Source organism: Kineococcus aridisoli (assembly GCF_050871885.1).
Taxonomy (GTDB): domain Bacteria; phylum Actinomycetota; class Actinomycetes; order Actinomycetales; family Kineococcaceae; genus Kineococcus.
Genome location: NZ_JBJLSF010000034.1, coordinates 1 through 44,406 on the forward strand (window position 1 = coordinate 1; position 44,406 = coordinate 44,406).

Sequence of the window (44,406 nt, forward strand, 5' to 3'; positions counted from 1 at the left end):
GGCGGTGCGCACCGCCGGCGGCCCGGGAGCGGGGCTCACTCGCCCGGTGCCGCGCCGGCCGCGTCCGCGGGGGCGCCGAGGGCGGCGCCCGAACCCTGCGGGGCCTCCACCGCGGACCCCGCCGCGGCACCGGGCGCGGACCCCGCCGCGGCTCCCGTCGAGGCGCCGGCGGAGGCGCCGGCCGAGGCGTCCGGGGACTCGTCCCGGGTGGCCTGGTTCGGCTGCGCGGTGCGCGTGGCGGTGGAGCTCGTGGAGCTGGAGGAGCTCGTGGAGCTGGAGGAGCGCGCCGAGGCGGTCGGCGACGACTCCCCACCGGTGCCGTCGGTGGCGCTCGACGTCGCCGTGGCGGTGTCCGTGGCCGTCGCGTCGGAGGAGGCGCTCTCCTCGCCGGTGCTCGTGGCGCTGCCCGTGGCCGTGGGGGTGTCCGTCGGGGTGGCCGACTCGGTCGGCGTCGAGGGCGCCCTGGTGATCTCCCCGCCGAGGATGCCCCGGGAGACCGGCGTGCTCCTGTCCTGGCGCTGGGCCGCGACGCTCTCGCCGTTCACCTGCTCGTAGACGAAGATGCCGCCGACGGAGACGAGGAAGGCGACGACCCCCAGCAGCACGGCGTGGCGGCCGCGGAAGCGCTTGCGCGGCAGCGGGTCCGGCACCGGCACCGGCGGCAGGCCGGTGGTGTCGTCCGCCGCCCCGTCGCCGGGTGCGGGCACCGGCGGGTCGGTGCGCTCGGGGTGCTCGTCCTGCGCGGGCGGCACCGGGGAGGGCCCTGCGCCGTGGCGCTCGCGCGCGCGCCGGGCGGCCTCGGCGAGGCGCTCGCGGCTGACGTTGAGGTAGTGGTTGTAGATCGCCGCTGCCGTGGAGGCGATGACGCTGCCGGCCGCCGCACCGACCAGGGTGCCGTAGGAGCCGAGGCTCTTCAGCCCGGCCAGCAGGAAGGCGGAGGTCACCGCCGCGAGGGCGCCACCGGCGATCTGCAGCCAGTTGATGGTCAGGGTCTTGCGTTCTTCGGTCTGCTCGCTCATGCCGCCGCCCATCGTCCCACCCGCGGCGGCCACGACGGCACCGGCGCAGGGGTGCGTCCTGTGAAGACCCCGCGCACGGCCCGGTGGCCGAGCCGGGAGGGGTCGGCCAGAGTGTCGCCATGACGATCCTCGTGCAGGACCTCAACCAGTGGAAGGGCGCCGCCGTCGTCGACCCGGCCGACGACAGGATCGGGACGCTCGCGTCCGTCTACGTCGACTCGGCGACCGACGAGTGGCTGTTCGCCGCCGTCGAGACGGGCCTGGTGGGGTTCAAGAAGACGGTGCTGGTGCCGCTGGACCAGGCCGCCGTCGGCCGGCACGACATCCGCGTCGCCCACCCCAAGGACCTCGTCAAGGCCGCTCCGGCGTTCGCCACCGACGAGGAGCTCGGCCCGGACGACGAGCCGCGCATCTACGCCCACTACGCGATGGAGTACGTCCCCGCCCAGACCCCCAGCGGCCGGCGCCTGGCCCGCCGCTGACCCCGTCCCCCACCCTCCCGAGCGGTGATCTTCCATGGTGCACCGTGGAAGATCACCGCTCGGGGTGGTGCTCAGGTGCGGGCGCGCTGCATGGCGTCGCTGACCTCGCCGACGAGCTCCTCGATGACGTCCTCGAGGAAGACCACCCCCGTCACCCGGCCGCGGTCGTCGACCACGCGGGCCAGGTGCGCCCCGGTGCGGCGCATCGCGGCGAGCGCGTCCTCGACCTCCTCGGCCTCGCCGAGGGTGCCCAGCTGGCGGATCCGCTTGTCCGGCACCGGTTCGTGGTAGCGGTCGTCGTCGGCGTAGAGGATGTCCTTCAGGTGCAGGTAGCCCTCCAGCTCGCCGGCCGCGTCCAGGACGGGGAAGCGGCTGTAGCCGGTGCGGGCCACCAGCGCCTCGACGTCGGCGGGGGTGGCGCCCACGGGCAGGGTGCGCAGGTCCTCCAGCGCGACGGCGATGTCCCCGACGCTGCGGTCGGAGAACTCCAGCGCACCGGTGACCAGGCCGCCGGTGTCGTCGAGGGTGCCCTCGCGCTGGCTCTCGGCGACGATCGACTGCACCTCCTCGACGGTGAACGCGCTGGAGACCTCGTCCTTGGGCTCGACCCCCAGGGCGCGCAGCGCGGCGTTCGTCAGGCCGTTGAGGGCCCGGATGAGCGGGCCGATGACCCGCCCGACGGCCACCAGCGGCGGCGCCAGCACCAGCACGGCGCGGTCGGGGCCGGCGATGCTGAGGTTCTTGGGGATCATCTCGCCGACCACGACGTGCAGGTAGGTCACCGCGGCCAGCGCGATGACGAGCGCGACGGGGTGGATGAGCACCTCGGGCAGGTGCACGGCGTGGAACAGCGGCTCGAGCAGGTGCGCCAGCGCCGGTTCGGCCACCGCGCCCAGCCCCAGCGAGCACAGCGTCACGCCGAGCTGGCAGGTGGCCAGCATGAGCGAGACGTGCTCCATGGCCGTCAGCGCCGAGCGGGCGCGGGCGCTGGTCTCGGCCAGCGGCTCGATCTGGCTGCGCCGCGCCGAGAGCACGGCGAACTCGGCGCCGACGAAGAAGCCGTTGCCCAGCAGCAGCAGGACGGCGGCGAGCAGGGACAGCTGGGGGCTCACCGGCCACCTCCGGAGGTGTGCTGGGCGCGGGCGGAGCGGGCGCCGTGCGGCTGCGGGGCGTCCGCCTCGCGCGCACCCGGTGCGGAGGCGGCGGGCACCTGGGCACCCGCGGCACCCGTCGTGCCCGTCGTGCCGGTCGTCGTGCCGGGCGGGTCGGCCGGCACCGGGCGCGGGCGCAGCCGCAGCCGCTCGACGCGACGGCCCTCCATGCGCACCACGCGCAGGACGGCGCCGTCGACGGCGACCTCGTCGCCGACGGCGGGGATGCGCCGCAGGCGGGCCATGACGAAGCCGGCGACCGTCTCGTAGGCGTGGTCGTCGGGCACGTCGATGCCGGTGGCGTCGCGGACCTCGTCCGGGCGGGCCAGCCCCGGCACCGTCCAGGAGCCGTCGCGGTGCTGGCGCAGCCCGCCGCGGTCGCGGTCGTGCTCGTCGGAGACGTCGCCGACGAGCTCCTCGACGAGGTCCTCCAGCGTGACGACACCGGCGGTCCCGCCGTACTCGTCGACGACGACGGCCAGCTGCAGGCCCTTCTGGCGCAGCTGCAGCAGCAGCGGCTCCAGGCGCAGCGAGTCCGGCACCCGGCGCACGTCGGCCATGAGGGCCGCGGCCGGCACGTCGGCGCGCCGCTCCTGGGGGACGGCGACGGCGGCCTTGACGTGGACGACGCCGCGCACGTCGTCGTCGTCGTCCCCGGTGACGGGGAAGCGGGAGTGCCCGGTGCTGCGGGCGCGGGCGACGACGTCGGCGGCGGTCTCGTCCAGGCGGATGGCCTGCATCCGCACCCGCGGGGTCATGACGTCGGCGGCGGTCTGGTCGCCGAAGAGCAGGGTGCGGCTGAGCAGGTTGGCGGTGCCCTCGTCCAGGGTGCCCAGGTCGGCGGAGCGGCGGACCAGCGCGGCCAGCTCGCGCGCCGAGCGCGCCCCGGACAGCTCCTCCTGTGGCTCGACGCCGATGGCGCGCAGGAACTTGTTGGCGCTGCCGTTGAGCACGACGATGAGCGGGCCGATGGCCCACGTGAACCCGCGCTGCAGCGGTGCGACGACGCCCGCGGTGGGCAGCGGCAGGCTCAGCGCGAGGTTCTTGGGGATGAGCTCGCCGACGACCATCGAGAAGGCGGCCGCGATGGCGACGCTGGCGACGACGCCCACGGTGTCGGCGGTGGGGTCGCTGAGCCCGGCGGCGCGCAGCGGGCCGTCCAGCAGGGTGGCCAGCGAGGGTTCGACGAGGTAGCCGACGAGCAGCGTGGTGAGGGTGATGCCCACCTGCGCGCCGGACAGCTGGGTGGACAGGGTGCGCAGCGCGGGCAGGACCCCGGCCGCGCGGCGGTCACCGCCCTCGACGGCCTTCTCGACGAGGGAGCGGTCGAGGGTGACGAGGGCGAACTCGGCGGCGACGAAGACCGCGGTCCCCAGGGTGAGGAGGATCCCGAGGAGCAGGAGCAGCCACTCGATCAGCACGCCGGCTCCTCGGGCGGCGCCGGGCGTCCGGAGCGGCGGGGACTGGGGGGGTCGGGGTCGACCCGGGCAGGTGAGCTCATGACCCGAACGATTCTAGGGACAGCCGCCGATCCCGCGCCCCGACGGCGACGCCGCCGGAGGATCCGCCGAGGACGCCGTCCGGGGCGGCCTCAGAACAGCGTGTCCCCCGCCAGGAACGCCTCCAGCGGCTGCACGCACCGCCGCGCCGCCCGCAGCAGCGAGTCGTGGCCGCACCCGCCGGCCACGAGCGCGGTGGCGGAGGGCACGCACGCCGCCATCTCCCGGGCGGCGGCGCCGAAGTGCTCGGGGCTGCGCTCGCCGGTCAGCAGCAGCGCGCGGGCGGGCAGGCCCGCGTAGACGTCGGCCGGGGAGTCCAGCTGCAGCCCGGCACGGGTCTCGGCGAGCACCTGCGGCAGCCGGGCGGTGGTCGAGCGCCCCCACTCGGTGCGGGCCAGCACCCCGCCGACCAGGCGCTGCACGCGCTGGGAGCGGCCGGCGGCGGTGCGCCCCAGGGAGCTGGTGCGCAGGTGGCGGTCCAGGTGGGCCAGCGCCAGGTCCGGGGCCCCGGTCGCCAGCGCCCGCGCGGCCTGCTCGAGCGCCTCCTCCGGGATCGAGCCGTCGATCGGCAGCACGGCGTCGTAGACCGCGACCCGGTCGATGCAGCGCTCCAGCAGCGCCCCGGTGGCCAGCAGCGCGACGAGGCCCCCCAGGCCGTGGCCCAGCACCAGGCGGGCGCAGGTGTGCGCCAGGACCGCGCCCAGCAGCGCGACGTCGTCGGCGACGGCGTAGCGGGCGCCGCCGCCGCCGACCTCCTCGCGGTCGTAGCGGTGCACGGTGAAGCGCTGCCCGAGCCGGTCGGCGAGCCTGGCGAGGTCGGCGGCGGGGCGCGCGCCGTGCACGAGGACCAGCCCCGGGCCGGACCCGCTCGTGACGACGTCGACGGGCGAGCCGTCCGCGCGACGCAGCCCTTCGACGATCACCCCCGGACCACCGCGCTCACCAGCCGGCCGGCAGCGGCCGCCCCTCCTCGTAGCCCGCCGGCGACTGCAGCCCCACGAGCGCGCGCTCGGCGAACTCCGCCACCGTGCGGGCGCCGACGTAGGTGAAGGAGGAGCGCACGCCGGAGGTGATCTGGTCCAGCAGGTCCTCCACGCCGGGACGAGCGGGGTCCAGGTGCATGCGCGAGGAGGAGATGCCCTCCTCGAACAGGCCCTTGCGGGCCCGCTGGAAGGGGGTGTCGGCCTTGGTGCGGGCGGCCACCGCGCGCGCGGAGGCCATGCCGAAGCTCTCCTTGTAGGGGCGGCCGTCGGCGTCCACGGCCAGGTCCCCCGGGCTCTCGTGGGTGCCGGCGAACCAGGAGCCGACCATGACCTGGCTGGCGCCCGCGGCCAGGGCGAGGGCGACGTCGCGCGGGTGGCGGACCCCGCCGTCGGCCCAGACGTGGGCGCCGAGCTCGCGGGCGGCGGCCGCGCACTCCAGCACGGCGGAGAACTGCGGGCGCCCGACGCCGGTCATCATCCGCGTCGTGCACATCGCCCCCGGGCCGACGCCCACCTTGACGATGTCGGCGCCGGCCTCGACGAGGTCGCGCACGCCCGCGGCGGTGACGACGTTGCCGGCGACGACGGGCACCTGCGGGTCCACGCCGCGCACGGCGCGCAGCGCCTCGAGCATCTTCTCCTGGTGCCCGTGCGCGGTGTCCACGACGAGGGTGTCGACCCCGGTGTCCAGCAGCGCCTTCGCGGTCGCGGCCACGTCGCCGTTGATGCCGACGGCGGCGGCCACCCGCAGGCGCCCGGCGGCGTCGAGGGCGGGCCGGTAGACCGTGGAGCGCAGCGCGCCGGTGCGGGTGAGCGCTCCCACCAGCACCGGGCCGCCGGCGCCGGCGCGCACGACGGGCGCGAAGCGGCGGCGGGCCTCGTGCAGGACGCCGAAGGCGGCCTCCAGGTCGGCCTCGGCCACGGCGGCGTCGATGGTCACCGGCGACGGGCTCATCACGGCGCCGACCTGGGTGAAGCGGTCGACGTCGGCGCAGTCGGCGGCCGTGACCACGCCCAGGACGCGCCGGTCGTCGTCGAGCACGACGGCCGCGCCGTGCGCGCGCTTGGGCAGCAGGTTCAGGGCGGCGGCGACGGTGTCGTGCTCGTGCAGGACCACGGGCGTCTCGAAGACGGGGTGGCGCTCCTTGACCCAGGCGACGACCTCGGCGACCACGTCGACGGGGATGTCCTGCGGCAGCACCGCCATCCCGCCGCGGCGGGCGATCGTCTCGGCCATCCGGCGGCCGGAGACGGCCGTCATGTTCGCCACGACCACCGGCACCGTCGTCCCGGTCCCGTCGGTGGTCGACAGGTCCACGTCGAGGCGGGAGACGACCCCCGAGCGCGCGGGGGCGAGGAAGACGTCGCTGTAGGTCAGGTCGTGCTGCGGCCGCTGGCCGTCGAGGAAGCGCACCCCTCCAGGATAGGTCGCCCTCCCCGCCGTGGTGGGGGGGGGGTGGCCGGGGGGGGGGGGGGGGGGGGGGGGCGGGGGCGGGCCGCCGAGCGCCGACCGCCCCCCCCCCGCCGCCCCCCCCCCCCCCCCCCCCCCCCCCCCCCCCCCCCCCCCCCCCCCCCCCCCCCCCCCCCCCCCCCCCCCCCCCCGGGGAGGTGGTGTGCAGAGGCCGTGCACGCCCCGCAGCCGTCCGGCCCGCGCACGGGTCCGGAGGGCGCGGACCGGCCTACGCTGGCGCCCATGAGCACCGGAACGACCTCCTCGCCCGGTCCCGCGGCCGGCGCCGGCGGGGCCCCCACCTCCCCGCGCACGGCCGTCGTCGTCGAGGACGAGCCGACCATCGCCGACGCGGTCGCGCGCCGGCTGCGCGCGGAGGGCTACACCGTGGAGACCGCGGGCGACGGGCCCAGCGGGGTGGAGCTGTGCGAGCGCACGCGCCCGGACGTCGTCGTCCTGGACGTCATGCTGCCCGGCTTCGACGGCCTGGAGGTGTGCCGGCGCGTGCAGGCCGCCCGCCCGGTGCCCGTCCTCATGCTCACCGCGCGCGACGACGAGACCGACAAGCTCGTCGGCCTCGGCGTGGGCGCCGACGACTACATGACCAAGCCGTTCTCGATGCGCGAGCTGGTGGCCCGGGTCAACGGCCTGGTGCGCCGGGTGGAGCGGGCCCGCGCCCTCGTGGGCGCCCCCGTCGAGGCGGCGCCGGCCATGCGCTTCAGCGTCTCCGACGGCGAGCTGGAGATCGACCGGGCCCAGCGGCGGGTGCGCCGCGCGGGCACCGAGGTGCACCTGACGCCCACGGAGTTCGACCTGCTGGTCTGCCTGGCCGGCTCCCCGCGCACCGTGCTGACCCGCGAGAAGCTGCTGGAGGAGGTCTGGGACTGGGCCGACGCCTCCGGCACCCGGACCGTGGACAGCCACGTGAAGGCCCTGCGGCGCAAGCTGGGCGCCGACCTGGTGCGCACGGTGCACGGCGTCGGCTACGCCTTCGAGCCCACCGGCACCCAGGAGGCGCCGTGACGGCGCCCCCGCCCGAGCAGCAGGGCACCGGGCTGACGGGGCCGATCCCGATCACCGGCGCCGCGCACGACGCGCGCGCCGGCGCCTCCCGGGCGGCCACCCGCCGGCCGTGGCCGGACGTGCGGCCGCTGGACCCGGTGCACTCGCTGAAGACGAAGCTGGCGCTGCTCGTGGCGGCCTCGGTGACCGTGGCCGCGCTGCTGGTCTGGCAGGGGCTCTACCACCACATCGGCCCGCGCTACACGCTGCCGATCGCCATCGTCATCACCCTCGTCTTCACCCAGGCGCTGGCGCGCGGGATGACCTCCCCGCTGCGCGACATGACGGCCGCGGCGCGCGCGATGGCCACGGGCGACTACTCGCGGCGGGTGCGCTCGACCAGCAGCGACGAGGTGGGCGAGCTCGCGGACGCCTTCAACCGCATGGCCGAGGACCTCGAGGCCGTCGACCGCGAGCGCCGCGAGCTGGTCGCCAACGTCAGCCACGAGCTGCGCACCCCGGTCTCGGCGCTGCACGCGGTCATGGAGAACCTCGTGGACGGCGTCACCGAGGCCGACCACGAGACGCTGAGCACGGCGCTGGCGCAGACGGAGCGGCTGGGCCGGCTCGTGGAGCAGCTGCTGGACCTCTCGCGCCTGGACGCCGGGGCGGTCTCGCTGGACCGCGAGGACGTCGCGCTGGAGCCGTTCCTGGGGCAGGCGACGCGGGCGATGTCGATGACGGGCCGCGACGTGCAGTACGTCGTGGACGTCGACCCGCCGGGGCTGAGCGTGGCGGTGGACTCCGCACGGCTGCACCAGGTGGTGGCCAACCTGCTCGACAACGCCTCGCGGCACTCCCCGCCGGGCGGGCGGGTCGTCGTCTCCGCGCACGCGCTCGGCGAGGTCGTCCGCATCAGCGTGCAGGACCAGGGCCCGGGCATCGCCGACGCCGACCGCGAGCGCGTCTTCGAGCGCTTCCAGCGCGGCAGCGCGCGCACCGACGGCGGCACCGGGCTGGGCCTGGCCATCGCGCGGTGGGCGGTGCAGCTGCACGGCGGGACGATCCGGGTGGCCGCGACACCGCCCGGCGGCGGCTGCCGCATCGACGTGCACCTGCCCAGGGTGACCCCCGATGCACCGGCTGTGACGAACGTCGCACGCGAGGGCACCGGCGCGCGCACCGCCCCGCGCTGAGCGCGGCCCGCGGCGCATACCACACGGGGATAGGGTGGACCTGCGCCCGCGTTGACCGACATCGAGGAAGAAGGCGACACCGCCGTGCCTCCACAGCCCTCGCACCACGAGGACAAGATCGCAGCAGCATTCGGCCCCAACGAGTGGCTCGTCGACGAGCTGTTCGAGCAGTACAAGGCCGACAAGAACTCCGTCGACGAGGCGTGGTGGGACTTCTTCGCGGACTACGCGCCCGCGGACAACCCCGGCGGCACGACGCAGGCGACCCCGCCCGCCGAGCGGGCCGAGGACGCCCCCGCCGCCGGGTCCCCCAGCGCCGGGTCCCCGGCGCACCAGGCGAACGGCTCGTCGGGCGGCGCACCCCGGGGCTCGGCCAACGGCGCACCCCGGGGCTCGGCCAACGGCTCGGCCACCGCCGCGGCGCAGCCCGCGCCCGCCGCCGCGAAGCCCGCCGCGAAGCCCGCCGCGGCGCCCGCTCCGAAGGCGGCTCCCCCGCGCGGCGACGTGACCGACGCCGCCACCGGCACGCGCTCGGTGGCGCCGCCGGCGAAGGCCCCCGACGCCACCCCGGCCACCGACGTGGTCTCGCCGCTGCGCGGGCCCGCCGCCCGCGTGGTGGTGAACATGGAGGAGTCCCTCGAGGTCCCCACCGCGACGAGCGTGCGCGCCGTCCCGGCGAAGCTGCTGGTGGACAACCGCATCGTCATCAACAACCACCTCAAGCGGGCGCGCGGGGGCAAGGTCTCCTTCACGCACCTCATCGGCTACGCCGTCGTCGAGGCGCTGGGGCAGATGCCGTCGATGAACGCCGCCTACACCACCGACGCCAAGGGCAAGCCCGCCGTCCTGCAGCCCGCGCACGTCAACCTGGGCATCGCCATCGACCTGCCCAAGCCCGACGGCTCGCGCCAGCTCATGGTGCCCGCGGTCAAGGAGTGCGAGACCAAGGACTTCGCGGAGTTCTGGAGCGCCTACGAGGACGTCGTGCGCCGCGCGCGCGGCGGCAAGCTCACCGCCGACGACTTCGCCGGCACCACGATCAGCCTGACCAACCCCGGCACGATCGGCACCGTCCACTCGGTGCCGCGGCTGGTCAAGGGCCAGGGCGCCATCATCGGCGTCGGCGCCATGGAGTACCCGGCCGAGTACCAGGGCGCCAGCGAGGACACGCTGACCCGGCTGGCCGTGAGCAAGGTCATCACGCTCACCTCGACCTACGACCACCGCATCATCCAGGGCGCCGGCTCCGGCGAGTTCCTGCGCATCGTGCACAGCAAGCTGCTGGGCGAGGACGGCTTCTACGACCGCGTCTTCCGGGCGCTGCACATCCCGTACCAGCCGATCCGCTGGACGGCGGACATCTCGGTCTCGCACGACGACCAGATCAACAAGACCGCCCGCGTCGTCGAGCTCATCCACGCCTACCGGGTGCGCGGCCACCTCATGGCCGACACCGACCCGCTGGAGTACCGCCAGCGCGTGCACCCCGACCTCGAGGTCGAGTCGCACGGGCTGACGCTGTGGGACCTCGACCGCGAGTTCCCCACCGGCGGCTTCGGCGGCAAGGCGCACATGAAGCTGCGCGACGTCCTCGGCGTGCTGCGCGACTCCTACTGCCGCACCGTCGGCATCGAGTACATGCACATCCAGGACCCGGAGCAGCGCCGCTGGATCCAGGACCGGGTGGAGCGCCCCTACGCCAAGCCCAGCGCGGCCGAGCAGCTGCGCGTCCTGCGCCGGCTCAACGCCGCCGAGGCGTTCGAGACGTTCCTGCAGACCAAGTACGTCGGGCAGAAGCGCTTCTCGCTGGAGGGCGGGGAGTCCGTCATCCCGCTGCTGGACGCCCTGCTCTCGCGCGCGGCGACCACCGGCCTCGACGAGGTCTGCCTGGGCATGGCGCACCGCGGCCGCCTCAACGTCCTCACCAACATCGCCGGCAAGAGCTACTCGCAGGTCTTCCGCGAGTTCGAGGGCGTGCAGGACCCGCGCACCGTCCAGGGCTCCGGGGACGTGAAGTACCACCTGGGCACCGAGGGCACCTTCACCGGCGAGGACGGCGAGCAGACGAAGGTCTACGTCGCCGCGAACCCCTCGCACCTGGAGGCCGTGGACCCCGTCCTGGAGGGTGTCGCGCGCGCCAAGCAGGACCGGATCAACATGGCGGGCAAGTCCTTCCCCGTCCTGCCGGTGCTGCTGCACGGCGACGCGGCGTTCGCCGGCCAGGGCGTGGTCGCCGAGACGCTGAACCTGTCGCAGCTGCGCGGCTACCGCACCGGCGGCACGATCCACGTGGTCATCAACAACCAGGTCGGGTTCACCACCGCCCCCGCCTCGGCGCGCTCGTCGGTGTACGCCACCGACGTCGGCCGCATGATCCAGGCGCCGATCTTCCACGTGAACGGCGACGACCCCGAGGCGTGCGTCCGCGTCGCGCAGCTGGCGTTCGAGTTCCGCCAGGCGTTCGACAAGGACGTCATCATCGACATGGTCTGCTACCGCCGCCGCGGCCACAACGAGGGCGACGACCCGTCGATGACGCAGCCGCTGATGTACAACCTCATCGAGAAGAAGCGCAGCGTCCGCAAGAGCTACACCGAGCAGCTCATCGGCCGCGGCGACATCTCGGTCGAGGACGCCGAGGAGGCGCTGCGCGACTACTCCGCCCAGCTGGAGCGCGCCTTCGCCGAGACCAAGGAGTCCGGCAAGCACACCGGTTCCGGCGACGGCGACAGCCGCGGCGGCCTGGAGCGCCCCTCCGCCCAGGAGGCCGACGACCAGGCGCCGCAGGGCGAGCGGCCCACGGCCGTGGACGCCGCCGTGCTCGAGCACATCGGCCGGGTGCAGGCGAACCCGCCGGAGGGCTTCACGGTCCACCCCAAGCTGCGGCAGCTGCTCGACAAGCGCGCGCAGATGTCGACCGAGGGCGGCATCGACTGGGGCTGGGGCGAGCTGCTGGCCTTCGGCTCGCTGCTCATGGAGGGCACCCCGATCCGCCTGGCTGGCCAGGACTCGCGCCGCGGCACGTTCGTCTCCCGCCACGCCGTGCTCACCGACCGCATCACCGGTGAGGAGTGGACCCCGCTGCTGCACCTGGGCCGCGAGGGCGCCGAGCAGGCGAAGTTCTGGATCTACGACTCGCTGCTCAGCGAGTACGCGGCCATGGGCTTCGAGTACGGCTACTCGGTGGAGCGCCCGGACGCCCTGGTGCTGTGGGAGGCGCAGTTCGGCGACTTCTTCAACGGCGCGCAGACGGTCATCGACGAGTTCATCGCCGCCGGCCAGCAGAAGTGGGGCCAGCGCTCGTCGGTGGTCCTGCTGCTGCCGCACGGCTACGAGGGCCAGGGCCCGGACCACTCCTCCGGGCGCATCGAGCGGTTCCTGCAGCTGTGCGCCGAGGACAACATGACGGTCGCGGTGCCCACGACGCCGGCGAGCTACTTCCACCTGCTGCGCCGGCAGGCCCACGCCCGCCCGCGCAAGCCGCTCATCGTCTTCACCCCCAAGTCGATGCTGCGCCTGAAGGCGGCCCAGTCCGACGTCGCGGACTTCACCAGCGGGACCTTCGAGGAGGTCATCGCCGACACCGCCGGCCTGGACGCCTCCGCGGTCACCCGGGTCCTGCTGTGCTCCGGCAAGGTCTACTGGGACCTCGTCGCCGAGCGCACCGCGCGCGGGGACACCACGACGGCGATCGTCCGCGTGGAGCAGCTGGCCCCGCTGCCGCTGGAGCGGATCCTGGAGGTCGTCGGCGCCCACCCCGACGCCGAGCTGGTGTGGGTGCAGGAGGAGCCGGCCAACCAGGGCGGCTGGACCCACGTGGCGATGGGGATGTCCTCCGCCTCGCCGCGCCGGCTGCGCCGGGTCTCCCGCCCGGCCTCGGCCTCGCCGGCCGCCGGGTCGGCCAAGCGGCACCAGGCCGAGCAGCGCGCGCTCGTCGAGGAGGCCTTCGCCCGCTGACGCACCGCGCCCCCGGCGCCCCCGCCACCGCTCCGGTGGCGGGGGCGCCGTCGTACGCTGTGCCCGACGAGCAGGAGGCGGGACCTGAGGGCACTATCCTCGCTCGGGCACTCCCCCACCGATGACAGGAGCACCACGCCCGTGCGCGAGGACCAGCAGTGAACGGCCGCTACGACGTGCGGGTGTGCCTGGTCGGCGACGAGTTCGTCACCGGCGTCGGCGACCCGCGGGCGCTGGGCTGGGTGGGCCGCGTCTCGGCGCGCACCCCCCGCGAGGACCGCGACATCACCCTCTTCCCCCTCGGCGTGCCCGGCGAGACGACCACGGACCTCAACGCCCGCTGGCGCGAGGAGACCACCCGCCGCTTCGGCGGCGGCGACGAGCACCGCCTCGTCGTGGGCCTCGGCCACGCCGACCTCGACGCGGGCACCACCCTGGCCCGCAGCCGCCTCAACCTCGCCAACGTGCTCGACGAGTGCGAGGCGCGCGGCCTGCCCACGCTCGTGGTGGGCCCGACGCCGGTGTCCGACGCCGAGCGCAACGAGCGCATCGGCGACCTCGCCGACGCCTTCGCCGACGTCTGCGCCCGCCGCCGCATCGCCTACGTGGACACCTTCTCCCCGCTGGCCGAGCACGAGGACTGGTACGCCGACCTCGCGGCCTCCGACGGCGTGCACCCCGGCCAGGCCGGCTACGGGTTGCTGGCCTGGCTGGTGCTGCACAGCGGCTGGTACGACTGGCTGGGCGTGCCGCAGCCCTGAGCGCACCTCACAGCACCCGGCGCCAGAAGCGCTCGGGGGCGTCGAGGAAGAAGCGCCACTCCCGCACGACCCCCAGGTCCTCCCAGTCCACCGGGCTCATGCCGCGCTCGTCCAGCTGCAGCACGTGCGCTCCGGGCAGCGCCGTCAGCAGCGGCGAGTGCGTCGCGCACAGCACCTGCCGGCCCTCGGCGGCCGCGGCGGCCAGGGCGGCGCCCAGCAGCAGCTGGTTGCCGAACGACAGCGCCGACTCCGGCTCGTCGAGCAGCAGCACCGTGGCCTCGCGCACCCACGGGCTGTTCAGCAGCACCTCGGTGAACCCCTCGCCGTGGCTGAGGCGGTGCAGCGGGTGCGGCGGCGGCGGCCCCTCGCCCCGCTGCCCCGCCTCCTCCAGGTAGGTGTAGAAGCGGTGGGCGGTCTCGGCGCGCAGGAAGAACGCGGAGCGGCGCCGCCCCGCGGAGCGCACCACCCGCAGCCGCTGCGCCAGCCCCGAGCGGTCGGCGCCGCGACCGCGGTCGGCCCCGGCCAGGTGCGCGCTCGAGCCGCCCTCGGGGTGCACGCCCAGCACCTCGGCGGCCGCCTCGACGATCGTGGACTTGCCGGTGCCGTTCTCCCCGACGAGGAAGGTCACCCCGGCCGGCAGGTCCAGGCCGTCGGTGAGCAGCTGGGCCACCGCGGGGATCGAGTCCGGCCACGCCGCGGGGTCGAGCGCGGCGTCCGGGTGGCGTTCCAGGCGGCGAACGGGTCGGTCCACGCCTCCGATGCTCCCGCGCCGGCCGCGGTGGTCCACCATGACCCAGTGCCCGCCCTGCTGCTCGGACCGCTGCTGCGCTTCGTCGACGCCACCCGCGCCACCGTCTGGGTCGAGCTCGACGGCCCGGGCGAGGTGCACGTCGACGTCCGGCTGCCCTCGGGCGAGGTCGTCAGCGGCAGCTCCCGCACCCTGGGCCTGCACGGGCACCACTACGCCCTCGTCGTCGTCGAGGGCCTGCCGAGCGGCCGGCGGCTGCCGTACACCGTCCGCGCCGGCAGCGGTGCGGGCGGCAGCGGCGCGGAGCGGGTGCTGTGGCCGCCGGCGGGCTCGCGCTGGCCGGCCAGCGAGATCCGCACCCCCGCCGACGGGGAGCCGCTGCGGCTGGCCTTCGGCTCCTGCCGGCGCGCCGGCGACGACGGGCCGGAGTCCACCGCGCTCGTCGGCGTCGACGCGCTGAGCGCGCTGGCGCACCGGATGGTCGAGGGCGACCCCGAGCAGGCCTGGCCCGACCTCATGCTCTTCGTGGGCGACCAGGTCTACGCCGACGACCCCAACCCCGGCATCGTCGAGCGGCTGCGCGCGCGCAACGACGGCCGGGCCGAGGGCGCCCCCGAGGTGCGCGACGAGATCGGCGACTTCGAGGAGTACACCTGGCTCTACCACGAGACGTGGGGCCACGAGGCGGTGCGCTGGCTGCTGTCCACGGTGCCCACCTGCATGCTGCTCGACGACCACGACCTGCGCGACGACTGGAACACCTCGCAGGCCTGGCGCGAGCAGGTCAGCGCCCGGCCGTGGTGGCGCGACCGCGTCGCCGGCGCCTTCGCCAGCTACTGGGTCTACCAGCACCTGGGCAACCTGCCCCCCGACGAGCTCGCCACCGACCCGCTGCTGGAGCGGCTGCGCGCGACCGAGGACGACGCCGAGCGCGACGCCGTCCTCGACGCCTTCGCCTCCCGCGCCGACGAGGACGCCACCAGCGCCCGCTGGAGCTTCTCGCGCGACCTCGGGAGCGTCCGGCTGGTGGCCGTGGACTCGCGCTGCGCGCGCCGCCTGGAGCCGGGCGCGCGGCGCATCACCGACGAGCGGGAGTGGGCCTGGGTGCGGGCGCAGGCCCTCGGCGACGGGCGCGCCGAGGGCGCGCGGCACCTGCTGCTGGCCACCACGCTGCCCGCCTTCCTGCTGCACGGCATCCACCACGCAGAGACCTTCGACGAGGCGGTGGCCGACGGCCGCTGGGGGCCGCTGGCGGCCCGGCTGGCGGAGCGGCTGCGCCAGGCCGCCGACCTGGAGCACTGGGCGGCCTTCCACCGCTCCTTCCGCGACCTCGTCGGCCTGCTCGGCGAGGTCGGGCGCTCCCCCGGGGCACCGGCGAGCGTGCTGCTGCTCTCCGGCGACGTGCACTGCAGCTACACCGCGCGGGTGCGCCTGCCGGGGGTCGACCCGGCGCGCACCGCCGTGCACCAGCTCGTCATGTCGCCGTTCCGCAACCCGCTGCAGCGGGTGGTCAAGACCGCCAACCGGGTGCTGGACAGCCGGCCGGTGCGGGCGCTGACGCGCACCCTGGCGCTGGCCGCCGGGGTGCGCGAGCCGGCCGTGGCGTGGGCGGTGGAGCACGGGCCGTGGTTCGACAACGGGGTCATGACGGTCGTGCTGCAGCCCGACGGCACCGCGCGGCTGGAGGTCGACCACGCCACCACTCGCCGGGGCGCGCCCGCCCTGCGGCGCACGCTGGCCTCCTCGCTCACCGCGGCGCCGGTGCGCGACCGCACGGGTGCCGCGGTGGTGTGACGACTGCGTTACGAACGGACCCGCGACCGGGCACGGTGCACAGCCCGGCCGCCGCGTGGTCCACACTGTGCACGCTCGACACCCGCCGACGGAGGTTCCCCGTGCTCGCTCGTCCCACCCGCCGCGCGTCCCGCCGCTCGTTCCTGAGCGCGGCCGGCGCCCTCGCCGCCACCGGTCTGGCCCTGGCCGGCTGCGGTTCCGACTCCCTGTCCGGTGGCGCCTCCTCGACGACGTCGTCGGCGAGCGGGTCCGCGGCGCCCACCGCCGCCACGAGCGCGGACCCGGCGCTGACGGCGATGCTGCCGCAGTCGGTGCGCGACTCCGGCGTGCTGCGCGTGGGCACCAACGCCGAGTACGCGCCCAACGAGTTCCTCGAGGGCGACACCGTCAAGGGCATGGACATCGACGTGATGGACGCCGTCGCCGCCAAGCTGGGGGTGCGGGCGGAGTACTCCAACGCCGGCTTCGACACGCTGCTGACCGGTGTGACGGGCAACCGCTACGACGTCGCGATCTCCTCGTTCACGATCAACGCCGACCGCCTGGCCCAGGTGAACATGGTCCAGTACTTCAACGCCGGCACCCAGTGGGTCGTGGCGAAGGGCAACCCCGAGGGCGTCGACCCGGAGAACGCCTGCGGCAAGACCGTCGCCGTGCAGTCGGCCACCACCCAGAGCGACGACGACCTGCCCGCGCGCACCAAGGCCTGCACCGACGCGGGGCAGCCCGCCATCGAGGTGCTCGCCTTCGACAGCCAGGAGGACGCCACCACGGCCGTCGTGCAGGGCCGTGCGGTGGCCATGCTCGCCGACTCCCCCATCGCCGCCTACGCGGTGAAGCAGACCGGTGACGCGCTGGAGCTGGCCGGGGAGATCTACGACGCCGCCCCGTACGGCATCGTCGTGCCCAAGGAGCAGGTGCAGGGGGCCGAGGCGATCTCGCAGGCCCTGCAGCAGCTCGCCGACGAGGGCGCCTACACCGCGGCCCTGGCCACCTGGGGCGCCGAGGACGGTGCGGTCACGGAGTTCCCGGTCAACCCGGCGCTCTCGTGAGCGGCCCGCAGCCCCCGCGGGAGGCGGCCGGGGACGCCGGGGAGCGTCCCGGCCGGATCGACGCCGTCGAGGTGCGCCACCCGTGGCGCTGGGTGGCGGTGGCCGTCATCGCGGTGCTCGTGCTCATGCTCGCGCACCTGCTGGTCACCAACGACAACTTCGACTGGGGCTTCACCCTGGAGGTGATGAACCAGAACATCGTCCTGCGCGGCCTGCTCGTGGGGACGCTGTTCACGACGGTGTGCGCGATGGTCATCGGCATCGTCGGCGGGGTGCTGCTGGCCGTGCTGCGGCTGTCGGACAACCCCGTCCTGGCCGGGGTGTCCTGGACGTTCACGTGGTTCTTCCGCGCCGTCCCGCGCTACGTGCTGCTGTCGCTGACCGGTGGCCTCGGGGCGCTGTTCGCGACGGGGCTCTCGATCGGGGTGCCGTTCGACTTCCTGCTCACCCAGTGGTTCGGCACGCCGCAGCTGCGGCTGCTGACCATCGACCAGCAGGCGCTGTACGCGCTGTTCGGCGGCGTGTTCGGCGGCATCGTCGGCCTGGGGCTGTCCGAGGCCGCCTACATGGCCGAGATCGCCCGCGCCGGGCTGCTGAGCGTGGACCGGGGCCAGCACGAGGCCGCCGAGGCGCTGGGGATGACCAAGCGGCTGGCGATGCGCCGGGTGGTCCTGCCGCAGGCGATGCGCGTCATCGTGCCGCCGACCGGCAACGAGGTGATCGCGATGCTCAAGGACACCTCGCTGCTCGTGGCGATCCCGGTGACGACCGAGCTGTTCTACCGGGTGTCGCAGATCAAGAACCAGACCTACGAGGTGATGGCCTCCAACATGGCGGCGGTCCTGTACTACCTGCTGGCCACCTCGCTGCTCATGGTCGGGCAGCACTTCCTGGAGCGCCGCTTCGGCCGCGGCCACGGCGCCTCGCCGCGGCGTCCCGCGGCGGCGGGCGTCTCCCTCGGCCCGGGGGGCGCGAAGTGAGCACGCCCGCGGGTGCACCCGCGCACGCGCCGGCGACCCCGGTGGTGCGGGCCCGCAACGTCACCAAGGCCTTCGGGCACGTCGAGGTGCTCAAGGGCATCGACCTCGACGTGGCCGCCGGCGAGGTCGTCTGCCTGCTCGGGCCCTCCGGTTCGGGCAAGACGACGTTCCTGCGCTGCATCAACTCCCTGGAGCGCATCGACGGCGGCCGCATCTGGGTCGACGGCGAGCTGGTGGGCCTGGCCGAGCGCGGGGGCCGGCTGCACCGGCTGACCGACAAGCAGATCGCCGCCCAGCGCCGCGACATCGGCATGGTCTTCCAGCGCTTCAACCTCTTCCCGCACATGACCGCGCTGGAGAACGTCGTCGAGGCGCCGATCCGGGTCCGCGGGCTGCCCCGGGCGCAGGCCCACGAGCGCGCCCGCGCGCTGCTGGAGCGCGTCGGGCTGGCCGACCGCGCGGGCAACTACCCCGCGCAGCTGTCCGGCGGCCAGCAGCAGCGGGTGGCGATCGCGCGAGCGCTGGCGATGCAGCCCAAGCTCATGCTCTTCGACGAGCCGACGAGCGCGCTGGATCCGGAGCTGGTCGGCGAGGTGCTGTCGGTGATGCGCGAGCTCGCCGACGACGGCACGACGATGGTCGTCGTCACCCACGAGGTGGGCTTCGCCCGCGAGGTCGCCGACCAGGTCGTCTTCATGGACGGCGGCGTCGTCGTCGAGCGCGGCACCCCGGCGGAGGTCATCGCGAACCCCCGCGAGGAGCGCACCCGCACGTTCCTGGCCCGCGTGCGCGCGGGCGAGGCGGGCTGAGCGCACCCGCCGGGCCGGGTGCGGGACGGCCCCGCCGGATCAGCCCGGCGGGGCCACCACCAGCTCCTGCGACACCGCGCGCGAGACGCAGGCCATGACCTGCGTGCGCCGCTGCTCGTCGGTGAGGACCAGGTCGCGGTGGTCGGCGTCCCCGGCGAGCAGCCGCAGCCGGCAGGTGCCGCAGGTCCCCGACTCGCAGGAGGCCTCGACCTCGACCCCCGCCCGGCGCAGCGCCGACAGCAGCGAGGAGTCGGCGCCGACCTCCACGCGCGCCCCCGTCGGCTCCCACACGGCGGTGAACGGGGTGCGCCGCCCGCCCAGCGGGTCGACACCGGCGAAGTCCTCGACGTGGACGCGGCTGGGCCGCCAGTGCGCGGTGAGCGCCAGCACCTCCTCCACCAGGGCCGTCGGCCCGCAGCAGTAGACGCGGGCGTCGTCGTCGGGTTCGGCCAGCCACGGCCACAGGTCCAGCCGGCCCGAGAGCGCCGAGTGGTGCACGAGGCTGCCGTCGGCGCCGGAGAACTCGTCGAGGAAGACGGTCTCCTCCGGGGTGCGGGTCAGGTAGAGCAGCTCCACGCGCGGGCCCGCGCCGGCGGCGGCCCGCTGGCGCAGCTCGGCCACCATCGCCCGCACCGGCGTGATGCCGATGCCGCCGGCGATGAACAGGTAGCGCCCGGCCCGCCGCAGCGCGAAGCCGTTGGCCGGGGCGCCCACCGCCAGCACGTCGCCGACCGCGACCTCGTCGTGCAGGCTCACCGAGCCGCCGCGGCCCCCGGCGTCGCGGCGCACGCAGATCGCGTAGTGCTCCGGCCGCCGCGAGCCGGGCTCGACGAGGCTGTAGCTGCGGCGCTGCCCCGAGGGGGTGGTGAGGCTGACGTGCGCGCCCGCGCGGTAGCCGGGCAGCGGCGCACCGGCCGGGTCGCGCAGCACGAGGCGGACGACGTCGGCGGTGAGCTCCTCGCGCTGGGCGACCAGCAGGTGCAGGTCCCCGGACGCCTCAGCGGGCACCGGCCACCGCCCGCGGCAGGCCCAGCGGGGCGCCGTCGGCCAGCAGCCCGCCCTCGACGACCTCGGCGTAGAAGCCCATGACCTCGTGGCCGTAGGTGCGCGCCAGCAGCTGCGGCACCGGCAGGTCGCGCCGGCCGGTGCCCGGCTGCACCTCGGTGGCCGCGCAGCGCACCGTCGGGCTCGTCCCCCGCAACCGCACCCCGCCCAGGGTGAACTCGCGCCCCACCAGCTCGGTCTCGGCGAAGGGCTCCAGGCCCTCCAGGTGCACGTTGGCGCGGAAGCGCAGCGGGTCGACCGGCGCGCCGACCCGCCCGGCGAAGTCGCGCACCGAGGCCAGGTTCAGCAGGGAGACGAACTCCATGGCGCGGTCGGAGGCGTGCGCGGTGTCGGTGAAGCGGCGGCCCGGGTCGCGGGCGAGGACCGGCTCCACCCCCGGCGGCAGGTCCAGGACGCGGGCGTAGAAGGCCAGCAGGTCGGCGCGGCCGGCCGGTGTCGACAGGTCGGCGCTGAGCACCTCGTGCCCGCGCACCCGCACCGTCAGGACGTCGGTGGCGACGTCGTGGGAGGTCTCCAGGGCCGCCAGGCGGGCCTCGGCCACGAGGACGAAGAACTCCTGCTTGGAGATGCCGTGCGCCAGGCCGGGTGCGTAGCGCCCGCCGGGGCGGGCCAGCGCGATCGTCCGGTCGTGCGGGAAGGCGCGCCCCGCGCTCAGCGCCACCTCGGCCAGCGGCTGCGGGGTCAGCCCCTTGACCGGGTACAGGAACAGGCCCGCCACCCGCGGGGTCGAGCTGGTCACCCGCCGGAGGCTACCCGGGGCTCACCAGCCGGGCAGGTACAGGCAGAAGACGTGCCCGTCGGGGTCGGTCAGCACCCGCACGCCCTCCTGCGGCTGGAAGGCGGCCACGCTCGCCCCGCCGGCGACGGCGTGCGCGACGGCGGCCTCCAGGTCGTCGACGCGGACGTCGAGGTGGGTCTGCATGCGCTGCTCGCCGGCGCGCCCGGGCCAGACCGGCCGCACGTGCTCCTCCTCGCGCTGGAAGGACAGCCCGGCACCACCGCCCGGGTCGCGCAGCTCCACCCAGTCCGGGCCCTCCTCCTCGGTCTCGAAGCCGAGCAGGTGGCGGTAGAAGGCGGCGAGGGCGATCGGGTCGGGGGTGTCGAGCACCGTCGCCGACAGCCGCGCCGCGGGGCGGGGGGCGTCCACGGCACCAGCGTGCCGCGCGGACGGCCGGCGCGCAGCCCCCCGGACTGGCCGTGCACGCTCGGTGATCGTAGATTTCCGGCCATGACGGTCGTCCCGCCCACCGCCGGTGAGAAGCCCAGCCTCGTGGCGAGCCTGCAGCGCCACCGCGAGGCGGTGCTGTGGAAGCTCCGGGACCTCGACGACGAGCAGCTGCGCCGCCACCTCGTCGGTTCGGGCACGACCCTGCTGGGCACCGTCAAGCAGCTGGCCTCCGCGGAGTACACCTGGTTCTGCGCCACCTTCGGCCGGCCCAGCGAGCACATCCCGGCCGCGGCGTTCGAGGAGGACCCCCGGGCCGACCGGCGCGTGCACCCCTGGGAGACCGCCGACGGCGTCCTGGCCTACTACGCGGGGGCCCGCGCCGCCGCCGACGAGGCGATCCGGGAGCTGAAGATCACCGAGCGCGGCACCACCCCCGACGGCACGGTCGTCACCCTGCGCTGGGCGCTGCTGCACGCGATCGAGGAGACCGCCCGCCACGCCGGCCGCCTGGACGTGCTGCGCGAGCTCGTCGACGGCCGCACCGGCGACCACCCGCCGGCCGGCTGAGGGCGCCGCCGCGCCCGCCGCGGCCCTGCGGCACCGCGTGCGGGAAGTGCGGACCCGGGACTGAAGTCCCGCCCCCGGACGGCCGATGGAGCACCGTGGCCATCTCCCTGCGTCCCCGCACGCTCCGCTCGCAGCTGCTGCTGCCCGGTGTCGGCGCCGTCGTCGTCACGGCGGGCCTGCTCAGCGCGCTGAGCGCCTGGCAGGTGGAGGAGCTCACGCAGGACACCGCCGCGAACGTGCGCACCATGTCCGAGCGGACCCTCGCCGACACCGGCGCCCAGGTCCAGACGACCGTGACGACCCAGGCCGCCGCCGTGCAGGCCATGCTCGACGCGAACCTGCGGGTGACCACCGACCGGCTCTCGCAGCTGGGGGCGCCCGGCCTGGACGCCGGTCAGCAGGTGACCTGGAGCGCCACCAACCAGGTGACCAAGGACAAGAGCACCCTCACGCTGCCCAGCCTGCGCTTCGGCGGCACCTGGCTGGGCCAGCAGGGCGACCCCGCGGCCGTCGTGCCCGGCCTGGACGAGGCGGCGGCGCTGACCGGCGCGGCCACCACCGTCTTCCAGAGGATGCCCGACGGCAGCATGCTGCGCGTCGCCACCACCGTCGTCGGCGCCAGCGGCTCGCGCGCCATCGGCACCTTCATCCCCGCCACCGGCGCCGACGGCACCCCCAACGCCGTCGTGAAGACCCTGCTGGCCGGGCAGACCTACCACGGCACCGCGACCGTGGTCGACAAGCCGTACGCCACCGTCTACGCCCCGCTGAAGGCCGGGGAGGAGGTCGTCGGCGCCGTCTTCGTCGGGCTGCCGCAGGCGGAGGTGACCGCGCCGCTGCGCGCGGCGCTGGCCGGGTCCACCGTCGGCGAGCACGGGTACCTGGCCGTCTTCTCCAGCGGTGCCGGCACCGAGGGCACCGCCGTCGTCGCCCCCGACGGCGGCACCGACGGCGAGGCCATGGCCGAGGCGCAGGACGCGCACGGCCGGGCGTACGTCCCGGCGCTGCTGGAGGCCGCGGCCGGCCTGGAGCCCGACGGGTTCACCACCCGCACCGTGGAGCTGGACTCCGGGCGCTACACCGTCGGCATCACGCGCTACCCCGCCTACAACTGGGTCGTCACCAGCTGGCTGCCGCAGGCCGAGACCGCCGCCGTCTCCGACCACGTCGCCGAGGCCGGCGCGGACCTGGTGCGCAACACCGTCGTGCTGGGCGCCGGCGTCGCCCTCGCCATGGCCGGTGTCATCGCCTTCCTGGCCCGCTCCCTCGTGCGCCGCATCGGCCGGCTCACCGGGGTGCTGCGCCGCGTCGCCGCCCGCGACCTGTCCGCCACCGTCCTGGCTCCCGGCGAGCAGCACGGCGAGGACGAGCTGGGCGCCATGGGCCGTGCGCTCGACGAGGCCACCGCGGCCGTGCGCGAGGCCGTGACCGCGATGAGCAGCGGCGCCGCCCGGGTCACCGGTGCCGCCGGCGCCCTCGCCAGCGCCAGCGACCGCCTCTCCGGCGCCGCGGACAGCACCGCCGCCGAGATCGGCCAGATCACCGGTGACGCCACCTCGGTCTCCGAGGGGGTCCACGAGGTCTCCGACGCCGTCGAGCAGCTGCGCGTGGCCGCCGACGAGGTCTCCGCGACGACCAGCAGCGTCACCCTCGTCGCCGCGGAGGCCGTGCAGCTGGCCCAGACCGCCAGCGGCACCGTCGAGCGCCTCGGCGACAGCTCCCAGCAGATCGCCGACGTGCTGCGCACGATCACCGCGATCGCCGCCCAGACCAACCTGCTGGCGCTCAACGCCACCATCGAAGCCGCCCGCGCCGGGGAGGCCGGTGCCGGGTTCGCGGTCGTCGCCGAGGAGGTCAAGGAGCTCGCGCGCCAGACGGCGCAGGCCACCGAGGAGATCGCCCCGACGCTGACGGCCGTGCAGTCCGAGGCGGCCGCCGTGCGCTCCGACATCGCCCGCATCTCCGAGACGATCGCCTCCATCGACGAGCTGCAGGCCACCATCGCCGCCGCCGTGGCCGAGCAGCTGGCCACCACGACCTCGGTCAGCGGCACGCTGCACACCGCCGCCGGCCGCTCCTCCGGCATCGCCACCGCCCTGGCCGGCACGGCCGGCGCCGTGGAGGGCACGACGGCGGAGGTCGGCGCGGTGCGCAGCTCCGTCGGCGAGCTCGCCCAGGTCGCCGGCGCGCTGGACGCCGAGGTCCGCCAGTTCACCCTGCGCTGAGCGGGGCGCGCCCCGGCACTGACGGGGGTCAGGGGCTGACGCGCTGGTGGCGGGAGGGGACGAACCGGCGCTGCAGCTCCAGGGTGACGGCGTAGCCGTAGACCGTCAGCGCGGTGAACACCCACAGCCACAGGCACACGGCGACGGCACCGCCGACCTGGGTGAAGCCGCCGAAGGGCGCGCCGAGGTCGACGGGGATCGCCAGGAAGAGCACGAAGCCCTGCAGGAAGCCGGAGACGAAGGCGCCGGTGGCGTAGCCGCCCCACAGCGCCGCCTTCCAGCCCGGGCGCACCGGTCCCAGCAGCCGGTAGACGTAGACGAGCACCGGGCTCACGACGAGCCAGTCGACGTTGAGCGCGACGTAGACGGCCAGCGCCGACTCGGTCACCTCACCGCTGCCGAAGGCGCGGGCCAGGTAGGGCGCGACCTCCAGCACCGCCAGGAAGCCCACCGGCGCCAGCAGCAGCAGCGGCAGGGCGCGCAGGCGCACCTTCCACGCCCCGGTGCGCCCGCGCACGGCCGGCGGCGGCGACGCCGGGGCGCGCACGCTGACGCGGGCGAACCCGCGCCGCAGCCCCTCCCCGTAGACGGTGGCGGGCACCAGCGCGACGAGGACGGCCGGCCAGCTGACCTCGGTGGCGGCGGCGACGAGGTCGTGCACGACGGTCCCCGCGCCCTGCGCCGAGGGCAGGGCGCTGCCGACGGCCTCGCCGAGGGCGACGACCCGCTCGCGCCCCACGAGCAGCGCCAGCAGGCGCACGGCCACCACGAGCGAGGGCACGAGCGCGACGGCGGCGTAGAAGGTCACCCCCGCGGAGACGAGGAAGAGGTCGTGGCCGGCCAGCCGGGTGCGCACGTCGCCGAAGAGGGAGCGCAGCCAGCGCACGCGGGGGCTGTCGCGGAGGGCGCGTCGCAGGTCGGAGGAGCTCACGCGCCGGCCGGCACCAGCCGCACCGCTCGCGGTGCCCGGGCGCCCCGGTACGCGCGGCGGTAGCTCGTCGGCGTGGTGCCCACCAGGCGCAGGAAGTGCTGGCGCAGCGTCGCCGCCGAGCCGAAGCCGCAGCGGCGGGCCACCTCGTCGACGCTCTCGTCGCCCTCCTCCAGCAGCAGCCGGGCGGCGGCGACGCGCTGCTCCAGCAGCCACCGGTGCGGGGTCACGCCCGTCTCGGCGCGGAAGCGGCGCGCGAAGGTGCGCGGCGACATGGCGGCAGCGCGTGCCCAGCCGGCGATGTCGACGTCCTCGTCGAGGTGCGCCGCGGCCCAGGTCAGGGCGCGCTGCAGGGACTCGTCGGCGCACGGGCGCACCGGCGCCTCCACGTACTGCGCCTGCCCGCCGTCGCGGTGCGGGGGCACCACCATGCGGCGGGCGACGGCGGTGGCGACGGCGGTGCCGTGCACCTGGCGCACCAGGTGCAGGCACAGGTCGATGCCCGCGGCGGTGCCGGCGCTGGTGGCGATGGGCCCGTCCTGCACGTAGAGCACGTCGGGCACGACCTGGACCGCGGGGAACTCGCGGGCCAGCTGGGCGGCGTACCGGTGGTGCGTGGTGGCGCGCCGACCGTCGAGGTAGCCGCCGCGGGCCAGGGTGAAGGCGCCGCTGCACAGGCTCGCGACGGTGGCGCCGCGGGCCAGCGCGGCGTCCAGGTGCGGCACCAGGACGTCCGCGCCGGGACCACGCAGGCCCTGCGAGGGCCCCACGACGACGAGGTCGGCCTCGTCGACGCGCTCCAGCCCGTGCTCGGGCGTCAGGACGAAGCCCTGCGCCGAGCGCACCGGCAGGCCGCCGGGCGCGCAGACCGCGAAGTCGAAGGCGGGCACGCCGTCCTCGGTGCGGTCGATGCCGAAGACCTCGCAGGGGATGGCGAACTCGAAGGCGGAGAAGGCCTCCCCGACGACCACGGCGACCGAGCGCAGGGTGTGCACGCGAGCAGTCTGCCAGCGCCCGGTGGGGTTGGCAGGATGTCGATGGACATCGGCAGGACTGCCACTCGGCGGCCGGCCTCGCGGTGGGCACGCTGGAGGCGTGGAACTCACCGACTGGTTCTGGCTCATCGTCCTCGTCGTGCCGCCGCTGCTGGGCCCGCTGACCTGGTTCTTCGGCGCCGACACCCGCGCCTCGGGCGGCTGGAGCAGGGAGGCCTTCATCGACTTCCCCCGCCCCGACGGTCGCCCCGACGTGCCCGCGGACGGGCACGCGCAGCTGCGGCGCTGAGCGGGTCGCGCCCGAGCCCGGTCCCCGCGCCCGCCGGGCGCCGGCGGCCCGGCGCCGGGCGGGGCTCAGGCCACCAGGCCGAGCCGCCGCAGCTCCACGGCCAGGTCGTGCGGGCTGGAGGCCGCCTGCTGGGCGTCCTCCAGCGTCACGACCCCGTCGCGCACCAGCGCCACGAGGTGCTGGTCGAAGGTCTGCATCTGGTAGTAGCCGCCCTCGCGGATGAGGTCGGTGATGTGGTTGGTCTTGTCCGGGTCGGCGATGGCGTCGGCGACCCGGCCGGTGTTGACGCAGACCTCCATGACCACGCACCGGCCCTGGCCGTCGGCGCGGGGCACCAGGCGCTGGCAGACGATGCCGCGCAGCGAGCCGGCCAGCGCGAGCCGGACCTGCTTCTGCTCGTGCGGGGGGAAGAAGTCGATGATGCGCGAGATCGTCTCCGCGGCGTCGATGGTGTGCAGCGTCGACATCACGAAGTGGCCCGTCTCGGCCGCCGACAGCGCCGCCTTCACCGTCTCCTGGTCGCGCATCTCGCCGACGAGGATGACGTCGGGGTCCTGGCGCATCGCCGCGCGCAGGGCGGTCGTGAAGTCGGCGGTGTCCAGCCGCACCTCGCGCTGGCTGATCATCGAGCGGTTGTCGGTGTGCAGGACCTCGATGGGGTCCTCGATCGTCACGATGTGGGACTCGCGCACCGTGTTGATGTGGTCGATCATCCCGGCCAGCGTGGTCGTCTTGCCCGAGCCGGTGGGACCGGTGACCAGCAGCAGGCCGCGGTGCTCCAGCGCCAGCGCCTCGATGACCGGCGGCACGCCGAGGCCGGCCAGCGGCACCGCCTGCGCGGCGACGCGGCGCAGGACCATGCCCACCGAACCGCGCTGGCGGAAGGCGTTGACGCGGAAGCGCCCGGCGCCCCCGGGCAGGCTGTAGGCGAAGTCGGCCTCGTGGGTGCGGGCGAACTCCTCGACGAGGTCGGGGCGCACGATCTCCGCGAGCATGCGCTCGGTGTCCTCCGCGGTCAGCGCCGGCGCCTGCAGCGAGCGCAGCCGCCCGTCGATGCGGATGCGCGGCGGCGAGCCCGCCTTGCAGTGCAGGTCGGAGCCGCGCAGGTCGACGAGCGCGCGCAGGTACGGGGTGATGAGCGGCTCGGCGGGGGCCGCGCGGCGCCCCCCGGCCACCGGGCCGGGCCCCTGCGCCGGCTCGTGTCCCCGCAGCTGGCCACCGTCGGTGATCGTCACCCCTGCGGCATCGGGGTGCGTCCCCTCGACCTTGAGCACCCCTCACCCCGTGGGAGCATGGACGGCGAGCACGGCCCGGAGCGCGAGCGCCGAGGGCACCGCACGAGCAGACAGGAGCAGCCATGAGCAAGCGAGGCCGCAAGCGCCGTTCGCGCAAGGGCAACGCCGCCAACCACGGCAAGCGCCCCAACGCCTGAGCGCGCACCAGGAGCGCACGACGACGAAGGCCCCGGACCAGGCTGGTCCGGGGCCTTCGTCGTCGCGGCCGCCAGGGGGCGCGCTCAGCGGTGCGCGGGTCAGCTCGTGCTGACGCTGACCTCGGTGATCTGCACGAGGATGCGCGCGCGCAGCTGCTCGGGCGCCGACTCGCAGGGGCAGCCCTCGCGGATGGCCCGCTTGAGCTTCTCGTCCTCGGCCAGCTGCGCCAGGCAGCTGACGCACTCCTCCAGGTGCGCCTGCAGCTTGGCGCAGTCCAGCTCCGCCATCTCGCCGTCCAGGTACTCGAACGCGCGCTCGAGCACCTCGCGGCACTGCTCGTCGGACCCGCTCACGACGCCCCCTCCGTCTCGCGCACGGCACCGGACACGCCGCGGTCGACGGCGTAGTCGCGCAGGAGCTCGCGCAGCTGCCGGCGCCCCCGGTGCAGGCGGGACATGACCGTCCCGATGGGGGTGCCCATGATCTCGGCGATCTCCTTGTAGGCGAAGCCCTCGACGTCCGCGAGGTACACCGCCATCCGGAAGTCCTCCGGCACCTGCTGCAGCGCCCGCTTGACGTCGGAGTCCGGCAGGTGGTCCAGCGCCTCGGTCTCGGCCGAGCGCAGCCCCTGCGAGGAGTGCGACTCGGCTCGCGCCAGCTGCCAGTCCTCGATCTCGTCCGAGTGCGACTGCTGGGGTTCGCGCTGCTTCTTGCGGTACGTGTTGATGTACGTGTTCGTCAGGATCCGGTACAGCCACGCCTTGAGGTTCGTCCCCGGGGCGTACTGGTGGAACGCGGCGTAGGCCTTGGCGAAGGCGTCCTGGACGAGGTCCTCCGCGTCGGAGGGGTTGCGCGTCATGCGCAGGGCCGCCGAGTAGAGCTGGTCGAGGAACGGCAGGGCGTCGCGCTCGAAGCGCGCTGCGCGTTCGTCGGCGCTCTCCTCGGAGGGGGCCCGCTGCGTCTGTTCGGTCATCGGGATCGAGCCTAGGCCCTGCGCGGGGTCGGCGCTCGCAGCGCGTCCGCGCGGGGTCCTGCGGTCGTCGCGGCGACCGGGCGGTCCGACGGAGCGGCGGGCGGCCGCCGCGCGTCGCGACTCGGTGCCCGCACCGGGTGCGTGAGCCAGGAGCATGACCACCAGAACGCCACCGCGGCGGTCGCCATTCCGCCGCGCGCCGTCGTCCCGCCCCGTCCCGCCCCGTCCCGCCGGGCGGGCCTCAGGCCCCCAGCAGCTCCCCGGTGCGCAGGTCCACCACGCCCTCCAGCTCCGACGGCGGCACCGGCTCCAGCAGGTCGGGGCGGTGGTTGCGCACGTCGCCGACCTCGCGCGAGACGGGGTGGGCCTCCAGCGCGCCGCCGAGGAAGAGGTCGCGCGGGACGGCGCCGATGAGCGCCCGCACGTCCTCGGCCTCGTCCAGGGACGGGTCCAGCCACGCGTCGCGCAGCTCCCGGGGCACGACCAGCGGCATCCGCTCGTGCAGGCGGTCCAGCCCCGGTTCGGCGGCCGTGGTCACCACGGCGAAGCTCACCAGCCAGCGCGAGGGGTCCTCCGCCGGCTTGGAGGCGTCCTTCCAGAACTCGTAGACGCCCGCCAGCGACAGCGGCGAGCCGTCGGCGGCGCCCACCGCGAACGGCTGCTTGCGCCCGGCGCCCTTCCCGCCGTCGCCGTGCCCGGCGGGGCTCTGCCACTCGTACCAGGCGTCCACCGGCACCAGGCAGCGCCGGGCCAGCGCGGCCCGGGCGAAGGACGGCTTGTCCAGCAGCGACTCGACGCGGGCGTTGACCATCCGCGCCCCGCCCGAGGCGTCCTTGGACCAGCTGGGCACCAGGCCCCAGCGCAGGGCGCGCAGCGAGCGCACGGGCGGGGCGTCGGGGACGTCCTTGGGGAAGCGCTCCAGCACGACCGGCGGGGTGGTCGTCGGCGCGACGTTCGTCGACAGCGTCACCCCCTGCGAGCCGTCGCCGATGGTGTTGTCGTCGACCTCGAACTCCTCGACGAGGTCGTCGACGTCTCGCCGCAGGGCGTAGCGACCGCACATGGGACCACCTTGGCAGCCCCCTGCGACACGCGCCGCCGCGCGCCGCGGGGCGGTCCGCGCACGGCCGCCCCGCGTGTGCGGCGGCGTGCGGCGTGCGGTAGGCAACTCCCATGACTCTGGTGCGACGAGTGGCCCGCCCGATGCTCGCGGCGATCTTCATCAAGACCGGCATCGACCAGGTCCGGCACGCCGGCGACCTGGCCCCGTCCGCCGAACCCCTCGTGCACCGCGTGGCCGGTCCCCTGCACCTGCCCGACGACCCGGTCCTGCTGGTGCGCCTCAACGGCGCCGCGATGGCCGCGGCCGGCGTCCTGTACGCCCTGGGCCGCGCGCCGCGGCTGTCGGCGACGGTGCTCGCGGCGACCGCCGCGCCCAGCGCCTACGTCAACCACCCCTTCTGGACGGAGAAGGACAAGAGCGTGCGCGCAGAGGTCCTGGAGGACTTCCTCACCGACCTCGGCCTGCTCGGCGGCGCGCTGCTGGGCGCCGTGGACACCGCCGGCAAGCCCGGGGCGCTGTGGCGCGGCAAGCGCGCCGGCCGCGACGCCAAGCGGCTGGCCAAGCTCGCCGCCCGCGAGGCCGTGCACGTGGCCGAGAGCGGGCGCAAGGACGTGCAGCTGGCGGCCGCCAAGCTGGGCTGAGCCGTCCGCGGCACCGCGCCGGCGCACGGGGCTGGGAGGATGCTCCGGTGACCCCGACGAGCGATCCGCGCACCGAGCCCGTCCCCCCCTCAGGACCGGGCGCGCCCACCGACGAGCCGCGGCTGTGGCCGGCGCCGACGGCGCGCGGTCCGCTGGAGGCCGTGGTGGTCGTGCCCGGCTCGAAGTCGCTGACCAACCGCTACCTCGTGGTGGCGGCGCTGGCCGAGCGGCCCTCGTTGCTGCGCGAGCCGCTGCGCTCGCGCGACACCCTGCTCATGGCCGACGCGCTGCGCCGGCTGGGCGCGGGCATCACCGAGGGCGCCGAGGGCGCCGAGGGCGTCGGCGCGCACGACTGGGTGGTGCGCCCCGGGCCGGTCACCGGCGGCTCGAGCATCGACTGCGGCCTCGCCGGGACCGTCATGCGCTTCCTGCCGCCGGTCGCCGCCCTGGCCGCCGACCCGGTGCGCTTCGACGGCGACGAGCGCGCCCGCGAGCGCCCCATGGGTGCCGTGCTCGACGCGCTGCGCCAGCTCGGGGCCGTCGTCGAGGACGGCGGCCGCGGCCTGCTGCCCTTCAGCGTCCAGGGCCCGGCCGGCGGGCTGGCGGGCGGGTCGGTGCGCATCGACGCCTCGGCCTCCAGCCAGTTCGTCTCGGCGCTGCTGCTGGTGGGCGCCCGCACCCGCGCCGGCCTGGAGGTCGTCCACGAGGGGCCGCCGATCCCGAGCCTGCCGCACGTGCAGATGACCGTGGAGGTGCTGCGCGACGCCGGCGTCGTCGTCGACGACACCGTCCCCGGGCGCTGGGCGGTGGAGCCCGGCGAGGTCAACGCCCTCGACGTGCAGGTCGAGCCGGACCTGTCCAACGCCGGCCCGTTCCTGGCGGCCGCCGCGGTCGCCGGCGGGCGGGTGCGGGTGCCCGGCTGGCCGCAGTCGACGACGCAGGCCGGCGACCTGCTGCGCGACGTGCTCGACTCCATGGGCGCCGACGTCACCCTCGACCGCGAGGGGCTGCTCGTGGAGGGGACCGGCGAGCTGTACGGCGTCGACCTGGACCTGCACGAGGCCGGCGAGCTGGCCCCCGTCATCACCGCGCTGGCCGCGCTCGCCTCCTCCCCCAGCCGGCTGCGCGGCATCGCGCACCTGCGCGGGCACGAGACCGACCGGCTCAAGGCGCTCGTCACCGAGGTCAACGCCCTGGGCGGGCGCGCCGAGGAGACCGCCGACGGCCTGCTGGTGCACCCGCGGCCGCTGCACGGCGGGGTCTTCCGCACCTACGCCGACCACCGGATGGCCACGGCGGGGGCCGTGCTGGGCCTGAAGGTCGAGGGGGTGCTCGTCGAGGACGTCGAGACCACCCGCAAGACGCTGCCCGACTTCCCCGGCATGTGGGCGGGGATGCTCGCCGGAGCGGGGAGCTGAGCCCGCGGCCCGCGCGCGGGGGCTCCGCGCGCCGCTGGGACGAGGACGACGTCCGGGTCCGGCCCAACCCCCGCGGCTCGCGCCCGCGCACCAAGGAGCGTCCGGCGCACGCCGACGCCGTCGACGCCTTCGTCGTCGCGGTCGACCGGGGCCGCTCGCACTGCCTGGTCGGCGAGGGCACCGGGGACGAGCGCACCGTCGTCGCGATGCGCGCGCGCGAGCTGGGCCGCCAGGGCGTCGTCGTGGGCGACCGCGTCGGCCTCGTCGGGGACGTCTCCGGCACGCCGGACACGCTGGCGCGCATCGTGCGCATCGACGAGCGCCGCACCGCGCTGCGCCGCACCGCCGACGACACCGACCCGATCGAGCGGGTCGTGGTGGCCAACGCCGACCAGCTCGTCGTGGTCACCGCCGTCGCCGACCCCGAACCGCGCTCGCGGCTGGTCGACCGCTGCCTGGTCGCCGCGTACGTGGCGGGCATGCAGCCGCTGCTGTGCCTGACCAAGGGCGACCTGCGCCCGGCGCAGGAGGTCCTGCGGACGTGGGCGCCGCTGGGCCTGGACGCGGTGGTGACCTCCCGCGGGCCCGAGGGCCTGCTGGGGCTGGAGGCCGTGCGCGAGCGGCTGGCCGGGCGCACCAGCGTGCTCGTCGGGCACTCCGGGGTCGGCAAGTCGACGCTGGTCAACGCGCTGGTGCCAGCGGCCGGGCGCGCCACCGGGCACGTCAACGCGGTCACCGGGCGCGGCCGGCACACCTCCACCTCGATGGCGGCGCTCGCCCTGCCCGGCGGCGGCTGGGTCGTGGACACCCCCGGCATCCGCTCCTTCGGCCTGGCCCACGTCGACCCGGAGGCCGTGCTGCGCGCCTTCCCCGACCTCGTGCCGGGGGAGGCGGGCTGCCCGCGCGGCTGCACCCACGACGAGGCGGACTGCGCGCTCGACGCGTGGGTGGAGCAGGGGCGCGCCGGAGCCGCCGGACCGGCGCGGCTGGCCTCGTTCCGCCGCCTGCTGGCGGCCCGGCGGCCCGCGCGCGAGGACCAGGTCCCCGAGGAGCGCTGAGGCCCCGCCCGCCGGCTCAGAGCAGGGTGCTCCAGTAGCTCCAGAACTGCACGCCCGCCATCGCCACGACCGCCGCGAACGTCAGCACGACCAGCAGCAGCCGGAACTCGACGACCGCGCGGGCCGGGCCGCGCAGCGGCCGGGGCACCGGCAGCAGCCCGCGGTCCAGGGCGTCGGCCAGGCTGGTCCAGAACGTCGGCACGACCACGGCCCACACGACCATGCAGTACGGGCACAGGGCGTGGATGGAGTACAGGCTCTGCGCGACGAGCCACCCGACGAAGACCATCCCCAGGGTGATGCCCAGCAGGTACCCGCGCTCGACCCAGCGCGGCAGCCGGGTGCCGGAGACCAGCAGCAGCCCCAGGGTCAGCGAGACGGCGAAGGCCGCGATGCCGATGAGCGGGTTGGGGAAGCCGAAGACGCGCGCCTGCTCGGTGACCATGACGCTGCCGCAGCTGAGGACGGGGTTGATGCTGCAGCTGGGCACGTAGGAGGGGTCCAGCAGCAGCTGGATGCGCTCGACGGTCAGCGTGAAGGCCGCGACGAAGCCGAGGACGCCGCCGACGACGAGCAGCAGCCCGCGCCGGCGCGGCGGGACCGGCAGCGCCGACAGGTGCCGCTCGCCGTCCTCCGCCTCGTACCCGTCGTCGAGGCCGTCGTCGAGGCCGTCGTCGAGGCCGTCGTCGAGGCCGTCGTCGAGGCCGTCGTCGAGGCCGTCGTCGAGGCCGTCCTCGAAGCCGTCCTCGGGCGTGCCGTGCGCCTGCTGCGTGGTCCCGGCCATGCGTGCGTCCTCCGTGCGGTCCGTCCGGCTGCGGTGCGCCGGCGTGCTCCCAGCATCGTCGACGCGCCTGGGTGCCGGCTGGACGGGTCGCAGGTCCCGGTCCGGCGGGGGCGCCGGTGCCGGGCGGTAGGTTCGCCGGGTGCCGACGCCGCAGACCCCCGCTCCGAGCGCCCGTCCCCGCTACGACGACGACCTGCGGCTGGCGCACGTCATCGCCGACCAGGTCGACGGGGTGACGACGGACCGCTTCCGCGCCCAGGACCTCACCGTGGAGACCAAGCCGGACCTCACCCCGGTCAGCGACGCCGACCGCACGGCCGAGGAGCTCATCCGCTCCCAGCTCAGGCGCACCCGCCCCCGCGACGCGGTGCTCGGCGAGGAGTACGGCCTCGTCGGCCACGGGGCGCGGCAGTGGGTCGTGGACCCCATCGACGGGACGAAAAACTTCGTGCGGGGCGTGCCGGTGTGGGCCACGCTCATCGCGCTGCTCGACGACGGCGAGCCGGTGGTCGGCCTGGTCTCGGCACCGGCGCTGGGCCGGCGCTGGTGGGCGGCGACGGGCTCGGGCGCGTGGACCGGCCGCAGCCTGGCCTCGGCCAGCCGCATCTCGGTCAGCGGCGTCTCCGACCTGGCGAGCGCCTCGTTCTCCTACTCCTCCCTGGACGGCTGGGAGCAGACCGGCTCCCTGGACGGCTTCCTCGCCCTGGCGCGCACGGTGTGGCGCACCCGCGGCTTCGGCGACTTCTGGTCGTACATGCTGCTGGCCGAGGGCGCGGTCGACGTCGCCGCCGAGCCGGAGCTGGCGCTGCACGACATGGCCGCGCTGGTGCCGATCGTCGTCGAGGCCGGCGGGCGCTTCACCTCCCGCGCCGGGGTGGACGGCCCGCACGGCGGCAACGCCGTCGTCACCAACGGGCTGCTGCACGAGGCCGTCCTGGAGCACCTGGGTGCGCCTGCGTCCTGAGCAGCCGGCGCCCGCGCCGCTGGACGCGCGCGGGCGCCGGCTGCTCGTCTGGGAGGTCGTGGCGGTCTTCGCCGTCTCGCTGGGCCTGAGCGGTCTCAGCGCGCTGGTCACCTTCGTCGGCAGGCTCACCTCCGGCCGGTCGCTGGCCGCCCAGACGTCGACGGTGCTGGGCAGCTACGCCCCCGACCGGCCCTGGCTGGACCTGGCCTTCCAGCTGGTGCGGATCGTGGAGCTGCTGGCCCCCGTCCTGCTCGTCGGCTACCTGATGGCCCGCGGCGGGCAGTCGCTGCGCACCCTGGGCGTCGACCGCTCGCGCCCGGGCCGCGACGTGCTGGCCGGGCTGGGGCTGGCCGCGGCGATCGGCGGCTGCGGCATCTTCCTGTACCTGGGCTCCGTCGCCGTCGGCGCGAACACCCAGGTGCAGGCGTCGACGCTGTCGGGAGCGTGGTGGACGGTCCCCGTGGCGGTGCTCAACGCCGCCGCGAACGGCGTCCTGGAAGAGGTCCTCGTCGCCGGCTACCTGCTGCACCGGCTGGCGCAGCTGGGCTGGCGCTGGTGGCCCGCGCTGCTGGTGAGCGCCGTGCTGCGCGGGTCCTACCACCTGTACCAGGGGCTGGGCGGGTTCGTCGGCAACGTGGCCATGGGCCTGGTGTTTGGGTGGGTGTACCAGCGCTGGGGCCGCGCGGCGCCGCTCGTCGTCGCGCACACCGCCATCGACGTCGTCGCCTTCGTCGGGTACGCCGCGCTGGTGGGCAGGGTCGGCTGGCTGCCCGGCTGACCGCTCCCCCACCCCGGGGCCTTCCCGGTCAGGGCGCGTGCGCGTGCTGTGACGGCGGTGGGCAGTGCGTGTGGAACGGCCCCCGGCGGGCGCTGCCGGCCTGACGCGCGGGCGGGGCTGACCTAGCGTGGCGCGGGTCCGGAGGACGTCGACGTCCCGTGCTCGATCCCCGAGGAGCTGCCCGCACCGTGTTCGACCTCAGCCACAGCGCCTGGTTCACCGTGGCGGTGGCGCTCGCCGCCGCCGCCCTCGCCGCCCTCGTCGGGGAGGCCGTCGCCCTCGGCGTGCGCCGCCTCGGCCGCCACCACCGGGTCCTGTCCACGCTGGCCCAGCGCGGCCGGCGGCCGCTGGCGGGGTTCCTGGCCACGCTGGCCGCGCGCGCCGCCCTCGGCGTCACCACCGACCCGGCGGGCTGGCGCTCGCCGACGCTGACCGTGCTGGGCCTGCTCGGCGTCGCCTTCGGCGCCTGGCTGGCCGTCGTGGCCGCCAACGTGGTGCAGGACGTGGTGCTGCTGCGCTACCGCATCGACGTGCAGGACAACCGGCGCGCGCGCCAGCGCCGCACCCAGGTGCAGCTGGTCAAGCGCGTGGTCGTCGCGCTCGTCGTCGTCGTGGCGGCCGCCTCGATGCTGCTGACGATCCCCGGTGCGCGCGGTGTCGGCACCAGCGTGCTGGCCTCCGCCGGGCTGCTGTCCGTCGTCGCCGGCCTGGCCGCGCAGACGTCGCTGGCGAACGTGTTCGCGGGGCTGCAGATCGCCTTCACCGACGGCATCCGCGTCGACGACGTGGTCGTCGTCGAGGAGGAGTGGGGCAACATCGAGGACATCACCCTCACCTACGTCGTCGTGCGGTTGTGGGACCAGCGCCGGCTCATCCTGCCCTCGACGTACTTCACCTCCACGCCGTTCGAGAACTGGACGCGCAACTCCGCCGACGTCACCGGATCGGTCGACTTCGACGTGGACTGGACCGTCCCCGTGGACCGGCTGCGCGCGCACGCCGAGCGCTTCGTGGGCGAGCACCCGCTCTGGAACGGCAGGACGTTCGCGCTGCAGGTGACCGACGCGAGGAACTCCTTCGTCTCGTTCCGGGTGCTGGTGAGCGCGAACTCCGGCGGGGAGCTGTTCGACCTGCGCTGCGCGGTGCGCGAGGAGCTCGTCGGCCTGCTGCGCCGCGAGCACCCGGGGGCGCTGCCGCAGGTGCGCCTGACCGACACCCGCCAGGTGCGCCTGCCCCGCCAGGAGGGCGCGCGGGACCGGTCGCCGCGCACCGCGTTCGACGGCGCCGAGGTCGACGGCTCCGCGCACTGACCCCCGCTCCCCCGCGGGTGTGATCCAGCTCTCACCCGTTCGGGGGGTGCCCCCGCCTCAAGGACGGGTGCCGCCCGGGTCGATGGACAGGCACGTGCCCATCGCAACCTTGATCTCTTCCATCGGCCTGCTCGCCGCCGGCATCGGCATCGTCACCGGCGTCCCCCAGATCGTCCGCCTGCTGCGCAGCCCCGACGCCAGCGGCCTGTCGTACTCCTCCGCCGTGCTGGGCATGCTGGGGTGCGGCACCTGGCTCACCTACGGCCTGCTGCTCATGGACCCCGCCCAGCTCGTGGCCAACGTGCCCGGGATCGTGTGCGCCGTCCTGACCGTGGTGCTGGCCGCCCACCGCCTGGGCGCGCGGCTGTCCTCGGCGCTCGTCGCGACGCTCGCCTGGACGCCCGTCGTGGTCGGCGCCCACGTGCTGGGCGGCGCCGAGCTCGTCGGCGTGGTCGCCACCGTCGTCTCGCTGGTGCGGATGCTGCCGCAGGTGCGCACGGTCTTCGGCCGCGAGTCGCTGGCCGGGCTGGCGCCCGCCTCGTTCGTGCTCACCCAGGTGTCCGCGGTGCTGTGGACGGTCTACGGCGTGGCCACCGGCCAGCCCTCGGTGATCGTCTGCTCGGCCGTCTCGGCGGTGCTCTCCGGGATCGTGCTCTCGCGGTGCTGCCCCCCGCAGGCGGTGCTGCGGGCCCTGCACGCCGGCCGCTTCGGCGTCGTCGGCCGGGTCCTCGTGCGCCCCGTCGCGGGCCTCGTCCTCGCCGCCTGACCTCTCCCCCACCCGCTGCGGCGCAACCTCTTCCACCGCCCGCAGCAGCGCGCCGCCGATGCCCGCGCGCTGCTGGTCGGGGGCGACGGCCAGCCGGCCGACGTGCCCGCGCGCACCGTCGACGCGCAGGCGCACCGACCCCACGAGACGGCTCCCGCGCACCGCGACGAGCACGACGCGGGCGGGGTCGGCGATCGCGGCGCGCACCCCGGCGAGGTCCTCCACCAGCGGCGGCAGCAGCGGGTCGCCGTAGCGCTGCGCCTCCGCCACGAAGGCGGCGCGCTGGACGGTGAGCACCTCCCCGGCGTCACCGTCCAGCGCGCGGCGCACCAGCACGCCGGGCGCCGTCGCGGGTGTCAGCGCAGGAACCACTGCCCCGGCTCGGCGAGGGCGTCGGCTGCCTGCGGCCCCCAGGTGCCCGGCGCGTACGGCTGCACCTGCGGCCGGTCGGCGGAGAACCGCTCGATGCACGTCCAGGCCGCGCGCAGGCCCTCGACACCGGTGAACAGCGAGCGGTCGCCGGTGAGCACGTGCTCGATGAGGTGCGCGTACGGCGGTGCCGGCGTGGCCCCGTCGAGCTCGCCCAGCGGCAGGCTCGCGGTGCCCTGGGCCAGACCGCCCTCGACGCCGGGCCTGCGCACGGTCATCGCGACGTCGACGGCCCCGCCCTCCAGCAGCGAGAAGCTGATCGTCGCCGGTCGCACGCCCGCTCCCGCGTACGGGCCGTCGGCGACCTCGCGCAGGACCAGCGTGATGCGCTGCTCGTCGGCGGTCATCTTCTTGCCCGAGCGCAGCAGGAACGGCACGCCGCGCCAGCGGTCGTTGTCGATCCACAGCCGCGCGGCGGCCAGGGTGTCGGTCTGCGAGTCGTCCGGCACGCCGTCGATGTCGCGGTAGCCCTCGAACTGCCCGAGGACGACCTCGTCCGGGTCGAGCTCGCGGAAGTCCTGCAGCGCAGCGTCCCGCGCGGCCTGCAGGGACCCCGGCCCGAGGTCGGCGGGCGGTTCCATCGCGACCGTGGCGGCCATCTGGAACAGGTGCGTGACGATCATGTCGAGGAAGGCGCCGGTCGCGTCGTAGAACGAGGCGCGCTGGGCGACGTCGAGCGTCTCGGCGATGTCGATCTGCACCTGCGCGACGTGCTCGCGGTTCCACACCCCGGCCAGCCACGGGTTCGCGAAGCGCGCGTGGATGACGTCCTGCATCGCCTCGAAGGCCAGGAAGTGGTCGATGCGGAACACCTGCGACTCGTCGAAGACCCGCTGCACCTGCGCGTCGAGCTCCTCGAAGCTGGCCAGCGAGGTGCCGTAGGGCTTCTCGTAGACGACGGTGGCGCCCTCGACGAGGCCGTGGCGCTCGAAGCCCTTCGTCATCGACAGGAACGCCCCCGGCGGCACCGCGAGGTAGTGCACGAGCCGCGCGTCGCCGTCCAGCTCCTCGCGCGCCTGCGCGAGCACGTCGGGCAGCCGACCGGGGTCGCCGTCGTCGAAGCCGCCGCCGGCGAAGAGCAGGTGGTCGGCGAAGTCGTCCCAGGGCCCCTCGGAGGGCTGCGGGCCGAACTCCTCCAGCGCCTCGCGCACGTGGCCGCGGAACTCCTCGTGCGACATCTCCCCGCGGCCGCTGCCCACCAGGCGCCACTGCTGCGGCAGCCGGCCCAGGCGGGCCAGCTCGAAGAAGCTCGGCAGGACGAGTCGGCGCGAGAGGTCTCCCGAGGCGCCGTAGAGGACGAAGATCGTGGGCGCGCTCGCGGACTGCGCTGCCTGCTGCTCACTGGTCACGAGCGGAACGCTATTGCCTGCGGACCGCTGTTGCCTCCGCCACCGGGGTGCGGGCTATGGTGGCGCCGTGACCACCGCTGTCCCCGCCCCGGGGGCTCCCGCCCGCAGCGCCGCCGTGCGCTGCAGCGGCGCGTGGTGGTGGGTGTCGGCGGTCGCCTGACGCTCTCGTGTCCCGGTGGCCGCCTCGTCGAGGAGGCCGCACCCGTGGACGCCCTCGACGGACGGCTCCCCCAGCCCCTCGAGGAGATCCCCGTGAACCCCGACACCCTGATCGCCGACCTGCAGGCGCCCGGCGCCGGCGCCTTCGCGCTGCTGCGCCGCCTCGACCCGCGCACCGGCGTCCCCGGGCCCGTCGAGGTGCTGCGCGGCCCGGTGACGACGGTCGAGCACCTGGCCGACGTCCCGCTGCCGACGGGTGCGCCCGGCGCGGCGGCCGCGCGCGACGCGCTGGCGCTCGTGCCGTTCCGCCAGCTGCGCGAACGCGGCTTCGAGGTGCACGACGACGGCACCCCGCTGCAGGTGCTGCGCGTCGACTCGGCCGTCGACCTGCCGCTGGAGGAGGCGCTGCGGCTGCTGCCGGACGCCGAGGTGCCGCTGCGCGACGTGGCCCCCGACCTCGACGACGCCGCGTACGCCGACGTCGTGCGCCGCATCGTCGCCGACGAGATCGCCCAGGGCACCGGGGCCAACTTCGTCATCCGCCGCGACGTCGACGGGGTGATCGACGGCTTCAGCCCGACCACCGCGCTGAGCCTGTTCCGCCGCCTGCTGGTCGCCGAGCACGGCGCCTACTGGACCTTCGTCGTCCACGTGCCGGGCGAGGACGGCTCCTCGCGCACCCTCGTGGGCGCCAGCCCCGAGGTGCACGTGCGGATGGCGCGCGGGCAGGTCGTCATGAACCCCATCTCCGGCACGTACCGCTACCCCGCCGGCGGCCCGGACGCCGACGGCCTCGTGGAGTTCCTCACCGACCCCAAGGAGGTCGAGGAGCTGTTCATGGTCGTCGACGAGGAGCTGAAGATGATGTGCTCCGTCGGCGACCTCGGCGGCGTGGTGCACGGGCCGTACCTGCGGGAGATGGCCAACCTCGCCCACACCGAGTTCGAGCTGCGCGGGCAGTCCACCCTCGACGCGCGCGACGTGCTGCGCCAGACGATGTTCGCCGCGACGGTCACGGGCAGCCCGCTGCAGAGCGCCTGCCGGGTCATCAAGCGCTTCGAGCCGTCCGGGCGCGGCTACTACGCGGGGGCGCTGGCGCTGCTGGGCCGCGACGGCGAGGGCGCGCAGACGCTGGACTCCCCCATCCTCATCCGCACCGCCGACATCCGCACCGGAGGCGCCGGCGAGGGCGGCGGCGCGGGCGACGGCGCCGCACGGGTGCGCGTCTCCGTCGGCGCCACGCTGGTGCGCGGCTCCTCCCCCGAGGGGGAGGTCGCCGAGACGCACGCGAAGTCCGCCGGCGTGCTGCGCGCCCTGGGGGCGCTGCCGCCGCTGCCGCCGCGCCCGGGCGCCACCGGGCCCGACGGGGCTCCCGCGCGCCGGGTGCCGCTGGCCGCGGACCCGCGCATCGCGACCCTGCTGGCCTCCCGCCGCGACCGGCTGGCCTCCTTCTGGCTGGAACCGCAGGCGCCGGCGCAGGGCGCACCGCTGGGCGAGGCGCTCGTCGTGGACGCCGAGGACACCTTCACCTCGATGCTCGTGCACCTGCTGGCCTCGGCCGGGCTGCGCGCCCGGGTGCTGCGCTACGACGACCCCGGGCTGGACGCGGCGCTGGACGCGCACACGGGCCTGGTCCTGCTGGGTCCCGGCCCGGGCGACCCCGAGGACGCCTCCGACCCCCGCATCGCCCGCCTGCAGGCGCTCGCGGCGCAGCTGGCGCAGGCCGCCCTCGCCGGCGGCAACCCGCTGCTGGGCGTCTGCCTGGGCCACCAGCTGCTGGCCGGGAGGCTGGGGCTGCCGCTGCGCCGCAAGGACGCCCCCCACCAGGGGACCCAGCTGGCGGTCGACCTGTTCGGCACCCGCGCCACCGTCGGCTTCTACAACTCCTTCACCGCCCGCGCCGACGACGCGGCGCTGCAGCGGCTGGCCGCGCAGGGCGTCCAGGTGGCCACCGGTCCCGCCGACGAGGTCGTCGCCGTGCGCGGGCCGGGGGTGGCGGGCATCCAGTTCCACCCCGAGTCGGTGCTGACCCTGGACGGGCCGGCGCTGCTGCGCTCGCTCGTCGAGCCGCTGCTGCGCGGCTGAGCGGGCACCGGGCGGGTGCTCGGGCGGGCGCTGCGCCTCAGCGCCCGCCCGGCGCCACCAGCCCGATCTCGTAGCCGAGCACGACGGCCTGGACGCGGTCGCGCAGCCCCAGCTTGGTGAGGATGCGGCTGACGTGCGTCTTGGTGGTCTGCTCGGCGATGACGAGCTCGGCGGCGATCTCGGCGTTGGACAGCCCCCGCGCGATGCACACCAGGACCTCCCGCTCGCGCGGGGTGAGCTCGGCGACCGCCGCCGGCACCTGCGCGGCCGCGCGGCGGGTGGCCACGAAGTGCTCGATGAGGCGGCGGGTGACGCCGGGGGCCAGCAGCGCGTCCCCGGCGGCCACCGAGCGCACGGCGTCCACGAGCGCCTCCGGGGTGGCGTCCTTGAGCAGGAAGCCGCTGGCACCGGCCTGCAGCGCCTCGAAGACGTAGTCGTCGATGTCGAAGGTCGTCAGCACCAGCACCTTCGGCGCCGGGTCGAGACCGGCCGCGGTGATGCGCCGCGTCGCCTCCAGCCCGTCGACGACGGGCATCCGCACGTCCATGAGGACGACGTCCGGGCGGGTGGCCGTCACCACCTCGACGGCCTGGGCGCCGTCGGCGGCCTGCCCGACGACCTCCAGGTCGCCCTGGGCGGACAGCAGCGCGGAGAAGCCGGCGCGGATCATGGCCTGGTCGTCGACGACGACGGCGCGCACGGGGTGGTGGCCGGGGCGGTGCTGGGCGGGGTGCTCCGGGTGCAGCGCGGTCACGCTGCACCCTCCCACGGCAGCAGCGCGCGCAACAGGAACCCGCCGTCCTCCAGCGGCCCGCTGCTCACCGACCCGCGCAGCAGCGTCGCGCGCTCGCGCACGCCGACGAGGCCGTGCCCGCCGGAGTCGGCGACCCCGCCCGCCCCCTGCGGCGGGGGTCCGTTGCGCACCTCCAGCACGATGCCCGGGTCGGCGCGCAGCACGCTCACCCGCACGTCGGCGCCGGTGGCGTGCCGCACGACGTTGGCCAGGCCCTCCTGCACGATGCGGTGCACGACCAGGCCCACCGACGGCGGCAGGGCCGCGCTGCGCAGCGGCGGGTCCACGTGCAGGTGCACCCGCGAGCCGGCGCGCCGGGCGCCCTCAGCGAGGCCGTCCAGCCCCTCCAGCCCCGGCTGCGGGGCGCGGTCGGCGTCCTCGCCGGAGCCGCGCAGCACCCCCAGCAGGGTCCGCATCTCCGCCAGGGCCGTGCGGGCCTGCGCGGCGATGTCGTCGAACTCCGCCCGCACGCGCGGGTCCAGCTCGCCCAGCCGGTACTGCGCGGTCGTGGCCTGCACGCCGATGACGGACATGCTGTGCGCGACGACGTCGTGCAGCTCGCGGGCGATGCGGTTGCGCTCCTCGACGACGACGCGGCGCTCGGACTCGGCCTGCACGTGGCGGCGGCTGAGGGCCAGCTCCTCGCGCACCCGCCGCCGGGCGCCGACGAGGCTGCCGGCGGCCAGCAGCAGCGCCGAGTTGGAACCGTGGACGACGAGGTCGTTGCAGGCGTCCTCGGAGAAGCCCGTCTGCACCCCCGCCAGGAACACCGTCAGCAGCATGCTGCTCGCCCACGCCGCGATGCCCAGCCGCCACTGCCGGCGCACGCCCAGCAGGGCCAGCAGCAGGGAGAACACGACGATCGTCTGCGGCATCCACGGCCACGGGCCGCTGGTGGGCTCGGCCGCCACGGCGGCCACCACGACACCGGTGACGGCGGAGACGACCGCGACGGACGGGCGGAAGAGCGCGAGGACCAGGGCGGAGCACTGCAGCAGCGCCGCCGCCATCGCCGTGCCCGGGGGCACCCCGTAGACGCCCGCGGTGACGGGGGCGACGACGCTGAAGCAGACGGCGGCCAGCAGCACCAGGGCCCACGGGGAGCCCGCGAAGGCGCGCACGACCCGCCCCGCACCCCGCACCCCGCGGCCCAGCCCCCGCCGCGGGCGCCGGGCGCCCGCCGCGCGGGCACCCGGTGCCGGGTCAGGACGCGGACGGCGCGGGCGCCGGCGCATGGACCGCTCGAGCGGACGACGACGGAGCACGGCTTCCTCCTCTCCAGCGGCGCACCAGCGCGCCTGCGAGCCTGCGCAGCCCCAGCAGCAGCACCGCGAGGGCCAGCCCCGCGGCGGCGACCAGCCAGGGCCGCTCCAGCAGCCCCTCGGCGCGGGAGGCCAGCTGCCCGCCGGCGAGCACGCCGAGGCCGACGAGGACGCTGACCCGCAGCGAGGTCAGCAGGGCGGTCCAGCCGAGGAAGCGGGAGTAGGCCACCCCCGAGGAGCCGGCGGCCAGGAACGCGGGGACCGCACCGACGTCGACGAGCTTGGCCGTCGCGACGAGGGTGCCCAGCCGCTCGCCGGCGCGGCGGGCCAGCCGCTCGCGCCGGTGCGCCGAGAGCCCCAGCCGCGCGGCGGCCGCGGCGGCACGCGGGTGGCGCCCGGCCCGGCGGGCGCAGCGGCCCAGCGCGAACAGCGCGCTGTCGAGCACCACGTCGGTGCCGAAGGCGAGCAGCCACACCAGCAGCAGGGCCGCGTGCCCGGCGCCGACGAGGGTGCCGCCGACGAAGGTCGCGACGGGCCCCTCCAGCACCAGGGCGGGGGCCAGGACGGCGTAGGGCGTCCCGGAGCCCGCCCAGCCCGTCAGCCAGCCCGTCAGCCAGCCCGTCAGCACGTCCACCGCGACCACCTCCCCCTGCGCTGCGCGTGGGGACAGTCCAGCGCAGGGACGGGGACCGCGTCGTCCCCCGGCGGAGCCCTCCCGCGTCACTCCGCGGTAGGGGGTCGGGCGAGGGCGGGAGGGCGGGGACGAGAAAGGCCCGGACCGTGTGGTCCGGGCCCTTCTCGACTGGTAGCGGGGACAGGATTTGAACCTGCGACCTCTGGGTTATGAGCCCAGCGAGCTACCGAGCTGCTCCACCCCGCGTCGTGGGCGCAACGTTACGTCGTCCCCGTGGCTGATGCAAATCGTTTCCCCCGCAAGCGGTGCGGGCTCGGCCGGGCGGCCTGGGCGCGGAGACCGCGGAGGGCAGGAGGGGGGACGACGAAGGCCCGGACCGTGTGGTCC

Annotated in this window: 41 protein-coding genes, 1 tRNA gene and 1 pseudogene; 21 read left to right on the plus strand and 22 right to left on the minus strand. The window is 75.8% G+C overall.

What is annotated here, in order from left to right:
• Window positions 1-35: 35 nt before the first annotated feature.
• Window positions 36-1,019 carry a hypothetical protein gene (locus ACRYM2_RS11230; protein WP_432522373.1) on the minus strand — a complete coding sequence of 328 codons (984 nt, stop codon included), beginning with the start codon at window positions 1,017-1,019 and terminating at the stop codon, window positions 36-38.
• A gap of 119 nt (window positions 1,020-1,138) precedes the next feature.
• Here ACRYM2_RS11230 and ACRYM2_RS11235 point away from each other — a divergent pair, with 119 nt between their 5' ends.
• Window positions 1,139-1,501 (plus strand): PRC-barrel domain-containing protein, encoded by a 363-nt coding sequence (locus tag ACRYM2_RS11235; protein ID WP_432522375.1) that lies wholly within the window; start codon window positions 1,139-1,141, stop codon window positions 1,499-1,501.
• A gap of 71 nt (window positions 1,502-1,572) precedes the next feature.
• On the opposite strand, the gene ACRYM2_RS11240 is transcribed toward ACRYM2_RS11235, so the two are convergent.
• The 4 genes from ACRYM2_RS11240 to ACRYM2_RS11255 all read right to left on the minus strand — a co-directional run bounded on the left by ACRYM2_RS11240 (window position 1,573) and on the right by ACRYM2_RS11255 (window position 6,548).
• A complete protein-coding gene (locus tag ACRYM2_RS11240; RefSeq protein WP_432522377.1) occupies window positions 1,573-2,613 on the minus strand; it encodes a hemolysin family protein in 1,041 nt (346 codons plus the stop codon).
• The gene (locus ACRYM2_RS11245; RefSeq protein WP_432522379.1) at window positions 2,610-4,073 is read right to left on the minus strand and encodes a hemolysin family protein; all 1,464 of its coding nucleotides are present in this window, start codon (window positions 4,071-4,073) and stop codon (window positions 2,610-2,612) included. Before ACRYM2_RS11245 ends, ACRYM2_RS11240 begins: the two co-directional genes overlap by 4 nt.
• Window positions 4,074-4,243: 170 nt before the next feature.
• On the minus strand, window positions 4,244-5,074 hold the full coding sequence (locus ACRYM2_RS11250) for an alpha/beta fold hydrolase (protein WP_432522381.1): 831 nt from the start codon (window positions 5,072-5,074) through the stop codon (window positions 4,244-4,246).
• A 16-nt stretch (window positions 5,075-5,090) separates the two neighbouring features.
• Window positions 5,091-6,548, minus strand: a complete 1,458-nt coding sequence (locus tag ACRYM2_RS11255) for a GuaB1 family IMP dehydrogenase-related protein (protein ID WP_432522383.1) — start codon at window positions 6,546-6,548, stop codon at window positions 5,091-5,093.
• A 279-nt stretch (window positions 6,549-6,827) separates the two neighbouring features.
• Here ACRYM2_RS11255 and ACRYM2_RS11260 point away from each other — a divergent pair, with 279 nt between their 5' ends.
• From ACRYM2_RS11260 to ACRYM2_RS11275, 4 genes are all read left to right on the plus strand, one after another.
• A complete protein-coding gene (locus ACRYM2_RS11260) occupies window positions 6,828-7,607 on the plus strand; it encodes a response regulator transcription factor (protein WP_432522385.1) in 780 nt (259 codons plus the stop codon).
• Window positions 7,604-8,782: a sensor histidine kinase gene (locus tag ACRYM2_RS11265; RefSeq protein ID WP_432522387.1), complete on the plus strand. Its 1,179-nt coding sequence runs from the start codon at window positions 7,604-7,606 to the stop codon at window positions 8,780-8,782. The genes ACRYM2_RS11260 and ACRYM2_RS11265 overlap by 4 nt, the downstream gene beginning before the upstream one ends.
• Before the next feature lie 84 nt (window positions 8,783-8,866).
• The gene (locus tag ACRYM2_RS11270) at window positions 8,867-12,739 is read left to right on the plus strand and encodes a multifunctional oxoglutarate decarboxylase/oxoglutarate dehydrogenase thiamine pyrophosphate-binding subunit/dihydrolipoyllysine-residue succinyltransferase subunit (RefSeq protein WP_432522389.1); all 3,873 of its coding nucleotides are present in this window, start codon (window positions 8,867-8,869) and stop codon (window positions 12,737-12,739) included.
• Window positions 12,740-12,897: 158 nt separating this feature from the next.
• Window positions 12,898-13,500, plus strand: coding sequence for a GDSL-type esterase/lipase family protein (locus ACRYM2_RS11275; RefSeq protein ID WP_432522391.1), 603 nt, complete (start codon window positions 12,898-12,900; stop codon window positions 13,498-13,500).
• Between the two features lie 7 nt (window positions 13,501-13,507).
• On the opposite strand, the gene ACRYM2_RS11280 is transcribed toward ACRYM2_RS11275, so the two are convergent.
• Window positions 13,508-14,251 (minus strand): AAA family ATPase, encoded by a 744-nt coding sequence (locus tag ACRYM2_RS11280; RefSeq protein ID WP_432522393.1) that lies wholly within the window; start codon window positions 14,249-14,251, stop codon window positions 13,508-13,510.
• Window positions 14,252-14,296: 45 nt separating this feature from the next.
• Between ACRYM2_RS11280 and ACRYM2_RS11285 the strand changes: the two genes are divergently transcribed.
• From ACRYM2_RS11285 to ACRYM2_RS11300, 4 genes are all read left to right on the plus strand, one after another.
• Window positions 14,297-16,042 carry a DUF7800 domain-containing protein gene (locus ACRYM2_RS11285; RefSeq protein WP_432522395.1) on the plus strand — a complete coding sequence of 582 codons (1,746 nt, stop codon included), beginning with the start codon at window positions 14,297-14,299 and terminating at the stop codon, window positions 16,040-16,042.
• Window positions 16,043-16,143: 101 nt separating this feature from the next.
• Complete coding sequence (locus ACRYM2_RS11290; protein ID WP_432522397.1) at window positions 16,144-17,094, plus strand: ABC transporter substrate-binding protein; 951 nt, start codon at window positions 16,144-16,146, stop codon at window positions 17,092-17,094.
• Entirely contained in the window at window positions 17,091-18,074 is a 984-nt protein-coding gene (locus tag ACRYM2_RS11295; protein WP_432522399.1) for an amino acid ABC transporter permease, read from the plus strand. The genes ACRYM2_RS11290 and ACRYM2_RS11295 overlap by 4 nt, the downstream gene beginning before the upstream one ends.
• A complete protein-coding gene (locus tag ACRYM2_RS11300) occupies window positions 18,071-18,883 on the plus strand; it encodes an amino acid ABC transporter ATP-binding protein (RefSeq protein WP_432522401.1) in 813 nt (270 codons plus the stop codon). The genes ACRYM2_RS11295 and ACRYM2_RS11300 overlap by 4 nt, the downstream gene beginning before the upstream one ends.
• Window positions 18,884-18,922: 39 nt before the next feature.
• Here the strand turns inward: ACRYM2_RS11300 and ACRYM2_RS11305 are convergent, their stop codons facing one another.
• Genes ACRYM2_RS11305 through ACRYM2_RS11315 form a run of 3 tightly spaced genes read right to left on the minus strand, consistent with a single transcriptional unit; the run spans window position 18,923 to window position 21,095 of the window.
• Window positions 18,923-19,891, minus strand: coding sequence for a PDR/VanB family oxidoreductase (locus ACRYM2_RS11305; RefSeq protein ID WP_432522403.1), 969 nt, complete (start codon window positions 19,889-19,891; stop codon window positions 18,923-18,925).
• Window positions 19,881-20,687, minus strand: a complete 807-nt coding sequence (locus tag ACRYM2_RS11310) for an MOSC domain-containing protein (protein ID WP_432522405.1) — start codon at window positions 20,685-20,687, stop codon at window positions 19,881-19,883. The genes ACRYM2_RS11305 and ACRYM2_RS11310 overlap by 11 nt, the downstream gene beginning before the upstream one ends.
• Before the next feature lie 21 nt (window positions 20,688-20,708).
• A complete protein-coding gene (locus ACRYM2_RS11315; RefSeq protein WP_432522407.1) occupies window positions 20,709-21,095 on the minus strand; it encodes a VOC family protein in 387 nt (128 codons plus the stop codon).
• 81 nt (window positions 21,096-21,176) lie between these two features.
• On the opposite strand from ACRYM2_RS11315, the gene ACRYM2_RS11320 reads away from it, so the two are divergent.
• Window positions 21,177-21,683: a DinB family protein gene (locus tag ACRYM2_RS11320; RefSeq protein ID WP_432522409.1), complete on the plus strand. Its 507-nt coding sequence runs from the start codon at window positions 21,177-21,179 to the stop codon at window positions 21,681-21,683.
• A 95-nt stretch (window positions 21,684-21,778) separates the two neighbouring features.
• Window positions 21,779-23,908 (plus strand): methyl-accepting chemotaxis protein, encoded by a 2,130-nt coding sequence (locus tag ACRYM2_RS11325; protein ID WP_432522411.1) that lies wholly within the window; start codon window positions 21,779-21,781, stop codon window positions 23,906-23,908.
• Between the two features lie 28 nt (window positions 23,909-23,936).
• Here ACRYM2_RS11325 and ACRYM2_RS11330 read toward each other — a convergent pair whose 3' ends face one another.
• Window positions 23,937-24,839: a YihY/virulence factor BrkB family protein gene (locus ACRYM2_RS11330; RefSeq protein ID WP_432522413.1), complete on the minus strand. Its 903-nt coding sequence runs from the start codon at window positions 24,837-24,839 to the stop codon at window positions 23,937-23,939.
• Window positions 24,836-25,831 (minus strand): GlxA family transcriptional regulator, encoded by a 996-nt coding sequence (locus tag ACRYM2_RS11335; RefSeq protein ID WP_432522415.1) that lies wholly within the window; start codon window positions 25,829-25,831, stop codon window positions 24,836-24,838. Before ACRYM2_RS11335 ends, ACRYM2_RS11330 begins: the two co-directional genes overlap by 4 nt.
• A 100-nt stretch (window positions 25,832-25,931) precedes the next feature.
• Between ACRYM2_RS11335 and ACRYM2_RS11340 the strand changes: the two genes are divergently transcribed.
• Window positions 25,932-26,120, plus strand: a complete 189-nt coding sequence (locus ACRYM2_RS11340) for a hypothetical protein (protein ID WP_432522417.1) — start codon at window positions 25,932-25,934, stop codon at window positions 26,118-26,120.
• A gap of 65 nt (window positions 26,121-26,185) precedes the next feature.
• On the opposite strand, the gene ACRYM2_RS11345 is transcribed toward ACRYM2_RS11340, so the two are convergent.
• Entirely contained in the window at window positions 26,186-27,295 is a 1,110-nt protein-coding gene (locus ACRYM2_RS11345) for a type IV pilus twitching motility protein PilT (RefSeq protein ID WP_432522445.1), read from the minus strand.
• A gap of 182 nt (window positions 27,296-27,477) precedes the next feature.
• On the opposite strand from ACRYM2_RS11345, the gene ACRYM2_RS11350 reads away from it, so the two are divergent.
• Window positions 27,478-27,552, plus strand: a complete 75-nt coding sequence (locus tag ACRYM2_RS11350) for a 50S ribosomal protein bL37 (protein ID WP_099052597.1) — start codon at window positions 27,478-27,480, stop codon at window positions 27,550-27,552.
• Window positions 27,553-27,651: 99 nt separating this feature from the next.
• Here ACRYM2_RS11350 and rsrA read toward each other — a convergent pair whose 3' ends face one another.
• From rsrA to ACRYM2_RS11365, 3 genes are all read right to left on the minus strand, one after another.
• On the minus strand, window positions 27,652-27,906 hold the full coding sequence (gene rsrA, locus ACRYM2_RS11355; RefSeq protein ID WP_432522419.1) for a mycothiol system anti-sigma-R factor: 255 nt from the start codon (window positions 27,904-27,906) through the stop codon (window positions 27,652-27,654).
• Window positions 27,903-28,682 (minus strand): sigma-70 family RNA polymerase sigma factor, encoded by a 780-nt coding sequence (locus ACRYM2_RS11360; protein WP_432522447.1) that lies wholly within the window; start codon window positions 28,680-28,682, stop codon window positions 27,903-27,905. The genes rsrA and ACRYM2_RS11360 overlap by 4 nt, the downstream gene beginning before the upstream one ends.
• Before the next feature lie 85 nt (window positions 28,683-28,767).
• Window positions 28,768-29,589: an SOS response-associated peptidase gene (locus ACRYM2_RS11365; RefSeq protein WP_432522421.1), complete on the minus strand. Its 822-nt coding sequence runs from the start codon at window positions 29,587-29,589 to the stop codon at window positions 28,768-28,770.
• 110 nt (window positions 29,590-29,699) lie between these two features.
• On the opposite strand from ACRYM2_RS11365, the gene ACRYM2_RS11370 reads away from it, so the two are divergent.
• Genes ACRYM2_RS11370 through rsgA form a run of 3 tightly spaced genes read left to right on the plus strand, consistent with a single transcriptional unit; the run spans window position 29,700 to window position 32,706 of the window.
• Window positions 29,700-30,230 (plus strand): DoxX family protein, encoded by a 531-nt coding sequence (locus ACRYM2_RS11370; RefSeq protein WP_432522423.1) that lies wholly within the window; start codon window positions 29,700-29,702, stop codon window positions 30,228-30,230.
• A gap of 47 nt (window positions 30,231-30,277) precedes the next feature.
• Window positions 30,278-31,648, plus strand: a complete 1,371-nt coding sequence (gene aroA, locus ACRYM2_RS11375) for a 3-phosphoshikimate 1-carboxyvinyltransferase (protein WP_432522425.1) — start codon at window positions 30,278-30,280, stop codon at window positions 31,646-31,648.
• Entirely contained in the window at window positions 31,615-32,706 is a 1,092-nt protein-coding gene (gene rsgA / locus ACRYM2_RS11380) for a ribosome small subunit-dependent GTPase A (RefSeq protein WP_432522427.1), read from the plus strand. The genes aroA and rsgA overlap by 34 nt, the downstream gene beginning before the upstream one ends.
• Window positions 32,707-32,722: 16 nt before the next feature.
• Here rsgA and ACRYM2_RS11385 read toward each other — a convergent pair whose 3' ends face one another.
• Window positions 32,723-33,490 (minus strand): vitamin K epoxide reductase family protein, encoded by a 768-nt coding sequence (locus tag ACRYM2_RS11385; RefSeq protein WP_432522429.1) that lies wholly within the window; start codon window positions 33,488-33,490, stop codon window positions 32,723-32,725.
• Between the two features lie 139 nt (window positions 33,491-33,629).
• On the opposite strand from ACRYM2_RS11385, the gene hisN reads away from it, so the two are divergent.
• From hisN to ACRYM2_RS11405, 4 genes are all read left to right on the plus strand, one after another.
• A complete protein-coding gene (gene hisN / locus ACRYM2_RS11390; protein ID WP_432522431.1) occupies window positions 33,630-34,454 on the plus strand; it encodes a histidinol-phosphatase in 825 nt (274 codons plus the stop codon).
• Complete coding sequence (locus ACRYM2_RS11395; RefSeq protein WP_432522433.1) at window positions 34,438-35,232, plus strand: CPBP family intramembrane glutamic endopeptidase; 795 nt, start codon at window positions 34,438-34,440, stop codon at window positions 35,230-35,232. The genes hisN and ACRYM2_RS11395 overlap by 17 nt, the downstream gene beginning before the upstream one ends.
• A gap of 188 nt (window positions 35,233-35,420) precedes the next feature.
• Window positions 35,421-36,542: a mechanosensitive ion channel family protein gene (locus ACRYM2_RS11400; protein WP_432522435.1), complete on the plus strand. Its 1,122-nt coding sequence runs from the start codon at window positions 35,421-35,423 to the stop codon at window positions 36,540-36,542.
• Window positions 36,543-36,636: 94 nt separating this feature from the next.
• Window positions 36,637-37,308, plus strand: a complete 672-nt coding sequence (locus tag ACRYM2_RS11405; RefSeq protein WP_432522437.1) for a SemiSWEET family transporter — start codon at window positions 36,637-36,639, stop codon at window positions 37,306-37,308.
• A 9-nt stretch (window positions 37,309-37,317) separates the two neighbouring features.
• Here the strand turns inward: ACRYM2_RS11405 and ACRYM2_RS11410 are convergent.
• Together ACRYM2_RS11410 and ACRYM2_RS11415 are read right to left on the minus strand one after the other, a co-directional pair.
• Window positions 37,318-37,644: pseudogene (locus ACRYM2_RS11410) on the minus strand (GNAT family N-acetyltransferase); the annotation flags it as partial.
• A gap of 20 nt (window positions 37,645-37,664) precedes the next feature.
• Window positions 37,665-39,086 carry a glucose-6-phosphate dehydrogenase gene (locus ACRYM2_RS11415; protein WP_432522439.1) on the minus strand — a complete coding sequence of 474 codons (1,422 nt, stop codon included), beginning with the start codon at window positions 39,084-39,086 and terminating at the stop codon, window positions 37,665-37,667.
• A 246-nt stretch (window positions 39,087-39,332) separates the two neighbouring features.
• Between ACRYM2_RS11415 and ACRYM2_RS11420 the strand changes: the two genes are divergently transcribed.
• Window positions 39,333-41,330, plus strand: coding sequence for an anthranilate synthase family protein (locus ACRYM2_RS11420; protein WP_432522449.1), 1,998 nt, complete (start codon window positions 39,333-39,335; stop codon window positions 41,328-41,330).
• A gap of 37 nt (window positions 41,331-41,367) precedes the next feature.
• Here ACRYM2_RS11420 and ACRYM2_RS11425 read toward each other — a convergent pair whose 3' ends face one another.
• The 4 genes from ACRYM2_RS11425 to ACRYM2_RS11440 form a co-directional block, all read right to left on the minus strand.
• Window positions 41,368-42,075, minus strand: a complete 708-nt coding sequence (locus tag ACRYM2_RS11425; protein ID WP_432522451.1) for a response regulator — start codon at window positions 42,073-42,075, stop codon at window positions 41,368-41,370.
• A 5-nt stretch (window positions 42,076-42,080) separates the two neighbouring features.
• Window positions 42,081-43,244 (minus strand): sensor histidine kinase, encoded by a 1,164-nt coding sequence (locus ACRYM2_RS11430; RefSeq protein ID WP_432522441.1) that lies wholly within the window; start codon window positions 43,242-43,244, stop codon window positions 42,081-42,083.
• An 82-nt stretch (window positions 43,245-43,326) separates the two neighbouring features.
• On the minus strand, window positions 43,327-44,019 hold the full coding sequence (locus tag ACRYM2_RS11435; RefSeq protein ID WP_432522443.1) for a hypothetical protein: 693 nt from the start codon (window positions 44,017-44,019) through the stop codon (window positions 43,327-43,329).
• A 169-nt stretch (window positions 44,020-44,188) separates the two neighbouring features.
• A tRNA-Met gene (locus ACRYM2_RS11440) sits at window positions 44,189-44,265 on the minus strand.
• Window positions 44,266-44,406 lie beyond the last annotated feature (141 nt).

What these genes read in the sequence shown, in the direction of transcription:
- ACRYM2_RS11230 (WP_432522373.1), bottom strand. Translation starts at nt 1,019, where the DNA reads ATGAGCGAGCAGACCGAAGAACGCAAGACCCTGACCATCAACTGGCTG.
- ACRYM2_RS11235 (WP_432522375.1), top strand. Translation starts at nt 1,139, where the DNA reads ATGACGATCCTCGTGCAGGACCTCAACCAGTGGAAGGGCGCCGCCGTC.
- ACRYM2_RS11260 (WP_432522385.1), top strand. Translation starts at nt 6,828, where the DNA reads ATGAGCACCGGAACGACCTCCTCGCCCGGTCCCGCGGCCGGCGCCGGC.
- ACRYM2_RS11320 (WP_432522409.1), top strand. Translation starts at nt 21,177, where the DNA reads ATGACGGTCGTCCCGCCCACCGCCGGTGAGAAGCCCAGCCTCGTGGCG.
- ACRYM2_RS11360 (WP_432522447.1), bottom strand. Translation starts at nt 28,682, where the DNA reads ATGCTCCTGGCTCACGCACCCGGTGCGGGCACCGAGTCGCGACGCGCG.
- ACRYM2_RS11365 (WP_432522421.1), bottom strand. Translation starts at nt 29,589, where the DNA reads ATGTGCGGTCGCTACGCCCTGCGGCGAGACGTCGACGACCTCGTCGAG.
- ACRYM2_RS11370 (WP_432522423.1), top strand. Translation starts at nt 29,700, where the DNA reads ATGACTCTGGTGCGACGAGTGGCCCGCCCGATGCTCGCGGCGATCTTC.
- ACRYM2_RS11385 (WP_432522429.1), bottom strand. Translation starts at nt 33,490, where the DNA reads ATGGCCGGGACCACGCAGCAGGCGCACGGCACGCCCGAGGACGGCTTC.